This is a genomic window from Hanstruepera neustonica, from assembly GCF_002895005.1.
Taxonomy (GTDB): domain Bacteria; phylum Bacteroidota; class Bacteroidia; order Flavobacteriales; family Flavobacteriaceae; genus Hanstruepera; species Hanstruepera neustonica.
Genome location: NZ_POWF01000012.1, coordinates 1 through 57671 on the forward strand (window position 1 = coordinate 1; position 57671 = coordinate 57671).

Consider the following 57671-nt stretch of genomic DNA (forward strand, 5'->3'; position numbering starts at 1 on the left):
GTAACAACGTATATAAAAAATAGCGGTTTAAGTGCTTAATCTAATGCGGTTTTCATAAATTTATCGTCAGTACCAAACCGAAAAGTAGTCGTTTAAAATCCGCTACTTTTCATATACAAGACCGTTGGCAAACATTTAAACGATTTTAAAAAATCGTTTCAGAGCATTAAGTATCTTTAGATGTTTAAGCCTTTATAAATCCGACTCCAAGTAGGTCATCTCCAAATTATTGTAGGCTTCTGGATCCCATTCCTTTAAAACATACACATAGTAGTTGTAAGGTTTATGCTGAAAGAATTTTTTCTCTTTTTTATACCAACTGCCATCTTCGTCTTGTTCATAATCAGCTAACTCATCTTCCGTCATGCCAGTGACATTCACTTGAATTTTCGGATACTTAAATGTTGGTAACTCCTTGACCTCACCAGTTGGGAAATAATTAATATCCGAAACAAATTCTGGCAATTCCACATCTCCAACCTGAAAACTCACTATTTTACTAATGAGTCGGTTGCTGTTTTTAATGTGTTTTGTCAAGCCACCTTCCATAAGTCGAATTAAAGCATCCTGTCCAAATTTGGTGGGTTCAAAATTGGCTTCACCAAATAACCAGCCCTTAATCTTGTCTTTTGTAATGAGTTTATCCTCTTCATAATTAAAGGGCAAATTAGGCACTGGATCTTTGGGATTGATAATGCTATAACTGGTTCCTTGTTCACTGAAACGCTGATTGTATTCTTGGGCAAATTCCTTATTACCGCACATGGGTTGTGCATAGGCATAGGATTTATAATTGTTTTTTAATGCAAATTCAGATTCCGGTAAATTCTCTAAATAGGCTCTGGTCATGGTTGCTAAAGCGCCACCTTGGCTATGCCCTGTAATGATAAAATCTGAAACACCCTTATCATTTAGATTGTTGATTTGCTCCTTCAATTTTTCAGAAATTAGCAAGACACTCAAAGCATAACCAGCGTGTACTGCTGAACTGTCTGCCTTGGCAAAAGCATATTCATAGGTCTTGTCTTCAATTTTTAAACTCCCTTTTGCAGGAATCATAGCTGAATAAAAATTCTCAACCCAACTAATCAATTTATCGGTTGACCCTCTAAAACTAATGACACCTGTAGTTCCATTGTTATAAACTTCAAACTTGTTATCCATTCCAATAATATCAGAGGTATAACTTCTTTGATAATTATCAGGGACAATAGCTTCTGCCGAGCCATATTGCTCCGTAAAATTATAACTGTTACATAGGGCTATAGTTGTTGTAACTTCATCAGTATTGAAACCAGGTTTCAATTGTGCAAAATGAAAATTAATAATCATTAAGGCGAGAGCAGTCAGTAGGATTCTCATGTCTATTCATTATGAGTTAACAAGGTAATACATTACAAAAACGATTCCAAAACAATTTTGGTATAGTCCCTGAATGACACCTCAAATTATTAAATAATAAAAATCCCTATACTATTTGGTAATCAAATAGATTATCGTAAATTTGCAAACTCTTTTTGGGAGAGGAATGTTTAATAAGAAAAATTAGAACGTGTGGACACATTAAGCTACAAAACGATTTCAGCAAACAAAGCTACTGTTAACAAAGAGTGGGTTTTGGTTGATGCTGAAGGTCAGTCGCTTGGACGTTTAGCTTCTAAAGTTGCGAAACTTTTAAGAGGTAAACACAAGCCAAACTTCACACCTCATGTTGATTGCGGCGATAACGTGATTGTTATCAATGCTGAAAAAGTCAACTTAACCGGAAACAAGTGGAACGATAAAACTTATATTCGTCACACAGGATATCCAGGAGGTCAAAGAAGTTTGTCTGCTAGTGAATTGTTTGGTAAAGACCCTGCAAAGCTAGTAGAAAAATCAGTAAAAGGAATGTTACCTAAAAACAAATTAGGTGCCGATTTATTCCGTAACCTTAACGTTGTTTCTGGTTCTGAGCATGCACATGAAGCTCAAAAGCCAAAGACAATCAATTTAAACGAATTTAATTAATGGAAGTAATTCACAAAATTGGCCGTAGAAAGACGGCTGTTGCTCGTGTATACGTTGCCAAAGGAAAAGGTAACATTACGGTGAACAAAAAAGACATGGCGGTTTATTTTCCTACTGCAACATTGCAGTACAAAGTAAACCAACCTTTAACCATGACTAACAATGATGGCAACTTTGATATTACAGTAAATGTATATGGAGGTGGCATCACCGGTCAGGCTGAAGCTATCCGTTTAGCATTATCTCGTGCAATGTGCGATGTTGATGCAGAAAACAGATTAATTTTAAAACCAGAAGGTTTATTAACAAGAGATCCAAGAATGGTAGAGCGTAAGAAATTCGGTCAGAAGAAAGCTCGTAAGAAATTCCAGTTCTCTAAACGTTAATAGGTCCTTCAACTGGATTAAGAAACTGTTATTCAGTTTTCTTAATCTGGTTGACATTAAAACAAATTTTAACCCAGTTATTGTTGCCCATCACGAAAACAGTGAGGGTTTAGTTTAGCATCTAAATGATTAAGGCGATTTACATTAATGACCACTTAATCATTGCTAATTCAACAGAACGTAAACTATTACAAACATGGCAGTAGAAGTAAAAGAACTACTAGAAGCAGGTGTACACTTTGGACACTTGACACGTAAGTGGGACCCAAATATGGCCCCTTACGTTTATATGGAGCGCAATGGTATCCATATTATTAACCTTTACAAAACAGCAGCTAAAATTGAAGAAGCTGGAGCCGCATTAAGTAAAATTGCAGCATCAGGTCGTAAAATTTTATTTGTTGCAACCAAAAAACAAGCAAAAGATATTGTTGCTGAAAAAGCTGGTGCTATCAACATGCCTTACATCACTGAAAGATGGCCAGGTGGTATGTTAACCAACTTTGTTACTATTAGAAAAGCCGTTAAAAAAATGGCTGCAATTGATAGAATGAAGAAAGATGGTACATTTAATTCCTTATCTAAGAAAGAGCGTTTACAAGTAGACCGTCAACGTGCTAAATTAGAAAAGAACTTGGGCTCTATAGCAGACATGACTCGTTTGCCAGGTGCTTTATTTGTTGTTGACATCAAGCGTGAACACATTGCCATTAAAGAAGCTCAAAAATTAAACATTCCAATCTTTGCAATGGTTGATACCAACTCTGACCCACGTCAGGTTGATTATGTTATCCCAGCAAATGATGATGCTTCTAAATCTATTGACAAAGTATTATCGCATGTTGCAACAGCCATTTCTGAAGGTTTATCGGAGCGTAAAGCTGAAAAAGATAATGGAAAAGCTGAAAAATCTGCTCCAAAGGCAAAAGCTGCTAAAAAAGCAGTAGCTGCCAACGAAGAAGAAGAATAAATAACATTAACAAAACATAAAAAAGTCGTTTAGTTCTTTTCTTTGTGAAAATATATTGAACGACTTTTTAAATTTAAAACAATATGGAATCTACAGTAAAAGTTACAGCAGCAGAAGTAAACAAATTAAGACAAGCTACTGGTGCAGGAATGATGGATTGTAAAAAAGCTTTAGTTGAAGCTGGTGGTGATTTTGATAAAGCTATTGAAGTTTTACGTAAAAAAGGTCAAAAAGTAGCTGAAAAAAGAGCCGACAGAGATTCTTCTGAAGGTGCAGCTATCGCTAAAATAAATGCAGACAACACAGCTGGTGTTGCCATTGTATTGGGTTGTGAAACTGATTTCGTTGGTAAAAACGAAAACTTCGTGGCTTTGGCTAACGAATTGGCGGAAGTGGCTTTAAATTATGATTCAAAAGAGGCGTTTTTAGCAGCTGATTTTGGTGGTATGACTGTTGCTGACAAGTTAACAGAGCAAACAGGTGTTATTGGTGAAAAATTAGACATCACATCTTTCGAAAAGCTAGAAGCTCCTTATGTTGGACAGTACGTTCACATTAATAAAATTGCTGCTTTAGTTGGTTTATCGGCTGAAGTTGACAATGCTGAAACATTGGTTAAAGATGTGGCTATGCAAGTTGCTTCAATGGGAGCAACAACATTATCTTACAAAGATTTTGATCCTGCTTACATCGCATCTGAAACAGAAGCTAGAATTGCAGCTATTAAAAAAGATAACGAAGAATTGGCACGTTTAGGCAAAACCCTTAAAAACGTACCAGAGTATATCTCTATGGCTCAATTAACTCCTGAAGTTTTAGCAAAAGCTGAAGAAGCTGCTAAAGCCGAGTTAAAAGCAGAAGGAAAACCAGAGCAAATTTGGGATAGAATCCTTCCTGGAAAAATGGAGCGTTTCATTTCAGATAATACGACTTTAGACCAAGAGCAGTGTCTTTTAGATCAAAAGTTTATTAAAGATGACAAGCTAACTGTTGCTCAATATGTTGAATCTTATGGTAATGTTGAAATTACTGGTTTCAAACGTGCTACAGTAGGATAATTGATATTATCTCACAAAATATAAAGCCTCTCAAGTTTTTTGAGAGGCTTTTTTTATGTTAATCCAACAAAAAAATCTCAATCCAAAAACAAAAATTTTGTGTAGTTTTGCTAAACTCTCAAAAGTTACCATGAAATATAAAAGAATACTCTTAAAACTATCTGGGGAAGCCCTAATGGGCAATCGTCAATATGGTATTGATCCAGAACGTTTAGCTGAATATGCTGAAGATATAAAATCCATTACCGATAAAGGTGTTGAAGTGGCCATAGTTATTGGTGGCGGCAATATTTTTAGAGGCGTGGCTGGAGCCAGTAAAGGTATGGATCGTGTTCAGGGTGATTATATGGGTATGTTAGCAACGGTTATTAATGGATTGGCGTTACAAGGCGCTTTGGAAGATACTGATGTGCCAACGCGCTTGCAAACAGCGATAAAAATTAATGAAGTAGCCGAACCTTTTATTAGAAGAAAAGCTATGCGTCATTTGGAAAAAGGGCGTGTCGTTATTTTTGGCGGTGGAACCGGAAACCCTTATTTCACGACAGATTCAGCCGCTGTATTGCGTGCTATTGAGATTGAAGCCGATGTTATTTTAAAAGGTACGCGTGTGGATGGTATTTATACGTCAGATCCGGAGAAAGATGCTAACGCCATTAAATTTGACCATATTACCTTTGATGATGTTTTGCGTAAAGGATTAAAAGTTATGGATACAACAGCTTTCACCTTAAGTCAAGAAAACGAATTGCCTATTATTGTCTTTGATATGAATAAAAAAGGGAACCTTTTAAAAGTCGTGTCAGGAGAAAAAATTGGAACAAAAGTAAACTTATAATACATTTTGGCTTGTTTTTTGAAACAGCATTTTAAAATTAAATTTTTTAGAGATGAACGAAGACATTCAATTTATATTAGACTCTGCAAAGGAATCCATGGATGCAGCCATTAAGCATTTAGAAAAGCAATTGGTTAATATTCGTGCTGGAAAAGCCAGCCCTGCCATGTTGGGAAGCGTTATGGTTGACTATTATGGGTCGCAAACACCTTTGAATCAAGTTGCCAATGTCAATACTCCTGATGGTAGAACCATTACGGTTCAACCTTGGGAAAAAGCCATGTTACAGGAAATTGAGCGTGGTATTATGATTGCCAATTTGGGCTTCAACCCTATGAACAATGGAGAATCTATTATCATCAATGTGCCACCTCTAACAGAAGAACGTCGTATTGTGCTTGCCAAACAAGCTAAAGCTGAAGCAGAAGATGCCAAAGTTGGTGTGAGAAATGCCAGAAAAGATGCCAATAATGAAATTAAAAAATTGGATGACGTTTCAGAAGATGTTCAAAAAAATACTGAAATTGATATTCAGGAGATGACTAACAAATATGTGACTAAAATAGACCACATCTTCGAGAATAAAGAAAAAGAAATCATGACAGTATAATTCGTATAAAGCGACTTTTTTAGTCGCTTTTTTTAACTCTATTACTTCCTTACTGTCTATGTTGATGCGCCTTATAACTATTGTTTGTTTTCTTATGTTGAGCACAGGGTCCTATTCTCAAGTGACACAAAGAGATACAACGGAAACTAAACAAGACTCCCTTAAAAGGCGACACATACTTAACCAATTGGGAAATGGATTTTATTCCACCAAGTATTTTGATATTGATTTACGGTATCTCATAAAGTTTAACCAGTACGAAGGATTACGAACCGGATTTGGAGGTGTCACCAATGAAACTTTTTCAAAAAAATATCGTGTAAACGGCTATGTTGCTTATGGTTTTCGAGACCATCGTTTTAAATATGGTTTTGGCGGTGGCGTCAGGCTGGTTCCAGAATCCAACACCTGGCTAAACTTTAGTTATATAGACGACCTACAAGAAACAGGGAGTTCAAAATTTATTACAGATAAACGGTTTTTTAAATTCATCGAACCGCGATTATTGAATATTGATTTATTTTACAAATACATTGAAAAGCATATTTCATTAGAGCATCAGATATCACCGCATCTAGTCACCGAGACTCAATTGGGAGTCAGCAATATAAATCCTACCTACAATTACACCTATTTGGTAGATGGCGAATCGTTTCAAGAATTTAATTTAAGCACTGCTATCATTTCGCTTCAATGGAGTCCTTTCAGCCATTATGAATTGATTGATAAACGCATTAAAGAAGTTAAAGTTGGTTTCCCGAAATTCACATTGCAGTACACCCAAAGTTTTAAAGGTGTCTTTAAAAGTGATTTGAACTTCGCCAAAATTGACTTCCGAACAGTCTACGAATTGAACTATAAGAAAGATAATTTTTCGCGCATTGTCTTAACCGCAGGTATAGCAAGAGGTAATGCACCACTGTCACATTTATACCATGCCTATCCAAACAATATTAACAAGGAAACCATATTACGTCGTTTTTCAGTTGCTGGAATTGACAGTTTTGAAACTATGTATTTTAATGAATTTTTTTCGGATAGATTTACAACGATTCAATTCAGACACTACTTCAGCCCTTTCAACATTTCCGCTAGATTTAAACCGCAGTTAGTACTTATCTCGAGATATGCAATCGGTAATATGAATAATATGGAACGTCATCAAGGTATTACTTTTAACACTCTGGACAAGGGCTTTACGGAATCTGGTTTTGAGTTGAATAAGTTATTATTAGGATTTGGTTTAAGCGGCACTTATCGCTATGGTGCCTATCACCTTCCAAAAACTGAAGATAACATTGCCATTAAGTTCACATTTAACGTGACATTGTAGACTATTATTAAAGCTAATACATAGTATTTTTCTACCTTTGCAGTTCGTTATTTAGCACATGTTTAAACTCTTTACAACAAGCTTTTGGGATCTTATTGCCAGACTGATTCTACGCAATAAAATTGGTATTCTTGCAGGTATTTTGGCTGCTACAGTGTTCTTTGCTTATCAATGGGAAAACATGCGTTTTACCTACACCGAAGCCAACTTATTACCTGATGACCATGAAGTTAACATCGTTTACAAAGACTTCTTGGATATTTTTGGTGAGGAAGGAAATTTGATAGTACTTGGTGTCAAAGATTCCACTTTTTTTACGGTTGATCATGTGAATGCTTGGAACCATCTCTCCGATTCCTTTAAGGAATATGACGAAGTGGAAATGGTCGTATCTCTAAAAGATCTTCAAAAACTGGTTAAAAACACTGAAGAAGAACGCTTTATTCTAAAACCTTTTATAAAGGATTCCATTCAGTCCCAGGAAGAATTGGAAACGTTGCAAAATGACTTGTTTGAAAAATATCCTTTTTATGATAATTTTTTGTTCAATTCAGAAACCAAAACCATTCGTTCGGCAATTTATCTAAAAAAGGATATTGTTAACACACCTGTTAGAAAAGACTTTGTTTTTAATAAACTCATGCCTAAAATTTCGGCTTTTGAGAATAGTACTGGTTTAGATGTTCGGGTTTCCGGAATGCCCTATGTGCGCACATTGAATGCTCAAAATATCGTTGACGAAATTGGTATATTCATTGCAGCGGCCTTGGCAGTAACATCCCTCATTTTCTTTTTCTTTTTCCGATCATTCCGAGCGACATTAATTTCCATGATTGTGGTTTGTTTGGGTGTCATGTGGACGTTTGGAATCATTGGATTATTGAACTATGAAATAACGGTTTTAACAGCCTTAATACCACCTTTGATTATTGTTATTGGCATTCCTAATTGTATTTTCCTTATCAATAAATATCAACATGAAGTTAAACTTCATGGCAATAAAGTAAAATCGTTGCAACGTGTCATTACCAAAATTGGCAATGCCACCCTAATGACCAATGTGACGACCGCATCTGGATTTGCAACTTTTATCTTAACCGAAAGCACGTTGTTAAAGGAGTTTGGTATTGTAGCCTCATTGAGTATTCTGGCCATATTTATACTGTGTTTGTTGATCATTCCTATTATTTACACATTCCTGCCATTCCCAAAAGATCGTCATTTGGAACACCTCAATAAACGCTGGATAGGTGGTTTTGTGGATTGGATGGAACGAATGGTTAAACAAAGACGTATTACGATTTATGTGACCTCTCTGATCCTTTTAATTTTGAGTATGATTGGCATGAATCAAATCAAGATTTCTGGAAGCCTTATTGAAGACATGTCCAAAACCTCCGAATTTTTTAGTGATATACGTTTTTTTGAGGAAGAGTTTAATGGCATCATGCCAATGGAAATTCTGGTTGATACCAAACGTAAAAAAGGGGTTACCAAATTAGCGACCCTCAAACGCATGGATGAATTGGAGGACCTCATAATTGAAACACCGGAATTATCAAGGCCTATATCCATTGTCAGTCTGGTTAAATACTCCAAACAAGCCTATACCAACGGCAATCCTGATTATTATCAATTACCGACCAGTCAAGAGAACTTATTCATTTCTTCCTACATAAAAAATTCAACGTCTGATGTGGACCTATTGAAAAACTTTGTGGACAGTACGGGTCAATATGCACGAATTACAACATTCATGAAAGATATTGGCACGGATAAAATGGAGCGTATTGAAGAAAACATCCAAAACAAAATCACAAAGATTTTTCCTTCTGAAAAATACAATGTCACGATTACCGGAAAAGCATTGGTATTCCAAAAAGGAACCAAATATTTGGTTAAAAATTTAGCAATTTCATTATCATTGGCCATCGTATTGATATCCTTATTTATGGCTTATATGTTCCGCTCATTTAGAATGATTGTCATATCCTTAATTCCTAATTTATTACCGCTAGTCATAACAGCTGGATTAATGGGGTATATTGGTGTTCCTATTAAACCATCTACTATTTTGGTATTTAGTATCGCCTTTGGGATATCGGTTGATGATACCATTCACTTTTTAGCAAAATACAGACAGGAACTTCAAGCCAACCATTGGAAAATCAGAAAATCGGTTTATGGAGCACTTCGTGAGACGGGTGTTAGTATGTTTTATACTTCCATAGTTTTGTTTTTTGGTTTTTCGGTTTTTACCATTTCAAGTTTTGGAGGCACTGTAGCATTAGGAGCTTTAGTTTCAGCAACACTACTTTTTGCTATGCTCTCCAATTTGTTATTACTTCCATCATTACTTCTATCATTGGAACGTAATATTGCAAACAAAGAAGTTTTAAAAGAGCCAGCCATCAATATTATTCCTGAAGAGGATGACGAAATCACCGAAAATGACATGCAAGATTTAAAATAATTTTAAAATTTTGTACTTGATTTTTGCCATCTGAAAAGGTTATCTTTGCAATCAAAATTTTTTAATGATGAAAACGTATACAGTAGCAGACTTACTGAAACAGGATACAAATTCCTTACACGAAGTAGAAGTAAAAGGATGGGTGCGCACCTTTCGCGCTAACAGGTTTATTGCCTTAAATGATGGATCTACTTTAAACAATATTCAGTGTGTTGTTGATTTTGAAAGCATGGATGATGTGCTATTAAAACGCATTACCACAGGTGCTGCTGTTCATATTGTAGGTGAATTGACTGAAAGTCAAGGCAAGGGACAGAGCGTTGAAATTCAGGTTTCTAAAATTACGGTTTTAGGAGATTCTGATCCTGAAGCATATCCTATACAACCTAAAAAACATTCGTTTGAGTTTTTAAGAGAAAACGCTCATTTAAGAACTCGAACTAGCACCTTTAGTGCTGTCATGCGTTTGCGCTCGTCGTTATCTTTTGCCATTCACAAATATTTTAATGAAAATGGCTTTTATTATATGCACACACCTATCATTACAGGTAGTGACGCTGAAGGTGCTGGTGAAATGTTTCGCGTAAGTGCTTTAGATGCTAAAAACCCTCCATTGACTGAAGCTGGTGAGGTGGATTACAAAGAAGATTTCTTTGGGAAGGAAACCAATTTAACCGTTTCGGGACAATTGGAAGCTGAAACCTACGCCATGTCTTTGGGTAAAGTCTATACTTTTGGCCCAACATTTAGAGCCGAAAACTCAAACACCTCGAGACATTTAGCTGAATTTTGGATGATAGAGCCAGAAGTAGCCTTTATGGATCTGGATGGCAATATGGATTTGGCGGAAGATTTCATGAAATATGTTTTAAAATATGTTTTGGATAACAATCCAGAAGATTTGGAGTTTTTGAACGACCGTTTATTGCAAGAGGAAAAAACAAAACCCCAAGCCGAACGTTCAGAAATGAGCTTAATTGAGAAAATAAAGTTTGTTGTAGATAATAATTTCAAACGTGTAAGTTACACGGAAGCAATTGATATCTTAAGAAACAGCAAGCCAAACAAGAAAAAGAAATTTAAATATTTAATTGAAGAATGGGGCGCTGATTTACAAAGTGAACACGAGCGTTTCCTGGTTGAAAAACATTTTAATTGCCCAGTTATTTTATTTGACTATCCAGCCAATATCAAAGCCTTTTACATGCGCTTGAACGAAGATGGCAAAACGGTACGCGCCATGGATATTCTGTTTCCGGGTATTGGTGAAATGGTTGGAGGTTCTCAACGTGAAGAACGATTGGATGTTCTAAAAGAGAAAATGGCAGCTTTAGATATTGATGAAAAGGAACTTTGGTGGTATTTGGACTTACGCAAGTATGGAACCGCTGTGCATTCAGGGTTTGGTTTAGGATTTGAACGCTTGGTCATGTTTGCAACAGGTATGAGCAACATTCGTGATGTGATTCCTTATCCTAGAACACCTCAAAACGCAGAGTTTTAAAAAACATTTTTAAATAATTATCGAAAACAATCTACGTTAATAATATATGTAGATTGTTTTTTTTATTTTTATGAAAACCCAAATATCAGAATGCTAAAACAGTATTTACAATTTAAGTTATCTCAAAAATTATCACCGCAACAAATCCAGTTAATGAAACTGATTCAATTGCCTACTCAAGCATTTGAACAACGTCTAAAACAAGAATTGGAAGAAAATCCGGCTCTTGAGGGTGGTAAAGAAACACTTGATGATGATTATGATGACAACTTTGATAATAGTACCGATGATTATGATGATAATGAGTCCATCAACTCGGATGATATTAATATTGATGAATATTTAAGTGATGATGAAATTCCTGATTATAGAACCCAAGCCAACAACTATAGTGCTGACGATGATGAAAAAAGTATGCCCTATGCTGCTGGTACATCATTTACGCAACATTTAATCAATCAGTTAAACACGTTTCGCTTGGATGATGAAGAACGTGATATTGCGGAGTTCTTGGTTGGCAGTGTTGATGAAAGTGGTTATATCCGTCGGGATATAATGGACATCATGGATGATTTGGCATTTACTCAAAACGTATATACCACTGAAGAAAAAATAAAGGATGTCTTAAAAATTGTCCATCAATTGGATCCTGCTGGTGTAGGTGCCCGAAATCTACAGGAATGTTTGAGTATTCAATTACACAGAAAAGAAAAAACAGCCGATTGTGAATTAGCTATTGATATTATTGATAATGCCTTTGAGCAATTCACTAAAAAACACTACAAAAAATTATTGCAAAAATTCGATATCACGGAAGCGCAATTAAAAGGTGCTATTGGTGTGATTGAGCATTTAAATCCAAAACCTGGAGGCTCCTACTCTGGAAATAATAGAATTGTAGAACATGTGGTCCCTGATTTTGCTATCAAAATTGTAGATGGAGAACTAGAGCTCACTTTAAATGGCCGAAATGCACCTGAACTACATGTATCACGTGAGTATAGCAATATGCTTAAAGGCTATAAGGACAGCAAAGATAAATCCAAATCGCAAAAAGATGCCGTTCAGTTTATAAAACAAAAGCTCGATGCTGCCAAATGGTTTATTGAAGCCATAAAACAACGTCAGCAAACCTTGTTTGTGACTATGAGTGCTATTATGCATTATCAGAAAGAATATTTTTTGACTGGTGATGAACGTAAGTTAAGACCCATGATTCTAAAAGATATTGCCGATGAGATTGAAATGGATGTTTCAACCGTCTCAAGGGTTGCCAATAGCAAGTATGTTGACACACCTTATGGCACCAAATTAATTAAGGAATTCTTTTCTGAATCTATGACCAATGATCAAGGCGAAGAAGTTTCAACAAGAGAAATTAAGAAAATTCTTGAAACAGTCATAGAAGACGAAAACAAGAAAAAACCACTCACTGACGAAGCCTTGGCTAAAATTTTAAAAGAAAAAGGATATCCAATTGCCAGACGAACCGTGGCAAAATATAGAGAGCAGCTTGATATTCCTGTAGCTAGATTACGCAAGAAAATATGATGAATAACATACTCAAAAGTATCTCATTTATTTTTCATCCAATCTTGATGCCCATGTTAGGGGTTGTATTTTATTTTTCAAAATCACCAAGATATATCCCAGTTGAGATTATTCAGGCAAAATTGATATCCTTATTTATACTGACCATTTTACTGCCCATATTATTATACTTTTTGCTGAAAACCATGGGTAGAACATCAACTATTTATTTATCAACAACAAAAGAGCGTATTACACCGCTAATCTTAAATAGTATTATCATACTTCTGATTTTATTGAGAGTCCTTCCCAGTACGGAAATTATTGAGTTATACTACTTCTTTGTTGGTATATTAATTTCAACTTTAAGCTGTCTCATTTTGGCCATACTAAAGTTTAAAGCTAGTATACATATGGTAGCTATTGCGGGTGTCTTTATGTTTTATGTAGCCTTGAGTATTCATTTTAGCATTAACATTAATGGCACTTTGGCACTTATGGCAATATTGATTGGTGCTATTGCAACCTCTAGATTACACATGGAGGCACACAATTACAAGGAACTCGTTATTGGTTTTTTTATTGGGTTTATACCCCAATTAATATTAGTAAACTATTGGCTCTAAATTGAATTGGAGATTTTAAGGAACGTCTTTAACTAAAAAATATAGAATATCAAGCCTATTTTTACAGCGTTCATATCCACTTTTTCATTGTTAAGTGAAATACCCTCAAAAATTGGGTTTAAGCCATAATACAAATAAATATTCCAGGTATTGTAGCCAGCGCTCAACGTTAATCCATATTGAAAATCATTAAACTGCTCAATTCCGTTATTTTTGAAATTGCCGATATCACCCTTGAACTTAGTTGAATTATAAACTACATAGCCAATATTCATTCCAAGATAAATACGCCAAAATTTATATTCTTCAGCAGTTGAAGTTCGCCAGCGAAGCTGAAGGGGCATTTCAACCATATAGGTGGTGAACTTATTTTTTGTATAGTTAATATCATTTTTATCTAAAACGATATAATCATAATTATTATTCCCATCCTTGAATATTAAGAAGTTATTGTTAAACGAATTGGAAGATAACCCAAGACCAAGTCCTAAAGCCCAGTTACGTCTTTTGTTTAGTGGAAAGTCTCTGATGAAGCCCAGATGAAAGCCACTTGAAAACCCACTTTGAGAGACACCATTTGGTTTTTCCCCCAATAGATTATAGGTAACCGCAAAATAGAATTGATCCTCTCTATATTTAGTATCTGTTTCTTCTGCAATACTATCGTTTTCGACCTGGCCAATAGTTGACCAAAAACTTAATACTGTAATAATAGTCAGGAATAAATGCTTCATTAATAGAAAATAGCTTTGCTTAAATTAACAAAAAAATGGCGTAAAGATTTCTCTAAACGCCATAAATTAAGAATAAAATTTTTAGATTATCTATCTATAGGATTTCCAGGTGCTGTTTTATAGTTTATTTTTAAAGCATTCACTTTTCTCAATTCCTGTTTTATATCAGAAACCAATCCCATATTTGTTTCCTTATCAACACTCAAAACGGTTGTTAAAAAAGGCTTCTCTTCTTCTCGTTTACTATCACGTTCAGCTGCGATAAAAGCTGCTATTTCGTTTACAGAAGCAAACTTATCATTCAACTGAAGTCTAGCAACCGTACCCATATCTTTGTAAGCACTACTTGGCTTACCAGCATAAATGTACATTAATAGATTTCGTTTAGCTAATTTCTCAGTTTGATCAGCTCGTGGTAATCTATTTTCAATTTTCAAAGTATTTTGACGCATAACCGTCGCAACCATGAAGAAGAATAACAACATAAATACAATATCTGGCAAAGATGCTGTAGAAATAGCTGGTAAATCGCCTCCTTTTTTCTTTTTAAATTTAGACATATCTATCTATTAATGTTTTCTAATTCGATTTTTTAGGTTCTGCTTCCGAAAACTTTTGCGGTATTAAAAGTTTGATTGCCTCAATCTTGTCCTTTAAGTTAGCTTTATCTGATGCCGATGTTTTTGGATCGGAATACATTTTATCAGCTTCAACATAGTTCATATTTAGACTTGGATAGGCTAATTTAAACTCTCTATTTCTCAATTCATTATAGGCTGCAATGATTTCATTTTGAACAGTTATATACGTTTCATAACTAGTTGCTCTATCATTTTGCAGTGAAATAATGGCTTTCTCAAAATTATCTGAAGATTGTGGATTTCTCTTCCCTTTACATTTTGGACAGGCATCTTCACCTTTTCCACCTCCATTATCTAGAAATGCGACTGCTTTTTTACGTAAATCTTTTAACTTAATTAGCTCACCGTCATTTCCATTTGCCTTCAATAGTAAATCATTATTTCGGTTTACTGTCACCTGAAAAATATTTTTCTCTTTAATAATTGGCGGATCGGTTTCCTCAATTGGCGGTAATTTTCTGTTCAAACCAGAATCAATTTCAATTGTGGTAGTCACCAAAAAGAAAATCAATAGTAAGAAAGCAATGTCGGCCATAGAGCCTGCATTAACCTCTGGTGCTGCTCGTTTTGCCATAATTATTTATTTATTACTTTTTTCAATCCAGAAAGCATCATAATAGCTGCGGCTGCAAGGATTAGCACATAAAATGCTACTAATCCAGCACCAACCATGTGCGACTCTCCTTCTGTAGCTTGAATACCATTGTAGAAATATTGTGTTGTATCACCTCCTGTTACTGCATAAGCTATTACAAGTACCGCTGCAAAAACACCTACTCCAATTAAAGTATTCTTTAATGTAGCTGTGTTTGTAAAAAGGTTTTTCAAAACAAAAATCAATACAAAAATTATAGTAATCGCCATTATAATGTAAGCAACCATTGCCATTGGATCTACAATAGCAGTATCACCCATTGCTGCAGCAGCTTTAATGGCTTCATCGCCTTCATTAATTATTCTAACTAAAAAGATAATTCCTGCAAGTCCTAAAACAGCTGCTACTATTTTTAAAATTTTGTGTAAGTTCATAATTTAAAAATTATTGCTGTTAGTAATTACTTCTTGTTTCTTATCAATAAATCCATTAGTGTTATGGAAGCATCTTCCATATCATTTACAATGCTGTCAATTTTAGCGATAATATAATTATAGAAAATTTGAAGTATAATGGCTACGATAAGACCGAATACAGTTGTTAAAAGTGCTACTTTGATACCTCCAGCAACTAATGACGGTTGCATATCTCCAGCAGCTTCAATTTTATCAAAAGCTTGAATCATACCAATTACCGTACCCATGAATCCTAACATTGGTGCTAAGGCAATAAATAATGATATCCAAGATACATTTTTCTCAAGTTGTCCCATTTGAACACCTCCGTAAGCTATAACCGCTTTTTCAGCAGCTTCAATACCTTCATCAGTTCTATCTAATCCTTGGTAAAAGATAGACGCTACAGGTCCTTTAGTATTTCTACAAACTTCTTTAGCTGCTTCAACACCACCTGATTGCAAGGCATCTTCTACATCTTGAGTTAATTTTTTTGTATTGGTAGTTGAAAGATTTAAAAAGATAATTCTCTCAATAGCGATTGCTAAACCAAGAATTAAACATAATAATACAATCCCCATAAATCCTGGACCACCTTCAATAAAACGCTTTTTTAATTGTTGATGGAAACCTAATGTCTCTTCTTCCGCTGCATCATCAGCTGCTTCCTCTTGAATTGTGTTTACAACTGTTGTTGCACTTGTAGTTGCAATAGGCGTTGCATTAACTGTTCCGATTGCCATAAAACACATAATGGCTAGGATAGAAAATAATCTTTTCATTGTTCTTGTTCTTAATTTTATTAGTTAAAGGTTAAAGATATAAAAAAAATGTAATTAAAAAATTAAAATTACAGCAGAGAGGAAGGGATTCGAACCCTCGATACGCTTTTGGCGTATACACACTTTCCAGGCGTGCGCCTTCGACCACTCGGCCACCTCTCTGTAATAGTTTTGAATTACAGTGTGCCAAATAACAAAAAAACTCGCAAAAGGGAAAATTTTGGAAGTTAATTTTATGCCATTTCTCCCCTCAAGGCCGTTTCAAATACCGTTTTAAAAGTTTTAGTTGAAATTTTCTTTCCTATTAGGTACATTAATTTAGCAATCGCTGCTTCCGTTGTAATATCCTTTCCTGATATGACTCCTAAACTCTTTAGTTGAGAACTTGTTTCATACTGACCCATTGACACACTACCACCTGAACATTGTGTAACATTAATAATATGGATACCCTTTTTTATGGCTTTGGCTATTAAATTTAGAAACCAATCTTCAGTAGTGGCGTTTCCAGCACCATAAGTTTCCAAAACCACCCCTTTTAAATTTGGACTATCCAAAATACTTTCCAATACCATTTGAGAAATACCTGGAAACAATTTAATGAGTGCAATGTTGGTTCCAAATTCTTTATGAACAACTAGTTTTTTTCTAGTATTTGGTACAAACAAGGCCTCATGATTTATTTTGATATGAACTCCTGATTCAGCCAAATGCGGATAGTTAAGCGATTCAAAAGCTTCAAAATGCTCGGCATTTATTTTGGTTGTTCTATTCCCTCTATATAATTTATATTCAAAATATAATCCAACTTCTCTAATAATGGGTCTATTTCGGTACTGTAATGAGGCCATTTGTATGGTAGTAATCAAATTTTCTTTGGCATCGGTTCGTAAATCACCTATTGGTAATTGAGAGCCCGTTAGTATGACTGGTTTAGCTAAATTTTCGAGCATAAAGCTTAAGGCCGAAGCAGTATAACTCATAGTATCGCTGCCATGCAGTACTACAAAACCATCGAATTCATTATAGTTTTCCTCAATGATGTTGACTATTTGAACCCAATAATCTGGATTCATATTTGATGAATCTATAGGCTCTTTGAAAGAAATCGTTGAAATATTACAGCTCAACAATTTTAATTCTGGAATTCGTTTCAATAAATTGTTAAAGTCAAATGATTTCAGGGCTCCCGTATTTGGATTCTTAATCATCCCGATTGTGCCTCCTGTATATATTAAAAGAATATTTGGCTGTGAATTATTCATAATTATACTTTAAATATATCTTTAGAATTTTGTGTTGTAATGTCGGCAATCTTTTCTTCAGGAAGCCCATACAATTCAGATAGTTTTTCCAAAACTTTGACAATATAGGCACTTTCATTTCGCTTACCCCTATAAGGTTTTGGAGCTAAATACGGTGAATCTGTTTCTAGGACAATATGTTTCAAATCTATTTGATTTAAAAACTGGTCAATCTTACCATTTTTAAACGTTACAACACCGCCTATACCTAGTTTCATATTGTAAGATATGGTTCTTTTGGCATCTTCAATAGTTCCAGTAAAACAGTGAAATATACCAAATAGATCATCTGATTTTTCAGATTCCAAAACCTCAAAAATCTCCTCAAAAGCTTCCCTACAATGAATGACTATTGGCAGTTTATATTTTTTTGCAAGTTGAATTTGATATCTAAAAGCCTTTTTTTGTATTTCCAAAGTTGATTTATCCCAATATAAATCGATACCTATTTCACCTATTGCATAAAATGATCTTTTGGCAAGCATATCTTCAACGTGAGCCAATTCACTTTTATAATTTTCTTTTACTGAAGTTGGGTGCAAACCGGTCATCAAAAACATATGTTGAGGAAATTCCTGCTCTAATTGTAACATGGATTTCGTGTAAGTAGAATCAATAGCTGGAATAAAAAAACGGTTAACACCTTTGTCCATGGCTCTCTGAATCACTTCATGTCTATCTTCTTCAAATGCTTCGCTATATAAATGGGTATGTGTGTCAGTTATTATCATTTAGCAAAAATATGTCTTTTTACATTACTACCTTTGTAATAAAATGGAATATGGAAAGCTTACAGGAATTTCTTTTAGATAAAGGCTACACAAAAATTAAATTAAAGCTTACAAAAACTAATCATTTTGAAGTCCGAGCTACCATCAATGGTGTCAAAGGTCTATTCATATTGGATACTGGTGCATCCGGGTCGTGTGTTGGTTTTGAAGCTATTGAGACCTTTAAACTAAAAGCAAAAGATTCTGAAGTTAAAGCTGCTGGAGCTGGTGCCACTGATATGGTAACTCAAATTTCAAAAAAGAATGATTTGAAAATTGGTAAATGGAAAAAGAATAAAGTTGCTTTAATCCTATTTAATATGGCACATGTCAATAGTGCTTTGATAGCCCATAACGCCAAACCTGTTGATGGCATCATTGGTGCCGATATCTTGAAAAAATCTAAAGCCATTATTGACTATGAAAAAAAATATTTATATTTAAAAATGTAGTATTGTTTTTTAAATTTTTCCCCTAAAATTTCAACACCAACTGATTAATGAATACCTCTATTGTAATTGCCGATGATCATCCTTTAATGTTAAGAGGCTTAAGCGATTTTTTAACTTCAAAAGGTTATAATATCCTCGGTAGTGCAACAAATGGTAATGAAGCTTACAATCAAATTGTAAAACACAAACCTGATATCGCTATTTTAGATATTAGAATGCCTTTTAAAACAGGTTTAGAAGTCGCGGAAACGTGTTTTAAAAACCATTTAAACACAAAAATTATTCTAATTACATTTGACAAAGGCGAAGAACTATACGATAAAGCAAAGGAATTGAATGTATTCGGATATATTCTTAAAGAATTTGCTATTGAAGAAATAGAAACATGTATCAGTCATGTAAATGAAGGGCAACCTTATTTTAGCGAAGAGATTGCATCCTATTTAAAATCTGCAATTCCTTCAGCCAAACCTGAAGAAATAGAAAGCCTTACTAAATCTGAATTGAAGATACTACGTTTTATTTCTGAAAATAAAACAAGTCAGGATATTGCTGAAATATTAGATATTTCATTTAGGACAGTCACAACCCATAGAAGTAATATTGTCAATAAACTCAAGCTCGAAAACAGACCCTCGTCATTATTCCTTTGGGCAATTAAAAACAAAAATCTTTTGTAAAATACGTACAAGTACGTATTTTTTTTAAGCAAATATCATTGTATATTTACAAAGCTATTAATCGAAATTCTTGTAGGGAATTATAGAAGGCTTTTTTGTTTGAACAAAAAGGCCTTCTTTTTTTTACGGTGACTTTATATTCTGCAAAAATACGTACAAGTACGTATTTTTTAAGTGAATAATCCACCATATCTTTACACTGCTATTAATTAGTTCTTAGGGAGAATTATATTTTGGAACTCTGCATGCTTAAAGTATTGTGGGGTTTCTTTTTTTAATCTAAATCATAAAAATACGTATAAGTACGTATTTTTTTTGACAGACATACTTTCTAACTTTACAAGTATGAATGACTAATACCCAAACTATTAATTACTCAACCCATGGACGACAATACTGGATTTAACAAATATTTTATTATAGGATTAATATTGCTCGCAGCAATAGTAGTGTCAATCAATATTCTTGTAGGTTTTTTTTAGTTAGTTAATGAATTATTCTCAAGAAAAAAGCGCAACCAAAATGGTTGCGCTTTCCTTTTTTATCCAGTTATTACTTTTAAAGCTCTAGAGCTTTTTTAACATCGTTGTTCATTAAAAGTTCAATTGGGTTTTCCAAGGCTTCTTTTACAGCTACCAGGAACCCAACAGATTCTTTTCCATCTATAATTCTGTGATCATAAGAAAGGGCTACATACATGATAGGACGAATTTCTACTTTTCCATCAACTGCAACTGGTCTTTCTACAATATTGTGCATGCCCAAAATACCACTTTGAGGTGGATTGATAATTGGTGTAGACAACATACTGCCAAACACACCTCCATTAGATATGGTAAAGGTTCCTCCTGTCATTTCATCAACTGTAATTTGCCCATCGCGAGCTCGAATAGCTAATCGTTTTACTTCGGCTTCAACACCTCTAAACGATAAGTTTTCGGCATTTCTAATAACAGGAACCATAAGTCCTTTTGGTCCAGAAACAGCAATGGAGATATCTACAAAATCATAGCTAATCATATCCTTGCCGTCTATCATAGAATTTACCGCTGGGTATTCTTTTAATGCTCTTACTACTGCCAATGTAAAGAAGCTCATAAAACCAAGGCTTACACCATGTTTAGATTTGAAGTCTTCTTTATATTGTTTACGCAATTCAAAAATAGGTGACATATCTACTTCGTTAAAAGTAGTCAACATAGCTGTTGTATTCTTAGCTTCAACCAACCGCTCTGCAACTTTTCTACGCAGCATAGACATTTTGCTTCTTGAAGTTGATCTGTTACCTCCTGTTGGCGTTCCCATAGATGGAACAGCTTTTACAGCATCATCTTTAGTAACACGACCATCTTTACCTGTACCTTCAACATCACTTGCTGACATATTTTTTTCAGCTAGGATTTTTTTTGCGGCTGGACTTGCAGATCCTGTGGCATAGGTTTTAGTTTCTTTTTTATCAGGTTTTGATTCAGAGGCCTCAACTTTAGGAGCCTCCTCTTTTTTAGTTTCTTTATCTTTAGACTCGCCTTCTGGCTTTTCAGCGCCTGTGTCAATTAAACAGACCACTTGCCCAACGGCAACAGCATCACCTTCTTCAGCCTTTAGTGTAATTGTACCACTAGCTTCTGCTGGAAGTTCAAGCGTAGCCTTGTCACTATCAACCTCTGCTATAGCTTGATCTTTCTCAACATAATCACCATCTTCTACCAACCATGTGGCTATTTCTACTTCTGTAATAGATTCTCCTGGTGACGGAACTTTCATTTCTAAAATCATTCTATTTCCTATTTTAGTATTTTAAATTATCGTTGGTTGTTTTTGTTTTTATCAAAGACAAAATCTATGACTTCTTGATGTCTCTTTTTTGAACGCACAGCACTACCTGCTGCTGGAGCTCCATAAGCTCTTCTTGTGGCTGCCCTAAATGTTTTGGCTTCGTCTAAATGCATGAGCATGTGACTATAAGCACCCATATTTCTTGGTTCTTCTTGGGCCCAAACCACATCATCTGCTTTATTATATTTCTTTATGACGCTTTTAATTTGCTCAATTGGCAATGGAAACAGCTGTTCTATTCTTACTAACGCTACATCATTACGTTCTAATTTTTCACGTTCTTCCAATAAGTCATAGTAGAATTTACCTGTAACGAAAACCAATGTTTTTACTTTATCAACTTTAATATGTTCATCGTCAATTAACATTTGAAAACTTCCGTTTGCAAATTCATCAACAGTTGATATTACACGAGGGTGACGCAACAAACTTTTAGGCGTGAAAACAATTAGGGGCTTTCTGAAATTGGCTTTCATTTGCTTGCGCAATAAATGATACATGTTGGCAGGCGTCGTACAATCTGCTACAAACATATTGTCCTTTGCACACAACTGTAAATAGCGTTCCATTCTTGCCGATGAATGTTCTGCACCTTGGCCTTCATACCCATGAGGCAATAACATGACCAATCCGTTTTGAAGCTTCCATTTATCTTCGGCTGCTGAAATATATTGGTCCAACATGATTTGGGCTCCATTACTAAAATCTCCAAATTGGGCTTCCCAAATGGTCAACGTTTTAGGGCTTGCCATGGCGTAACCATAGTCAAAGCCAACGACACCATACTCTGATAATAAGGAATTATAAATAAAGAAACGACCCTGTTTTTCGTTAATTTGGTTAAGCAAAACAACCTCTTCTTCACTATCTTCAACTTTTACCACAGCATGTCTATGAGAGAAAGTGCCTCGCTCCACATCTTGACCAGATATTCTAACATCGTAGCCTTCTTCCAAAAGAGTTCCGTAGGCCAAATGTTCTGCCATAGCCCAATCTAGCTTGTCTTCGTCAAACATGGTTTTTCTAGATTCAACCAATCTAGAAATTTTTCTTATAAACTTTTTGTCTTTTGGTAATGTTGAGATAACATCCGTTATCTTTTCTAGGCCTGCTTTAGAATATGTTGTATCAACAGGCTTCATCATCTTATCTTCTTCTACGGTAATAAAATCAGTCCATTCATTTTGCATAAATGGTGTAATTACCGTTTTATCTTCTTTACGGGAATCTTCTAATTTTTCTTCTAAAGATGCCTTGTAGTTTTCTTCTAATTGAGATACATGTTCTTTGGTAATAATACCTTGTTCAATTAGCTTTTCAGCGTAAATATCTCTTGGATTTTGATGCTTTGCAATTGCTTTGTAAAGCAGTGGCTGTGTAAATTTTGGTTCATCCCCTTCATTATGCCCATATTTTCTATAGCCCAATAAGTCAATAAACACATCGCGTTTAAATTGCATTCTGAAATCTAATGCAAATAACATAGCATGTACAACGGCTTCAGCGTCATCAGCATTAACGTGTAAAACTGGTGAAAGTGTTACCTTACCAACATCAGTACAATAGGTACTGGAACGTGCGTCTAAATAATTGGTTGTAAACCCTATTTGGTTGTTGACTACAATGTGGATGGTTCCATTGGTTTTATAACCATCTAATTGGGCCATTTGAACAACCTCATAAACGAGCCCCTGACCTGCAATTGCGGCATCACCATGAACTACAATGGGTAAAACCTGTGAAGGGTTTTCTGGGTACTTATCATCTTGCTTTGCTCTTGTGATACCTTCTACCACTGCTCCAACGGTCTCTAAATGAGATGGATTGGGTGCTATGTTTAAATTAATTTTTTTGCCAGAATCTGTTATTCGATCACTGGTCCAACCTAAATGGTATTTTACATCGCCATCAAAAACTTCTTGTTCGTAATCCTTACCATCAAATTCGCTAAAGATATCTTTGGCTGATTTTCCAAAAATATTGGTCAGTGTACTCAATCGGCCACGATGCGCCATGCCCATGACAAACTCCTTAACATCATATTCTGATGCTTTTTCAATAAGGGCATCAAGAGCGGGAATTAAAGATTCGCCTCCTTCTAAAGAAAATCGTTTTTGACCAACATATTTTGTGTGCAAAAAGCTTTCAAAAGATACAGCCTCATTTAGTTTTTTAAGTATATGCTTTTTTTGGTCGGCAGTAAATTTAGGCTGATTATCATTGATGTTTAGTTTATTTTGAATCCACTGTATTTCTTCAGGTTTTCTGATATACATATACTCAACACCAATAGAGTCACAATAAATCCGTTCTAGATGATTGATTATTTCTCGTAAAGTTTGAGAACCAATTCCTAATATTTCGGCCGCATTAAAAACTGTATCCAGATCACCTTCAGTAAGCCCAAAATTTTCAATCTCCAAAGTTGGGGCATATTTTCTTCTGGCTCTAACCGGATTTGTTTTGGTAAACAAATGGCCACGGGTTCTGTAACCATCAATAAGTTTTACAACTTGAAATTCTTTTTGAACATGTTCTGGGATTTGAGTTGAAACACCATCAACAATTTCTCCATTCATACCATAACTCTCACTACCAAAATCGTAACCTTGAAAAAAGGCTCTCCAACTTGGTTCAACAGAATCTGGATTTTCTAAATATTGGTCATATAAATCAGCAAAGTAGGCTGTGTGTGCGGCGTTTAAAAAGGAATATTTATCCATAAATATTTTAAAACTGAATCTTTCAGACAAAATTTATACAAAAGTACAATTTTTAGTATAATTAGGTATGGTTTTGTTATTTTTATAACATGTTTAAGTCTCTAATTATATTGTTGATGAAAAAAGAGCTCGTTTTTGGAAAATTAACCATTTTAGTCCTATTATTTTTTTTAAGTTTTCAACCATCTATTCTAGCACAAAATGAAAAAAGTGATTTCTGGAATCATGTTGCCATCGGTGGTGGTATTGGTTTAAGTTTTGGTAGTGGTTTTTTTAGCGGTACCATTGCACCAAGTGCTATTTACCGTTTTAATCCACAAGTTGCCATGGGTTTGGGTTTAAACTATACTTATAACGAAGACAAGGATTTTTATCGTTCGTCAATAATTGGTGGAAGTGTGATTGGGTTTTACAACCCAATACGAGAAGTTCAACTTTCGGCAGAATTTGAACAACTAAACGTCAACCGAAATTACTACAATACCATTTTAAATTATGATGAAGATTATTGGTACCCTGCTTTGTTTTTGGGAGCCGGCTATAGCATTATTACAGGAAAAGTTTCAACTGCCATAGGTATACGCTATGATGTGTTATACGACAGAGATAAAAGTATCTATGCGGAACCATGGGCACCATTTATACGTGTTTATTTTTAGCGCTAATAGTGGTTTTTGTACCAAACCTTTTGCCATTCTCGCTTGAGTATCATAAATGATACCTGTTCGGACATTTCTAATGTATCAGTACCATCCAAAGACCTAATTTGTTTTTCAGGAACATCAATGATATAGAGCAGATTCAGGTAATCCATAAACCGCTCCTGAATTAATTTATAGATGGTTTCATGAAGCATGAGTTTTAAACTAGACGGCAAAATATCCTCATTAAAACTTAAATTCAAATTGGCAAGAGCCAAATCCTTATTAAGCTGAACAATCAACTGCCTATATAGTTTAAGTCCTTCAGCTTGCTGGATTAATTCTGAAAATGTTATTGGCCATTGCATTAAACAGATCGATTCATTAATTGTAAACCAAATTCTTTTAGAATGGTTTTTTTTGTGTTTGGAATATTTAACTGATTTAAAACTTCAAAAGCCTTATTGGTGAATTTTGAAATTTCGTTTTTTGTAGCGTCAGCAGCTCCTGTAGTTTCAAAAATAGATTTTATGGTTTTTATTTTATCGGTTTGGTCAGTTGGGTTTAAACTATATAAATCGGACAATTGCTGTCTATCTTCATCGTCACCTAGCTCAAATGATTTAATGTATAAAATGGTTTTTTTATTTTCAATAATATCACCTCCAACTTGCTTACCAAAGGTTTTTGGATCTCCAAAAGCATCTAAATAATCATCTTGAAGCTGAAAAGCGATGCCTAGGTTTTTACCAAATTCATAAATCCGATCTTGGTCTTCTTTTTTAGCATTAGCAACTATAGCTCCCATTTTCATGGCAGCACCAACCAAAACAGCTGTTTTATACTCAATCATTTTTAAATAACTACCTATTGTAACATGATCCTGTGTTTCAAAATCAATATCATACTGTTGGCCTTCACAAACCTCGAGAGCTGTTTTACTAAATAATTTGGCTAATGCCTGAAAGGTTTCACAAGGATAATTTTCAAATAATTTATAAGCCATGATTAACATAGCATCACCAGACAAAATACCTGTGTTAACATCCCACTTTTCATGAACAGTCTCTTGACCTCTACGCAATGGTGCGGCATCCATGATATCATCATGAATCAATGAAAAATTGTGGAATACTTCAATACTCAATGCGGCATTCATAGCCAGTTTATAATCAGCATCAAACAATTCTGCACTCATTAACGTTAAAACAGGTCTTAATCGCTTCCCACCTAATTTTAATATATAGTTAATAGGCGCATAAAGAGATGAGGGTTCTCCAAACGTTTGGTAGTCTTCTAAATAGGAACTAAAAGCTTTTTGATAAAAGGATATTGATTGCATGATTGCAAAATAAAGTAATTGCCTTCATTATTACAACAACTTTAGGGTAATGTTAAAAAAACATTAAAACTATGGAAACTTTTTTTGTTTTTAAAGTTTCCTTGCGTAGCTTTGCACCACAATTATGAAAGAAGACATTTTAAAAACAGCCGTTGATTTATTTTTAACCTATGGGTTCAAAAGTGTGACCATGGATGATATTGCCAATAATTTAGGCATATCAAAAAAAACCATTTATCAATACTTTGAAAACAAAACCATTTTGGTTGAAGAATCTGTTATGTATTTATTCCAATCGATTTCTAGTGGTATTGAAGACATTAGGGATATGGAAAAAAATCCGATAGAGGAAATTTATGAGATCAAAAAATTCTTAATGCACAATCTTAAGGATGAAAAATCCTCGCCGCAATATCAATTAGAAAAGTATTACCCAAAAATATTTAAGGATATTAAGGAGAAACAATATTGTGTCATGGATGATTGCGTAAGTTGCAATTTAGAAAGAGGTAAGAAGATTGGATTATACAGAGAAAACCTGAATGTCAATTTCATTTCCAAAATCTATTTCAATTGCATGATGTCTCTAAAGGATAAGGGGTTGTTTCCGCTTGAAAACTTTTCGATGAAATCGCTTATGGATAATTATTTGGAATATCACCTACGCGGAATTTGTACCCCAAAAGGTCTTGAACTGTTGAACGAATATTTGAAAGTCAATCAATCACATTAAAAACTTACCTAAAAAGAATACATGAAACACATCACCTTAATAATAATCTGTTTTCTATTTTCCATTATGTCCCTAGGACAAGAAAACAATTATACTTTCTCATTACAAGAAGCCATAGATTTTGCATTAGAAAATAACCGTGCAGCAAAAAATGCTATTCGTGATGTAGAAATTGCAGAAAAAGAAAAATGGGGAGCAACAGCGACAGGATTACCCCAAATTAATGGTAACGTTGACTACCAAAATTGGATCAAGCAACAAGTATCATTATTACCGGGTGAAATTGCTGGAGGTGCTCCTGGAACATTTGTCCCTGTTACCTTTGGAACAAAACAAAGCATGAATTTAGGCGCCACTTTAAATCAACTTTTGTTTGATGGCTCCTATTTAGTTGGCCTACAAGCTGCCAAAGTATATCTTTTAATTTCAGAGAATTCTAAAACAAAAACGGATTTGGAAGTCAGAAAAGCTGTCATTAATGCTTATGGCAACGTATTGCTTGCCGAAAAAAGCTTGGATATTGTTAACAACAATATTTCAGTACTCCAAAAAAATCTGGATGAAACCACAAAAATTTATGAAAATGGCCTAGAAGAAGAAGAAAGTGTTGAACAATTGCAAATAACTTTAAGTAGCTTAAAAAGTTACCTTAACAATAACATCAGGCTAAAAGATCTAGCCTATAAAATGTTTAATATTTCATTAGGTTTGGATTTAAATACAAATACGATTCTTACTGATGACCTAGAAACACTCACGCTACAAAATATTTCTTTAGACCTTTTAAGCACCGAAGAAAATGTTGAAAACACCATTGATTACAGAATTGCTGCCAATTATATGGAAACAACAGAGTTACAGCTTAAACTTGAAAAAAGCACTTTTCTGCCTAGTTTAAATGCTTTTGTGTCTGCTGGGTATAATGGATTTAGTGACAAATTTACTTTTACTAACACCAACCAAGAATGGTTCGGACAAGCTCAATTTGGAGTTGGACTTTCGGTACCTATATTTAGTTCAGGTATGCGCAGTGCCGCCACCCAGCGTGCGCAAATTAATGTCGAAAAAGCTAAAGAAGAATTGACACAAACCGAACAAGAATTACGTTTTCAAATAGCCAATGCTAAAAGCGATTATCAATTTGCCATTGAAGAATACACCAACAAAAAAGAAAATTTAGATTTAGCCGAACGTATAGAATCAAAAAACGAAACCAAATTTTTTGAAGGTATTGCTACCAGTTTTGATTTGCGTCAAGCTCAAACACAACTATACACTGCCCAGCAAGAATACTTACAAGCCATGTTTAATGTCATTGCTAAAAAGGCAGAATTAGAAACCATACTGAACACTGTTAATTATTAAGCTATCACAATAAAAAAATGAAAAATATACTAACACTCCTATTAGCAACCGTTATTTTATTTTCTTGCGGAGAAGGCAAAAAAAATTCGTTGGAAAACGTCTTAAGTTCAAACAATCTGGAGCTTATGCGCCAAAAACGTGCCGAAATTGTTGAACAACAGCAAACCATTCATGACCAATTGGTTCAATTGGATGATGCCATAGCCAAAGTAGATACGGTTAAAAAAGTGCCTTTAATAACAACATTTAAGGCAAAAACGGAGCCTTTTAATCACTATTTTGAAATTCAAGGAAATGTTACCACCAAAGACCTTTTGGTGATTACACCAGAGTACAACGGTATTTTGTCTCATGTATATGTAACCGAAGGTCAAAAAGTAAGTAAAGGTCAAACCCTAGCAAAAATTGATGATGGCGGTTTAAGTCAACAATTGGCACAATTAAAAATACAAGCTGATTTGGCAAAAACCACTTACGAGCGTCAAAAACGCCTTTGGGACCAAAACATAGGTAGTGAAATTCAATTTCTTCAAGCCAAGTCCACTTATGAAGCTCAAGAAGAAGCCGTAAATCAACTCAATCAACAAATTGCCAAAACGGTTGTTAAGGCACCTTTTTCTGGAACCATTGATGATGTCATTACCGAACAAGGTAGTGTAGTTGCTGCTGGACAATCTCAATTATTTAGATTGGTCAGCCTAAACAATATGTATATAGAAACCGATGTGCCCGAACGTTACATTGAAGATGTTACCAAAGGCAAACATGTTGTGGTAGAGTTTCCGGTTTTAGGAAAAAGTATAGAAACCGAAATTCGTCAAGCGGGTGATTTTATTAACCCGTCCAATCGTACTTTTAAGGTTGAAGTTGGTATTCCTAATTCTGAAAAGAATATCAAACCAAACTTAACGGCTAAACTAAAGATTAATGATTACACGAATAAGGAAGCCATTTTAATTCCTCAAAGTGTCATTTCTGAAAATGCTGAAGGCGAACAATACATTTACACGGTATCAGAAAAAGATAGCGATAATATTGGTGTTGCCAAAAAGACCATTATCACTACTGGAAAAACTCAAGGCGATGTCATTGAGGTTCTATCTGGAATTGAAAACGATACCGAAATCATCAAAGAAGGTGCGCGTAGTGTCAAGGATGGACAATCAGTAGAAGTTATTGACTACAACGAAGCGAAATAATAGACTAACCCAAAGCCAAAAAAATATAACATGACTGAAAGACAGAAAAAAGTCGATAAAGAATTTGGACTATCATCGTGGGCCATTAATAACAAGACCACCATTTATGTCCTGATTTTGGTATTCTTTTACTTGGGTGTTTCGGCATTCTTTGAAATGCCTAGGGAAAACTTCCCAGAAGTAAACGAAACAAAAATATATGTCAGTACTATTTTCCCAGGAAATACTGCTGAAGATATAGAGAAACTCATTACAGATCCTTTAGAAGATGAACTAAAAACCGTCAGTAATGTTGTTGAAATAACCTCAACATCACAAGAAGACTACTCCATGGTCATTGTTGAGTTTGATGAAGGGATTACCGTTGAAGAAGCTAAATTAAAAGTCAAAGATGAAGTAGAATCAAAAACCACTAATGAGGACTGGCCAACCTTTAATGGTGCCAAAGTAGAACCCGATGTTTTTGATTTGAGTATGTCTGAAGAAATGCCCATTTTGAACATTAACATTTCTGGAGATTACCCAGTAGAAAAATTAAAGGAATATGGTGAGTATCTCCAAGATGAAATTGAAGATCTTTTAGAGATAAAGGAAGTTGCCATTCGTGGTGCGCAAGAAAAAGAAGTGGAAGTTGCTGTTGATATCTATAAAATGATGGCTGCTCAAGTATCTTTTAGTGATGTCATCAACGCCATTAGCGGTGGAAACGTTACTATGTCGGCAGGAAACATCAAAGCCAGTGGACAACGTAGAACTATTCGGATTTTAGGTGAAATTGAAGATCCTGCACAACTACGTGATTTTGTTGTGAAATCAGAGCACGACAATCCTATTTATTTAAAAGATATTGCCACAGTTAGTTTTGAAGAGGAAGACAAAACCACCTTTGCCAGAGAGTATGGCGAGCCAGTGGTAATGCTGGATGTTAAAAAGCGCGCAGGAAAAAACATGGTTGCTGCCGCAGAGCAGATTCAAACCATTGTTCAAGACGCCAAAGACAACGTCTTTCCACAAGACTTAAAAGTTACCATTGCCAACGATCAATCATCAGTTACCATAGGTCAAGTAGATGATTTGGTCAACAACATCATTTTTGGGGTGATATTGGTTGTCACTGTATTAATGTTCTTCCTGGGCTTCAAAAATGCCATTTTCGTTGGTTTCGCTATTCCTATGTCCATGTTTATGTCGCTCATGATTCTCAATATGTTTGGCATTACATTAAATACTATGGTGTTATTCGGACTTATCATGGGTCTGGGAATGCTGGTGGACAATGGTATTGTTGTGGTAGAAAACGTCTATCGTTTAATGGATGAGGAAGGCATGAGTCGTATTGAAGCTGCCAAAAAAGGAATAGGGGAAATAGCCTTCCCAATTATTATATCAACAGCCACAACGGTAGCTGCTTTTATACCATTAGGCTTATGGCCAGGCATTATGGGTGAATTTATGATGATTTTACCTCAAACTCTATCCATTGTTTTAGGGTCATCATTATTTGTTGCCATATTTTTCAACTCGGTATTGGTATCCCAATTCATGAGTATTGAAGATAAAGATATGCCTCTAAAACGCATTGTGACACTTACGAGTATCATGGCTGTTTTAGGCATTATGGTCTATTTTGTAGCAGGCGAGTATCGTGCCTTGGGTAGTTTAATGGTTTTCACAGCCATTATGTTGTGGGTATATAGACTATTCTTACGCAAATGGGCTAATAATTTTCAAACCAAAACATTAGTAAAATTGGAGCGCTTGTACGAAAGAACGCTACGTTGGACTTTATCTGGATGGAAACCATATGCTTTAAGTATTGGAACATTTTTATTGCTTATTATGGCATTTATGGCTTTTGGCATGTCATTATCAACACAACGTACCAAAGTGGAGTTCTTCCCAGATAACATTCCAAACCAAATTATTGTCTACATAGAATATCCTGAAGGTACCGCCATTGAAAAAACCAATGCCATAACCAAGGAAATTGAAAAACGTGTTTACAAGGTTTTAGATGATTCACAATATAAGGATGGTGATTATAATTTCATGGTTGAAAGTGCCGTATCACAAGTTGGTGAAGGTGCTGGAAATCCGCAAACTGATGGTGGTTCGGCTGCTGAAATGCCTCACAAAGCCAAAATAACAGCCTCTATGCGTGAGTTTAAATACCGTCGAGGCGAAGACAGTGAAATATTGCGTCAAAAAGTTCAAAAAGCCTTAGTTGGTATTTATCCAGGGGTTTTAATCTCCGTTGAAAAAGATGCTGCGGGACCACCTGCTGGCTCACCTATTAATATTGAATTAGAAGGAAATGATTACGATGAATTAATCAACACAGCTGAACGCATGCGTGAGTTTATCAACAGTAAAAATGTTGCTGGTGTTGACGAACTCAAAATTGACGTGAATAAAGACAAACCCGTGATGCGTGTAGTTGTTGATCGTGAAAAGGCTGGTGAGTTGGGCATTAGTGCTTCACAAGTAGGACAGCAATTACGAAATTCCATTTTTGGTTCCAAGGCAGGTGTCTATAAAGAAGATGGCGATGACTACGATATTTATGTGAGGTTTAATGAAGAAAATCGCTATGATAAAAGTGCGCTTTTCAATCAGAAAATCACATTTAGGGATATGGCTTCAGGACAGATTAAGGAAATACCTGTTTCCGCTATAGCAGAACATGAAAACACCTCTGGTTTCAGTGCCATAAAACATAAGGATGCTAAACGTGTGGTAACTGTTTATTCGGCATTAGCACCTGGCTATACTGATGCTGGAGCTGTGGTTAATCAAATTCGAAACGAAATGAAGAGCTTTGAAGACTTACCAAGCAATATCAAAATTGATTACACAGGGCAAATTGAAGAGCAAAACAAGCAAATGGCCTTTTTAATGGGTGCTTTTTTCACTGGATTAGGACTTATTTTCTTCATTTTGATTTTCCAATTTAATTCAGTCTCTAAACCTGCTATAATTATGCTGGCCATTTTCTTAAGCTTAATTGGTGTGTTTGGAGGCATTGTTATTACCGGGAGTGCGTTTGTAATCATGATGACCATGGTTGGTATCATTTCCCTAGCTGGTGTTGTAGTAAATAATGGTGTGGTACTATTGGATTATGCCCAATTATTGATTGACAGAAAGAAAGTAACCCTCTATATAGATGAAAACGACTATTTAGAAGTTGATGATTTGTTTGAATCCATCGTCAGAGCAGGTAAAGCACGTTTACGCCCTGTTCTTCTCACGGCTATTACAACTATTTTAGGTTTAATTCCATTGGCAGTTGGTTTCAACATCAATTTCTTTACTTTATTTAAAGATTTTGATGCAAACATCTACATCGGTGGTGATAATGTGGTTTTTTGGGGACCATTGGCATGGACTGTAATTTATGGTCTATTTGTTGCAACATTTTTAACCTTAGTTATTGTACCAGTTTTATTTTTCTTAGTCATGAAATTGAAGATGTGGTTACGCAAAAAACGCAAAGGTAGTTTGCAAATTGAAAGTGAATCCTTATCCCTTAAATAAGGATTGATTAATAGCAGAAAAAGCCTTAACAATTGTTAAGGCTTTTTCATTTGATTTAAAATTCTCTTATTAAATAATGCTTTCCTCCATTTCAAAAACATGGCTGTTTTGATGCTGATTGCGATTATTTATTTTGGTATTTTCTGATATCCATACTAGACGTTTTTCATAATAATGAAAATTATTATTATCAGTAGGATCCAATACCATGAGATAAATCCATTCATTGTCAAATAAGGTTTTAATATTATCATTTCTTAAAAGAATTTCGCTCACTCTTGAAATAGGCGCTTGAATGACAACAGATAACCTTAAAGGTTGGTGGTACATTTTAGAGTCTGTTTCTTGTAATGATTGTAAAGGTAAACCCATTTTAAGGTCACCACCATTTCCTTGAACAACACCAAATTTACCTGTAATATTATGTGTGATTTTTGATCCTCCACCAAAAATATTATTATCTACCATTGCAAAATAATAGTGGTTATTAATCCATTGTGTCACAACCATTGGTCCTTGCATAATGGCTTCTAATGCTTTACCATTTTCATCCGTTTTCCAATCATAGGAATGTAAAAAACATCGACCGTCTAGGTTTTTACCTTGAGTTAATGATCGCGGACCTATTATAAACGATGCATTTTTTGCTAATCCCCATTCTGGACGTGTGTCAGACCAATTATTTGCTTTTTTGTTTGCTAATGCAACACTACCGTTTTTAATTCCCATTCGCTCTTGAGTTGCTGTTTGTTGGGCTTTAGCTAAATTTAATTTTAAATTAGCAACAGTTTTAAAATGACTCTTTGGAACGTCAGAATCAAATAAAATAATCTCATCTGTCGTTGTGTTATGTTCTGCTCCAATAAAGACTGTTGATTCAGGTATGTCAATGTCATGAAGTTCTTTTAAGTTTTTCCTCACTTCAATATCATTGGCCAATTTGGCAAAAACTCTGGCATTATGCCTACCTGGACTAGCGGCACAAGCTCCACAATCTAAACTAGATCCAAAAGGATTATTGGCAGAGTGGCTTCCGTGGCCCACCAAAAGTATAATGGGAGAAAATGACTTCCAACCCATTAAATCAAAGGCAGATTTTATGATGTTCACCTTGACTTCCAATGAAATTTTTTCTTCATTATCTGAAGTGTCATCAATAATTTTTAGTTGTGGTTCACAGAACGATTCATGATCAATAGAGTTATTCTTATTAATCTTAAGCAAGTAACCTGGTGCGAATGTTCGAGCAATTAGGAATAAAAAATATAAAACACCACTGCCCTCAACAAATCCAAAAGCCGACGGTAACATATTCTTCATGCGTTTAAGAATATATTCCTTAAACTGATTTAATTTGGTTATCCTAGTATATTTTGCGAATTGCTCTTTTTGATTTTCTAACGTTACTTCAGAAGCTTGATATGAGGAGTCTAATATAGGCGGACATGACTTTCTGATCAATTCGTTATCCAAACTTTTGTAATCCATAGCAATTCCAAAAAAACCAGCATACCCATAAGTTTCATATTTTCCGGCAGATTCTACATGCCTACGAATGAGCTCTGAACGGGTATCAATGCAAAACACCATTTGAGCTTCTAAATCATTCGCGCTTTCCTTGTTAAAATCATGAGTGATTTTTTGGGATTTCAGCAAACGTTCTAATTCACTCTGCCAACTTTTTTCCCATGCCTGCAACCAAATATATTGAAGTTTAAATAGCTTATCTTCATCTGGTGTAGTTGTTTTTTCTGGAGCAATTTTGGCATTAGTAATTTTTGCAATACATAATCTGACCGCTAAGTAATCCTGCAAGATAATTGGATAGGTTTCTTGTCTTATTGATTTAGTTGTATTTCGGTAATTGATGTAGCCCGTCCAACCTGGTAAAGCTGCCAAATGGTAAGTAAATATTTTTATGTAATCTTCTTTTGGAAAGTCCTTTAAAATGCTACTCAAGGCCTCCTCACTTGATAAGGGGATATCATCAAGGTTCAATTTTGGTAGACTGTTATCATGCACAGCAAGCTTTCGCCAAGCCTTAAAGAATCCTTTTTGCTTATTTGGCATTTCCCACTCCGCCAAGCCTTCATCCATAAAAACTGCCAACCATTTTGACATGGTTCTATCTAGGTTATGAGTATCATTGGTAATTTCATTTTTACCAGTAGCGAGTTGTGACAGATAAAACTCTGGCGACTCTGTAAATGCATTTTCCTTTAACATTTTAACAAGTAATTTTCTATTAATAGCACCTTGGTCCAGTGCATCGCGAAAGAGACTTGCATTAGGAAAAACTTGGGCGTTTAAAAATAATCTTGCCTGTTTAATAGCTTTAGTGAAATGTTGATTTTCATAACCAGATAATGGGTTTGAGGTGACAAATGAATAAAGCGGCCAAGTTTTTCCTATAACTTTTGAGGCTTCTTCTATACTATGTTTTATAGATATATCAATCATAATAATTATGGTTTGTACATTAAAATAGTTTTCTTTTGAGGCTGTGACATATTTAATAGCTTAACATATAGCCAAGGATAGTTTTTGTAGACTCCCAATTTCATTATGAAAAACCCAATGAAAAATATTACACCAAAAACTACTTCCATAAAAGACATTTTATATGACTGTGAGACAATAGCCATATCATCCATCAAGATTGTTACAGCATTGTACATTAGCGCATAGGTTGAAATACCAATAAAAAACAGCACTGTCGGCAAAAACGTTTTTTGAAGCGGTGTCAGGTGTTTTTCTTTAACAATATTATAAGTTGCTTGACCAACGGTTATTGCAACAATTAGTGTTAAAAACAAACTACTATCAAGAGCAAAGCTTTTACCAGTAAAGTAATTGAATAGAAACGCTCCCATGATTCCAAAAAACAATACCGCCAATGCTTGTAATGGTTTTATAGTGATATTTAGTGGTTTCTGAATGTCAGATGATTGTATTTCTTCTCCTGATGATAAAAACAAATAGGCTTTATAAAACCCATGCAGTATTAGGTGGGCTATGGCTGCATTAAAGAATCCTAATCCACACTGCATAATCATAAAACCCATTTGGGCAATTGTTGAACAGGCTAATTTTTGTTTTACTTGAACTTGAATGAGTTTTGTGAATTGAGCAAGTATAGCTGTCAACCCTCCAACTAAAAAAAGGATATTAAGCGATTTTGATTCTACCAATAATACAGCTAGAAGTGTAAGTAATATACCGGAGCCATTAACAAAACCTGCATGCATCAGTGCCGATGCAGGAGTTGGAGCTGTCATGGCTGAAAGCAACCATTTATGGAATGGAAAAATTGCAGATTGTATGATTGCTGCTATTATAACAAACAAAGCTGCGATTAGAAGGACATAATGAGGAACACTATTTAAGTTTGCTAAAATATCACTCAATGTAACCGAGTTTGTATTTAGAGCCAGAAGCACTAGACCTAAACTTAAAAAAAGGCTGCCAAGCAGAAAGTTGTTAAAAGCAAATTTTGATGCCTCTTTAGCTTCACCCCAATCAGAATGTACCCCAATCAATCGTGACATTATGAAACCCATTAAAAGCCACATAACTAAAAATATGAGAATATGGTTTGCCGAAACAAAAACCATTATTGACATCATAAACCCTAAACTCAACAGCGAAAATTTGTTTTGGTATCTAAAGCCCGACAAATAGTTCTCACTGTAGCTTGCTATTAATCCACTGAAAAATGTAACCACAGACCAAATAAGAGCTACAAAACCATTGAATCTAAATAAATCACCTAGCTTTACTTGTGGAATATTGGAAAAGTTGAACAACACATAAGAAAAAATACAGATGAACAACAACCACATAAAACCAGTGATGATTTTTTGAATAGAAAAAAAGGAAATTTTCATATTTGACATAATTAAAAATTTATTAGTGTTAAATAATTCAGAAGTCATTAAGTGTTTGCACGAATTTTCATAATGAAAATAGCAGAGAAAACAAATCCACATATTAAAAGTTCATCAATAAAAGCTGAATTGCGCATATAGGCCAAACATGTAAAAATGGCTAATGTGAACATGCCTAAAACTGGTAAAAGCATTGACTTTTGTATATCCATTTTAATTATCTTTTAAATCGTTATCAATTATTGAAATTTCTAAAACGCCATCAATTTTTATCATCTGGTTTTTTTGAAATGATTGCGCAATAAATTCTTTGGCAATGCCCTTTTCCTTTTGAAGTTCAGTTATCCTACCATCTAACTCGTCAGAATTACTGTAATGGTTTCCTTCCCATTGTTGAAGTCTTTGAATTTTGTGAAAATTAATCTTCTCATCTATCAAAGATCCTATGACATGAGAAGCTTCAGAAGGTGTAAACTCACCTTTAACAAGTTGAATTTTTTGACTAATTTTTTCAGGTTTAACTAATTCTTTGGTTTCCATTTTTTTAAATTTTTATAATTAAACAATTAAATCTGATGCAAATATTAGACATTATTATCATATATTTTTATTTATATTTGTAATGCTATAGATAAAATATATTTATGAACTATACACTACATCAACTTCAGATTTTTTTAAAAATCGCCGAACTAAAAAGTATTACCAAGGCTTCAGAGGTTTTAAATCTTACACAGCCTGCTGTTTCTATTCAGCTAAAAAATTTTCAAGATCAATTTCCGATTCCTTTGACTGAAGTTGTAGGAAGAAAGCTTTATATAACTGATTTTGGAGAAGATATTGCCAAAGCTGCAGAACAGATAATTAACCATGTACATGCCATAAACTATAAAACACTCTCGTTTCAAGGGCAGTTGTCAGGACGTCTCAAAATATCCAGTGCGTCTACCGGAAAGTATGTAATGCCTTATTTCCTATCAGGCTTTATGAAAGAAAACCCTGGTGTTGAATTGAACATAGATGTAACTAATAAATCTCGAGTAATTGAAAGTTTAGAACTTAATGAAGTTGATTTTGCATTAGTTTCCGTATTACCCGAAAAACTAAATGTTAACAAGGTAGAACTTATGCAAAACAGACTCATGTTAATAGGCAGTACAAAACTGGATTTAAAAAAATGGCGGAGTAAAAAGCAGCTATTCGAAAACTACCCTTTGATTTATCGCGAAACGGGTTCTGCCACCAGAAATGCTATGGAAAAATTCATACTTAAAAACAACTTTTCTGTTCATAAAAAAATTGAACTTACCTCAAATGAAGCAGTAAAGCAAGCTGTTATATCTGATTTAGGCTGCTCCATCATGCCCTTAATTGGAATAAAAAATGAACTTAAAAATAAGGATTTACAAATAATACCTGTTAAAGGCCTACCCATTAACACAACATGGAATTTAATATGGTTAAAATCAAAAAAATTATCACCTGTAGCCGAAGCCTATCTTGATTTTTTGGATGCTCAAAAAGATTATATTATTAAAAATGAATTTTCTTGGATTGATTTTTAAAAAATATTCAGACATCAATTTCAGTATAAAAAAATTTATACTCTTGGGTATTTCATTAAATTTGCAACTCTAAATTTAGGTTATGTATAGAAGTCATACTTGTGGTGAATTAAGAGCATCGCATATCAACAAAGAGGTAACATTAGCAGGTTGGGTTCAAAAATCCCGTGATAAAGGATTTATTGTTTGGGTGGATTTACGAGACCGATATGGCATTACCCAATTGGTATTTGATGAAGAGCGCACACCTAAAGACATGATGGATAAAGCCCAAAATTTAGGTCGTGAATTTGTTATTCAAGTTACTGGTAAAGTTATTGAAAGAGCTTCTAAAAATCCCAATATACCCACAGGCGATATTGAAATATTAGTTTCTAAATTAACTATTTTAAATGAAGCCAAACTACCACCATTTACCATTGAAGATAAAACTGATGGTGGTGAAGATTTACGTATGAAATACCGCTATTTGGATATTCGTCGTAATCCTGTAAAAAACAGTTTAATCTTTAGGCATAAGGTTACACAAGAAGTTCGTAATTATCTTTCTAACGAAGGTTTTATTGAGGTTGAAACACCTTATTTAATAAAATCAACTCCTGAAGGCGCCAGAGATTTTGTTGTACCTAGTAGAATGAACGAAGGTCAATTTTATGCCTTACCGCAATCACCTCAAACCTTCAAGCAATTGCTAATGGTTGGTGGCATGGATAAGTATTTTCAAATAGTTAAATGTTTTAGGGATGAAGATTTACGTGCTGATAGACAGCCTGAATTTACTCAAATAGATTGTGAAATGGCATTTATTGAGCAAGAGGATATTTTAAATGCTTTTGAAGGTTTAACACGTCATTTACTTAAAGAAATTAATGGTGTTGAAATTGATAAGTTTCCACGAATGCTTTATGATGATGCTATGCGTTTATATGGTAATGACAAACCAGATATTCGTTTTGGGATGGTGTTTGGTGAATTAAACCAGGTTACGCAACATAAAGATTTTAATGTATTTAATGCTGCTGAATTGGTTGTGGGAATTGCTGTACCTGGCGGAAATAGTTACACCCGAAAAGAAATTGATAATCTAATTGACTGGGTTAAACGCCCACAAATTGGTGCTTTAGGGATGGTCTATTGCCGTTGTAATGAAGATGGCTCTTATAAGTCCTCCGTTGATAAGTTTTATGACCAAGATGATTTAGCAAAATGGGCTGAAGTTACCGGAGCCAAATCTGGTGATTTAATCTGTGTGCTTTCTGGAGATACCAATAAAGTGCGAGCGCAATTAAGTGCCTTACGTATGGAGCTTGCCGAACGTTTAGGCTTACGAAAACCGGATGAGTTTGCACCTCTTTGGGTACTAGACTTTCCGTTATTGGAATGGGATGAAGAAACCGAACGCTACCATGCTATGCACCATCCGTTTACTTCCCCAAAACCAGGTCAGCTGGAACTTTTAAAAACAAATCCTGGTGCTGTAAAAGCCAATGCTTATGATTTGGTTTTAAACGGAAATGAAATTGGAGGTGGTTCTATTAGAATTCATGATAAGGAAACACAATCCCTAATGTTTGATTATTTAGGTTTTACTCCAGAAGAAGCCAAAGCTCAGTTTGGATTTTTAATGGATGCGTTTCAATATGGTGCCCCACCGCATGGTGGATTGGCATTTGGATTGGATAGATTAGTTGCCATTTTAGGAGGTCAGGAAACCATTCGCGATTTTATTGCGTTTCCAAAAAACAATGCAGGACGCGATGTTATGATTGATGCACCTGCTCCTATAGACAATGAACAATTGGAAGAGTTGAGCTTAAAATTAAATTTAAAATCATAAACATAAAATCCTGCTCCATGCAGGATTTTTTAGTAGTTTTAGTTTATACTAACTAAATTGATGACTACACAGGCATTTATAAAACGAATACTCATTTTACGATATAAGTATATCTCTCAAAAGAACTTTGTTTTTTTATTGAGTATGCTTATTGGACTTTTAGCTGGTTTAGTATCCGTAACCATTAAGAATATCACTTTTGGAATAGAATGGTTACTTGAAAAAGTCATTGTTTGGTCACAAAACAGCATTTATTTTATTTTACCAGTCATTGGTATTTGGTTAGTGTATTTATTTATGAAATACGTTGCTAAAAAACCCGTTGAACATGCCATTCCGAGTATACTATTTTCGCTTTCAAAGAAAAATGGGCTTATAAAACCCAGTAAAATATATTTACCTTTAATAACAGCACCACTAACTGTCGGATTTGGTGGTTCGGTTGGTTTACTTGGTCCTGCCATTGCTTCAGCATCAGCAATAAGTTCTAATATTGGTCAACTATTCCATATTGATAGAAAAACACGTACACTGCTCATTGGTTGTGCAGCAGCCGGTGCCATTGCTTCTATTTTTAAGTCTCCTATAGCTGCCATTATTTTTGCCATAGAAGTCTTTAGTCTCGATTTAACCTTTGCTTCATTACTCCCATTACTCATCGCATCGGTTTCTTCGGTTTTGACTTCTTACTTTTTTCTAGGCGATGGTGTGCTATTCAATTTCAATGTATCAGATAAGTTTTTACTAAAAGACACGTTGTTTTATATCGTATTGGGAATTGGCACTGGGATTGCTTCCATATACTTTTCTAAAATTTACTTTAGCACCTATGCGTTTTTCAATCGGTTTAAAACCAATGGACAAAAACTGATAGTTGGCGGTTTGGCTATAGGTGTCATGCTATATTTCATTCCGCCTCTATATGGGGAAGGTTTCGGGTTTATAAACGATTTGTTGGACGGTAATCATTTACATGCTTTGGGGCACACGCCTTTTGATAAATATTTAGGTAATATCTGGGTTATCATTGCCCTATTGATTGGGATAACCATCTTCAAAGCTGTTGCAATGACAACCACATTTGCTGCAGGTGGTTCTGGTGGTATCATCATTCCAACTATGGTAATGGGTAGTGCTTTAGGAAATGTTGTTGCCAAAATAATTAATAATGTTGGTTTGAATTTTCATGTATCTGAAGCCAATTTTACATTGATTGGTATGGCAGGTCTTATTTCTGGTGTACTTCACGCACCACTAACAGCCATTTTTTTAATTGCTGAAATTACTGGAGGCTATGAGTTATTTGTTCCATTGATGATTACGGTGTCCATGTCATTTATTATTACCCGAAATGCCGTTGAGCATACTATCTATACTAAAGAATTAGCTGAAAAAGGAGCGTTATTAACCCATGATAAAGATCACAGTGTTCTGACTTTAATGACTTTAGATAGTGTCATAGAAAAAGACTTTATTGCTTTACATCCTGATATGTCTTTAGGAGACATGCTTCACAAAGGTGTAGCTAAATCCAACCGAAACCTCTTCCCTGTTATTGATGAGAATAAACATTTAGTTGGTATTCTGCTTTTAGATGATATCCGTAACATCATGTTTGACCAATCATTGTATCATTCCACTTCTGTTGAAACGTTTATGCAAATGCCTCCTGGATTTATTGATTATAATCATGATAGTATGAAACAGGTGATGCAAAAATTTCAGGATTTGGGTGTTTGGAACCTTCCTGTAATTAAAAATGGTATTTATATGGGGTTTGTTTCTAAATCTAAATTACTCACAGCATATAGGCGCGAGCTCATAAATTTTACAACTTAACATGAAATATATTATTGCTTTTTTCTTTTTGGCTTCTATCGGTTCAATAATAACTGGAATGGCGACTAGCCTAGAGTTTTCAGAAAAGTTGATTGGATTCGGTGTTGTGGGATTGTTCTTTATTGTCATTCCATTGTTTTCATGGTATAGATGGAAAGGTAGAAGTGCTAAAGAGTATTTGTTAACCAAAGAGAATTTGGATAAAATGCGCGATCGTGAGAATCAAAAAAATTAATTCAAATTTCGCTTTTCTATAAAAAATCGTTTTATCAAATTTGAAGCTTCATCTGCCATAACACCTCCTTCAATTATGGTTTTAGGATGTAATGTAGTTTTTAAATTTATACATCCACGATCTTCATCTCGTGCGCCAAAAACAATTCTTGATATTTGACTCCAGTATAAAGCTCCTGCACACATTTGACAAGGTTCAAGAGTAACATACAGCGTGCAATCATGTAAATACTTACCGCCTAAAAAATTGGCGGCTGCGGTAATTGCTTGCATTTCAGCATGAGCAGTGACATCATTCAACAATTCAGTTAGATTATGTCCTCGTGCAATAATTCTATCTTTAATAACTACAACTGCACCAACTGGTATTTCGCCTTTATCAAAAGCTAATTCAGCTTCCTGTAAAGCCTTTTGCATAAAATAATTATCATCAAATGGTGATTTCATAATTCTATAAAAATAAAAAAGGCAGCTAAATGAATAACTGCCTTTTCCTATTTTTTTATTAAAAATTATTTTTTAATAATCTTATCATTGGAGTTTATGAATTCTCCTCTAATATTCAATACATAAATACCTGATTGGAATGGTGTCATGTCAATCTCAACTTCACCAAATAAATCAACTTGTTTTGAATAAACTTGTCTACCGTTAATATCTGTTAGTGTTAATACAACCTTACCAAAATTCTGATTTGTCTTTATAAATACATTTTGGTTTGTTGGATTAGGATAAATCAAATAATCGTTGCTATTAAATTCGTCAACACTTAAACTTGTACAGTTCGCCAAAGTTGGTAACGTATCAGGTGGTAGTGTGAAATCTTCAACCTGATCTGTTCTGTTGAACAAAGCTCCTTGTGAAGCGTTTAAACCTAAACCTCTAGCGGCAAATACTTCCCAGATCATACATTGATCTTCACCTCCAGTAAGAGCCATATCTGCAGCTAACAAAGCATCTCTACCATCAATAAATCCTGGACTACATGGTTGTAATTTTAAACCATCGATAACCAATTGCATAACTCTGTTATTACCGCCTGTTCCATAGTAAAAGTCTTCATCAAAACCATATTTTTGAACATAGGCATGAGCTAGATCATAAAGCATAGTAGCCCAAATAAACCCAATGCCATGTGGTTGGGATACAGCTGCCGTGTTATTAGTATCAGCATAGGTAAACCCATTTATTGAAAAATTAGTACTGTATTTTGCATTTCTAATTCCAATACCATCAGTTCCTTGACCAGCAGAATACGTTACAATACCACGACCAGTATCAAAGTCCTCATCAGCTGTCATAGTCAACATTATTGAAAACCAGTCAGACCAGCCTTCTCCCATTTGAGTTGGATTGGTTAAGCAGGATGATGCAAAGGCACCACCAGTTAGCCTATTTGATATTCCATGTCCATATTCATGACCAACAATAGCGTTGTCTAAACTGCCATCTCTTTGATAAGGACCAGCATCAAGTAAGGATGCGTTAATGGTCTCTCCATTCTCAAGTGCAGCAATAATGGCTTCTCCATCAGCTTGATTAACACTAATAGCTGGTATGGTAACACTGTCTCCAACAGCACCACCACCCATAGATACAAACTCTGGATCAGCAACATTATTTACAATGATAACAGCAACCGCACCTTCGTTTTCAGCCGCTAATGTTTTGAATCCAAATTCACATACTCCACGACGAATAACAGCAATCTTACCTACTAACGAAGCACCGTTGGTAATGTTATTACAAGCATCATTTGGATCAGCTGATTGCATTCCGCCAATGTTGTTGTCTACTACTAAAACTAAATCTGCAGTGATAGGTGTAGATGTTAATGTACCTCCATATTGAGCTGGTAAACCAGGATAATCACCGGCTAAACTTCCATTATTGATAGTTAATGGGTCTCCTGGAGGGCCTGAAGCTGACCATAAAAACATAGTCATACCAGGATTTGAACCATCTCCTGGAGTTCCAAAAGTTGCATTATTTAATCCGGCACCATCTTGTCCATCGGCAAAAACAAAATCATTACCTACACCTTGACCTGTATAATTGGTCTGCTGGAAATTACCACTGGCTTCGTCGAAACCATATTGGTACCAGACATCATGCATGATGTTATTCATGTAAAATAAGTTGGTAATAGAAACATCTTCGTAAAGCGCTGGCGCTTGATTAATATTTAAAGGAAAATCAAAATTTAAGTTTGCCGTTCCATCAGGTGAGTACCCAACATCATTATTAGCATCTCTGTCTTCCATTGCCCAAACATTATTGCCTCGTGTAATGGTAAATTCAGCACCAACATTTCCATCAGTGTCATGCCATCCAAATGGCGAAGCATTCACATCAGCAGGCTCAGTCAATAGTGTTCTGCCACCATGATTTGGACTCTCGGTAGGAATAGCATAAACATTATATTGAGATCCATCTACAACTAGTGAATTACTTTTGAATAAATTGAATTCGAAGTCCTTATCTTTAGATATGTGACCATGGTTTGAATGGTTGGCATCTCCAAAATTACAAGTTAATATCCAATCGTTTTGATTTAATATTTCTCCAGTAATAGCATCGACCCTTACACTCCACCAATTTTTAGCATCCACTGTGTAGATACTTAAATCCCATGCCAACATCAAATCTCCTTCTAAAGTTTGATAATATACCAACTCAACAGGAATTTCTCTTTTCGAAATATTTCCTTCAGAAAAAAGATATTTATGACCATTAACTTCCAATTGTTCTAAACCTTGTACAGCTCCTAAATTAAGAGTGGATACAACTCTCTCAATAGCTGTTTGTGCATTAATTTGAGGGGATGTGGTATTGATTCTTTCGTTGATATTCCCAATAAAATTATTAGCATAATAAAAAACAGAATTATCTTTTATGGCGACACTAGAAATTGCATTAAAGATATTGATTCCTTGATAACGTTGATTAACATACACATGGGTTATCTTGGTTTTTTTAGAAAAAAATTCTTTACTAATTGACAAATCTGCAATATCACTGCTAGTCAAATTCAATGACTCTTTTTCTTGATCTAAATACTGTTGTATTTTAGAACCATATTCTGATTCCATTAAGCCGTTTTGAGCGAATGTCATATTGACAAACAAAACGAAACCCAATAAAGACAAGAACTTTAAGTAGTTGTGTTTCATTTTAAAAAAAATTTGGTTATTCCTTTTTTGATAATTTCACAAATATAACTAAGAGATGTTGATTTTATATCATTTGTCTTAAAATAATTGCGTAAATCATATTTATGTTGTGTATTTTAATAATTTTACAACGATGAACAGCAAACTTTTAGATTCCATAACAGAGCCATCTGATCTTAAAGACTTAGATGAATTTCAACTTAAAAGTCTTGCTCAAGAACTGCGTAAGTTTATAATTGACATTGTAGCAGTTAAAGAAGGGCATTTGGGTGCCAGTTTAGGTGTAGTTGAACTGACTATCGCTCTTCACTATGTGTTTGATACTCCCAACGATTTATTGGTTTGGGATGTAGGTCATCAGGCCTATGGCCATAAAATACTTACAGGTAGAAAGCAGCAGTTTCACTCCAATAGACAACATCAAGGTTTAAGTGGTTTCCCAAAAATATCTGAAAGTATCTATGATGCTTTTGGCACAGGGCATTCATCAACCTCTATTTCAGCTGTCTTGGGAATGGCTATTGCCTCCAAATTAAAAGGTGACCTCAAAAAAAATCATGTTGCCGTTATTGGAGATGCTTCCATTGCCAGTGGAATGGCTTTTGAAGGATTAAATCATGCTGGTGTTACAGACACCAACCTATTAATCGTTCTTAATGATAATGCTATTGGCATCGATCCTAGTGTTGGCGCATTAAAACAATATTTAACAAATGTTAAAACTGGAAATCAAAAACAGGATAACATTTTTGAGGCCTTAAATTTTAATTATTCTGGTCCAATTGATGGTCACGATATTTCTGAATTGATTCAAGAATTAGAACGGTTAAAATCCATTAAAGGCCCGAAATTTTTACATGTCATTACAACCAAGGGCAAAGGATTAAAGCAAGCTGAAGACAATCAAGTTACCTATCACGCTCCAGGGAAATTTGATGCCAATACTGGCGATTTGATACCAAAAGCTCCTCAAAACCAACCTCCTAAATATCAGGATGTTTTTGGTCATACATTAGTTGAACTAGCGGAATCAAATGACAAGATAGTTGGCATAACCCCTGCTATGCCAACAGGAAGCTCTATGAAATTCATGATGAAAGCCTTTCCCGATAGAGCGTTTGATGTAGGCATAGCCGAACAACATGCTGTAACATTGGCCGCTGGTATGGCAACTCAAGGTATGATTCCTTTTTGTAATGTCTATTCCACATTTTTACAACGTGCCTATGACCAAGTGATTCATGATGTTGCCTTACAAAACCTACCCGTGATTTTTTGTTTGGATCGTGCTGGATTAGTTGGCGAAGATGGTCCAACCCATCATGGTGTGTTTGATCTAGCTTATTTAAGATGTATCCCTAATCTTACCATTTTCGCTCCTAGGAACGAGACCGAATTGAGAAACATCATGTACACTGCTCAATCAAAAGAAATCAATGGACCCATAGCTATAAGATATCCACGAGGGCAAGGTGTTACGTTAAATTGGAAACTGCCTTTTGAAAATATTGACATAGGAACAGGAATACAATTACAAGCAGGTAATTCATTGGCAGTATTGAGTATAGGAACCATTGGAAACCTCGTTACCGAAGCCATAACCGATTTAAACATATCCCATTACGATATTCGATTTGTTAAGCCTTTGGACGAAACTCTATTACATGAAATTTTTAATAAGTACACTCAAATTGTGACTATAGAGGACGGCTGTATGATTGGTGGCTTTGGAAGTGCCATTTCAGAGTTTGCCTCACAAAACAATTATAAAAACGACATCAAAATTTTGGGAATACCTGATACATTTATTGAACATGGCAGAATTCCAGAACTTCGAAATGAGATTGGGTTAAATCCCAACCAAATAAGAAACGTGATAAAAAATTTAATGAAACGTTAATCTTCAACGTAAGATTGAACCTCAAAACCTGAAGCCTTATCTGTCGTTATTTCATTCAATGCCAATAAACAGGCAAACGTTACAAAAAAGATAACGATGGCTCCTAATATGTTCTTCTTCATGATATTACATTTAGTAGGTTACTGTTGCTAAAATTAAATTAAACCTCGTTAAAAATCAAATTAATTCGACACAATGCATATTTTTGAAAGAATATTCTTACTAGATATTTAAACCTTCTATCTTTTTGTAATTTAAGATTGCTTGGCTATCTGATAAGGAAGCTACATAACTACACACGTTCAATAAGCGTTTATAGAGACTTTCTTCATTGACATCAACTTTACCTGCAATAGATTTTAAGATAAGCTTATCGTAATTTGAAGCTGTTCCCGAAAATGCCTTGTTAATGGCACCCACATAGGTTTGAAGCAATGTATTAATCACCCGGTAACCCATTATTTCCTTATCCACAACTTCTTTTGACAGATAAATATTATTAACACTGATGGATATAATATCATTAATTTGAGCTTCGTATTTACTTTTGTCCAATAAAGCCATACCAAATGAATCTTTAAGAATCTTGGCTTCATTTTCCATAAAAACATCCACCGCTTCATTTATCAGGGTATTAATGGCTAATGCCCTTAAATAGCTTACTCTGTCTTGAGTTGTTTTAAGTTGGTGGTATTTTTTAGTTTGAATGGAATCTCTCACCAAGTTTATTAAATACTCCAACGCAAATTCTTCTGGAATAAGTCCAAGGTTAATACCATCTTCAAAATCGATAATCGTATAGCAAATATCATCGGCTGCTTCTACCAAAAAAGCCAAAGGATGTCTTGAGTAACTTAAATCATTGTTCTGACCTCTTTTAATAAGACCCAGTTCTTCAACTAAATCTTCAAAGGCCTTCTTTTCACTTTGAAAAAATCCATACTTCTTGTCAGCAATATGCTTTGTCGGTTTTTTAGGCAATGATTCTTTGGGATATTTCATGAAAGCTCCAAGAGTTGCGTAGCTCAATCGTAAACCACCTTCTCTTCCAACTCGGCTTTCAGTTAAAATCTTCAATCCATTGGCATTACCTTCAAAATCACATAAATCCTGATATTCCTTTTCGGTCAATTCCGATTTGTACATGTGACCATCACCTGTTTTAAAAAACTCACCAATAGCCTTCTCTCCAGAATGACCAAAAGGAGGATTCCCAATGTCATGTGCCAAAGCGGCTGCGGCCACAATAGCTCCGAAATCGTTTGGTTGATACCCATGAACCGTTTGTAAATGCGGATATTTTTCAATTAAGCGTTGACCAGCTTTTCGTCCTAGTGTTCTTCCAACAACGCTAACCTCTAAACTATGGGTTAATCTGGTGTGTACAAAATCTGTTTGAGACAAGGGAATAACCTGTGTCTTATCCTGAAGGCTTCTGAATTCTGAAGAAAATATCACCCGATCATAATCAACCTCAAACCCCAAACGGGTTTCATCCTGTTCTTTTCTTAAGCGTTTATTGGTGTCTCCGAATCGTTTTAAAGATAGTAATTGTTCCCAGTTCATCATCAAAATTTAAAGCTTACAAGATAACGGTTTTCAATGTTAAGAAATCTTTTCCAAATGAATTTTTTTTGACGCTCCCTTAACATTCAGGTAACGGTTATATCATTTAGGTTTAACCCGAAGTTAACTTTGACTTTACATATATGGGGTTTCTTTGCGGCAAGAAAATTTATAAAAAACTAATGAGACAAATACTTCTTATTCTACTATTATTTTCAGCTGTATTTTCATACTCACAAAGTACAGGTTCAATTGTAGGTAAACTAACTGACAAAGAATATAACGACGAACCATTACCGTTCGCAAACATATTAATTAAAGGCACAACAAAAGGTGCTACTTCTGATATGGATGGCCTTTATAGTCTAGACAATATGGAGCCAGGGACTTATACAGTGGTGTTTAGTTTTGTGGGATACCAAACTCAAGAGGTTGAAGCCACAGTAGTTGCAGGAAAAGTAACTGAAATTAATTTACCAATGTCTGCCAGTGCAGCTTCATTGGATGAGATTGTAATTACGACCACCACGAAACGCGAAAGCGAAGTGGCACTATTATTAGATCAGAAAAAAGCGGTTGAAATCAAGCAAAGTATTGGTGCTGAAGAATTATCCAGAAAAGGGGTAAGTGATGCAGCAGGTGCTGTTGCCAAAATATCTGGTGTTTCTAAACAAGAAGGATCTAGTAACGTTTATGTAAGAGGTTTAGGAGATCGCTATCTTAACACAACTATGAATGGTCTGTCATTACCTTCTAATGATGTTAATAAAAAGAATATTGATTTAAACTTATTCTCTTCAGATATCATTGAGAACGTTTCCATAAGTAAAGCATATTCCACAAACTTTTATGGCGATTTTTCTGCTGGCAATGTCAATATTACCTCTAAAAATTATAAAGGTAACGGCTTTTTTGAAGCTTTTATTGGAAGTTGCTTTAACACCAACACCATAGACAAAGATTTTGTTAAAAGTGAAGGAACAGGCTATTTTGGTGATTACGCAAGATATAACCACAATCCATTTGCAGTTGTGCTCTCTCATGGTATCGACCCAGAGTCTGTAGAAACACCTATCAACACATCATTTGGTGCAGCTGGTGGTAAGTCATTTGATTTTAAAAATGGTTCACGCTTAAGTTTGTTTGCTACCGCTTCATTTGATAATGGCTATGAATACAGAAAAGGTACTAACCAAGACTTTACACTTGTTGAGAAGAAGGCCTACATTGATAGTGCTGAAGAATATGAATATTCAACAACAACAACTGCTTTGGCAAATGTTAACTACCGCATTGATGACAAGAATAGTCTTAAATACAATTCGTTATACATAAACAGTTCTTCTGACGTTGTTGGTTATTTTGGAATTGACGGAAAAGGTAGAAACAGAGATGGTATAGCGAGCACTGATGAAGGATTTTACCAAATGAACGTGCAATTTGACCAAACACAAATGTTTGTCAACCAATTATTGGGAGAGCACACTTCAGGAAAGTTTAAAGTTGATTGGGGCTTTGGTTATAACAAAGTGTATTCTAAACAACCAGACAGAAAACGTGTGAGTTTAGAAAATTATCAATTTGCCCTTGATAATGACCCAGCTACAAATCCTATTTTTTACAATAATGTTGATTATGACAACCAACGTTATTTCCAAAATATTGAAGATGACGAATATAATGGTATCGCTAATCTAGCCTATGAAGTGAGTGAGAAACTCAAGTTTAACTTGGGCTATAATGGCAGAAGCAAAACTCGTAATTTTAACAATGTTCGCTACGGTTATCGAATTGTTGACACAGACTATCAAATAACCGATGTGAATAACTTCAACAGTATTTTCAATGTAGAAAATTTAAACATAAATGAGAACACTGGTGGTGTTTATGAAATTACTGTTATTAATAACATCCCTGGACAATCTAATACCAACAGACCTGGTTTACCTGAAAACACTTACAATGGTAAACTTGACATATATGCTGGTTATTTGAATGCCGAAATTAAAGCGGGTGACAAGTGGTTGTTTGTGCCTGGTGTTCGTTTAGAATCTGTTGACCAACAAATTGCCTACGATGTTATCAATTTAGGAAACAGTGGAAACAATGAGATTAGTTACTATTGCAACTTCTTTTTACCAAGCTTAAACATTAAATATGCGGTTAACGATGACATGAACATTAGGTTATCGGGAAGTCAAACCATTTCCATTCCTGAATTTAAAGAAGTAGCACCTTTTGTATATGAGAATATTTCAACGCGTATTGGTGGTAACCCAGATTTATTAGACAAAGGTGTTTCTAAAATCTTGAATTTGGATTTAAAATACGAATGGTTCTTCAGCAAAAGTGAAATATTCTCTCTTGGAGCATTTGCCAAAGAGATCAATGATCCTGTGAACTTGGTGGTTGTTGGTGATGCTACTGGTACACAACGTTATGTTAGAACTGGTGACAAAGCAACCGTTTATGGTGTTGAGCTTGAGGTAAGAAAAGACCTAATAAGAGATGAAAATGAAAATGGTGTCTTATCGGCTGGTTTGAATGCCACCTATATGCATACCGACCAAGATTTGTATAGTCAAATTGATGGAACCTTTGACTTAAGCTTTGATAAAGATTCAGATGCATTACAAGGTGCATCGCCATTCTTATTCAATGCTGACATCAGTTATTCGCCAACATTCAACAATTACAAACCTGTTGCCAATTTAGTGTTCTCATATTTTGATGATAGAATTGACGCACTAGGTTCTGGTCAGCTAGGTAATATCGTTGAGAAAAGTGTTCCAACATTAGACTTTATCTGGAAAAACACCATCAAAGATAACTTTGAGATAAACTTAAGCTTCAAAAACCTTTTAAATCCAACCATTAAATATGTCAGGGAAGCGCGACTTGGGGATGTTGTTGTAAACTCTGCCAATGGCAAAGGCGTATCAGACTACAAGCGTGGAATGGATTTAGGCTTACAATTAAAGTATAAATTTTAACACAACTATATTAATAATTAAAAAGAATAATTAAACTCAAAAACAATGAAAAATAATTTAATTTTAGGATTAGCTGTAATAACCTTGCTTTTCTCATCATGTGCATCAGATGATACTTCTGATATCATTATCAATGACAACAGTGTTACCAACAACAACAATGGTGGTGGTGGCACAACAGATCCAGAAACCATTTTCTTATCTGGAACGTACACTCAAGATTTAACTTTAGACCCAAATAACACCTACGTACTTAATGGTTCATTAATTATGGCTGCTGGAACCACATTGGAAATTCCTGCATGTATGACCATTGAGGCCTTAGCTTCAGGTGCTGATGTTTACATTGCAATCTCTCAAGGAGCAAAAATTATTGCTAACGGAACTGCTGATTGTCCAATTGTACTAACTTCTAATGCTTCTAACCCTGCTGCTGGAGATTGGGGTGGATTAATTTTATTAGGAAGAGCTCCTATTAATTCGGTAACCGGTTCTGCAACTTCTACGTCTGAAATTGCTGGTTTACCATTTGGTGGAACTAATGAAGCTGATGATTCTGGTATTTTAAACTATGTACGTGTTGAATATTCTGGTGGAGCTGCTGACGGTCAATCAGAAAACAATGGTTTCTCTTTCTACGGTGTAGGTAACGGAACAGTTGTAAACTATATTCAAGCTTACGAAGGAAAAGATGATGGTGTTGAGTTCTTTGGAGGAACTGTAAATGCCAACTATGTGTCTGTTGTTAATGCTCAAGATGATTCTATTGACTGGACTGAAGGTTACACAGGTACAATTACCAATGCTTACGTAAAACATGGTGCAAGTCATGATAAAGGTATTGAAGCTGATGGTTACAATACAGACTTTAGTAATGCTGCTGGTTATTTCTCTAAACCAACTGTTAACAACTTAACGATTATTGGAAATGGATCGGCTACAGGAAATGAAGCTATTCGTTTAAGAGCTGGAACGCAAGGCATCTTTAACAATGTTTGGATTGAAGGTTTCGAAGAAGGTTTCGATTTAGATGGTGATGCTGGAGATAACCCAACTGGTGCTGGTGTATTAAGTGGTGATTTAAATGTAACAGACGTTACTTTTATGGATGTAATCTTAAAAATGAAAAATGATACAGGTGAAACATTTACTGAAGCTGATTTTATTTCAGGTGATGGAAATGGTACTGGAACAGATTACGCTACATGGGGTGCAAACTGGACAGTTGAATAAGTTATAATCTATATGTAAATAAAAAAAGCATCCATATTCTGGATGCTTTTTTTATTTATTGTAATTCGTTTTTTTAGTCACGCTGCGCTAAAGATGCTTTACTTGTCCATTCGTTGACACTAGCAATTGCGTTGTTACTATAATCTACTTCTTTTAAGGTTTCATCTTTCCAATAAAACCACTTGCCGACTTTCTTCCCATTATCATAATTCGCCGAAACCGTTTTTTTACCTTCTGCATCAAAACTTAACCACTCACCTTGTAGCTTACCATCTAAAGTATATGAACCTGTTTGGCTTACAACTCCATTGTCATGATAATAAGTAACATCAATTAAATTGGTGTCTTTATTAAGTTTTAACTCTCTCTCTTGTTGCGCAAAAGAGACCACAGTAACTAATAAGGCAAAAAACAAAACTGTTTTCTTCATAATTATGGGGTTTTAGATATTATGTATCAAATATAGTTATTTATTAATATTAAAACAACGTTTACATAACATTAATTTAACATTAACTTTTTATTAATTTGATTTTCAGTGTTTTAAATATTTATTATTATAATTTACAGCCTTAATGTAAACTTAATATTAGCATTACAATAAGGACATAATAGTTTATGTAATTTGTTATGTCTTAAGACACAAATAGTAATTTCATATAATCTATTAGTTTTTGTCGACTATATTATCATGAATTCTAGTGGCTGCCTTTGGCCAAGGCAGCCTTTTTTAGTGATTTTAATAACTTTTAGGTAACATTAAGTTAACATTAGAGTTAGTTATTTGCAGTGACAAAAACTAACTTTTAAAATGAAATTAAAAACTATAGCAATTATGCTATTTATGTCCATGTATTTTGTTGGACATTCTCAAGAAAACCAATCCTACAATTCTTCAAAATTTGGTAAAGGTCTTTTTAATTTAGTTGGCAAGGATAGCTCTTGGACCATGAAAATTGGCACTAGGTTTCAATTTTTAGCTAGTAATTTAATGCAGGATGGATCTAGCCCTGAAACGAATTTCTTAATCAGACGTGCGCGACTAAAATTTGATGGTTATGCCGTAACCCCCAAACTAAAATATAAAATTGAATTAGGGCTTTCAAATCGTGATATGTCAGGAGTCTCACAATTTACGGGTAACACACCAAGGTATATTATGGATGCTGTTATTAAGTATAACTTCTATCAGAATTTTGTTTTATGGGTTGGACAAACTAAACTTCCTGGCAACAGAGAACGGGTCATTTCTTCGGCGAATATGCAACAAGTAGATCGCTCCATTTTGAATGCTCGGTTTAACATAGACCGGGACATAGGTTTTCAATTAAGACATCATTTTACACTTTTTGATAATTTTATTGTTCGTGAAATTTTCGCGCTTTCCCAAGGTGAAGGTCGTAATGTTGTAACTGGTAATTTAGGAGGTCATCAATATACTGGAAGAGTAGAATTATTACCTTTTGGTAAATTTGAAGGCAAGGGCGATTATTTTGGTTCGGATTTGAAAAGAGAACAAAAACCAAAGCTTTCAATTGGCGTCACATACGATCACAATAATAATGCTGTAAAAACACGTAGTAATTTAGGTTCCTATATGGAAACAGATATTGGCTTTCATGAAACAAACATTAATACCCTTTTCATTGATACCATGTTTAAATACAAAGGTTTCAGTTTAATGACAGAATATGCCAACAGAGATGCCAAGGATCCCATTGCCAAAAATTCTGACGGCACAGAAACCGGTGATGTTGTTCAAGTTGGAGAAGGACTCAATATTCAGACTGGTTACCTCTTTAAAAACAATTGGGAAGTATCAGGAAGATATTCTACTGCAACTTTAGATGAAAATATAACTGGAAAAAGTCCCGAAAAACAATACACTTTTGGTATTTCAAAGTATATTGTAGGACATAGCTTAAAAGTTCAAACGGATTTCAGCTTAATTGATATAGAAAACCAAGGTGATCAATACCTTTGTCGTTTACAATTTGATATTCATTTTTAGCATTAAATGATAACAATTAGATAACATTTTTATCAAAAACACTATAGATATTTGCAAATTCTTTTTAAATAAAATATGGATAATATATACTTATTAATGATTGTTGCCCTAGCCGTTTTAGCCATTGCTGATTTAGTAGTTGGGGTAAGTAATGATGCTGTTAATTTCTTGAATTCAGCCATTGGTTCTAAAGCTATTTCATTTAGAACCATTATGATTGTCGCCAGTATTGGCGTTGCTGTTGGAGCCATATTCTCAAGTGGGATGATGGAAGTAGCGCGAAAAGGTATTTTTAACCCTGGAGAATTCATGTTCAATGAAATCATGATTATTTTTATGGCGGTTATGATAACCGACATTTTACTTTTGGATTTCTTTAATACCGTAGGTATGCCGACATCAACAACAGTTTCTATTGTATTTGAATTGTTAGGTGCTGCTGTTTGTATGGCTTTTATAAAAATCGGACATGATAATGGTAATTTTAGTGATGTTATTAATTACATTAATACATCCAAAGCTTCCCAAATAATATTTGGGATACTCCTCTCCGTTATTGTCGCATTTACCATAGGAGCCATTATTCAATGGGTTTCCCGATTATTATTATCCTATAATTTTGAAAAGAAAGCCTCTTGGGTAGGTGCTGTTTTTGGCGGTGTCGCATTAACTGCACTTACTTACTTTATCTTTATGAAAGGTATCAAAGGGACTTCTTATGCCAGTCAATCCTTTGACATTTTGGATGGTCAAACCATGAAAGATTTTCTTGAAACTCAAGTAATTTCAATTGTATCCATAAGCATGGTGTTCTGGTCAATACTATCCTATATTTTTATAACAGTTATTAAGACCAACATCTACAAACTGATCATCATAGTAGGAACATTTGCATTGGCATTAGCATTTGCCGGAAATGATTTAGTAAACTTTATTGGCGTGCCTATAGCAGCCTACAATGCTTTTGAACAATGGTCGGCATCAGGATTAGCTGCTACAGATTTCCCTATGGATGTACTAGCTGAAAAAGTTCCAACAAACAATTGGTTGTTATTTATTGCTGGTATGGTCATGGTTTTGACTTTATGGTTTTCAACCAAGGCCAAAGGCGTTGTGAAAACTTCGCTTGATTTATCAAGTCAAAGTGAGACAAAAGAGCGTTTTCAACCTAATTTCTTATCTCGTGGATTCGTCAGATTTGCTATGTTGATGTCTCAAATGTCGTCTTATATTTTGCCTGAATCTTGGCAAGCTAAAATTGACAAGCAATTTGAAACACCTGTTATCTCTTTGAAAAAAGATAAAACTTACGAATTGCCTGCATTTGATATGGTTCGTGCTGCAGTTAACTTGATGGTTGCAGCCGTTTTAATATCTGTGGCAACTTCCTACAAACTACCGTTATCCACAACCTATGTCACCTTTATGGTTGCTATGGGTACCTCTTTAGCCGATCGTGCTTGGGGAGCAGAAAGTGCCGTTTATAGAGTGGCTGGTGTACTAAACGTTATTGGCGGCTGGTTTTTTACTGCATTTATTGCCTTCGTTTCCGCCGCACTCATTGCTTTTCTATTAAATTGGAATGTGAATGTCATGGTTCCTGTTTTGTTGCTTTTAGCAACCGTATTATTAGTTAGAAACTATATTTCTCACAATAAAAAAGTTAAGGAAACCAAAGCTGAAGACCGTTTGCAGAAAGCAGAAAGCAGTTCGGTTCAAGGTGTGATTCATGAAAGTGCCAAAAACATTGCTAACGTGGTTAAGCGCGGTAATAAAATTTATACAAATGCTATAAATGGTCTTTCAAAACAAGATTTGCCTTTGCTTAAAAAGAACAAAAATCAGGTTAACAAGCTTGCGGCTGAAATTGACGATTTACGTGACAACATTTTCTACTTTATCAAGAATTTAGATGAATCTAGTGTTGGAGCCAGTAATTTTTACATCAATGTCTTAGGTTATCTTCAAGACATGGCACAATCTTTAGAATACATATCTAAAGTCAGTCATAAACACATCAACAACAATCATAAAAAGTTAAAGTTCAATCAAATTAAAGAACTGAAACAAGTTGATGAATCACTTGAACAATTCTTTGTGGATACTAAAAATGCATTTGATTCACGTTCATTTGAACAAATTGGAGACATTCTTAAAAACCAAAAGGAAATTTTCGATCTTGTTAATGAGAAAATCCAAAGACAGGTTGAACGCACCAGAACGGAAGAATCCAGTCCTAAAAACACAACATTATACTTTAGTTTATTGTTAGAAACTAAAGATTTGTTAAAGGCTACCATGAATCT

The 57671-nt window shown here is 34.8% G+C and carries 47 protein-coding genes and 1 tRNA gene (1 of these 48 running past the window's edge); 27 read left to right on the top strand and 21 right to left on the bottom strand.

The window, feature by feature from the left end; translation table 11 throughout:
* Window positions 1–192 precede the first annotated feature (192 nt).
* A complete protein-coding gene (locus tag C1T31_RS13675) occupies window positions 193–1362 on the bottom strand; it encodes a lipase family protein (RefSeq protein WP_103053085.1) in 1170 nt (389 codons plus the stop codon).
* A gap of 192 nt (window positions 1363–1554) precedes the next feature.
* Here C1T31_RS13675 and rplM point away from each other — a divergent pair, with 192 nt between their 5' ends.
* The 11 genes from rplM (at window position 1555) to C1T31_RS13730 (ending at window position 13338) form a co-directional block, all read left to right on the top strand.
* A complete protein-coding gene (rplM, locus tag C1T31_RS13680; protein ID WP_103053086.1) occupies window positions 1555–2010 on the top strand; it encodes a 50S ribosomal protein L13 in 456 nt (151 codons plus the stop codon).
* Entirely contained in the window at window positions 2010–2396 is a 387-nt protein-coding gene (rpsI, locus tag C1T31_RS13685; RefSeq protein WP_103053087.1) for a 30S ribosomal protein S9, read from the top strand. Before rplM ends, rpsI begins: the two co-directional genes overlap by 1 nt.
* Window positions 2397–2592: 196 nt before the next feature.
* Window positions 2593–3366 (top strand): 30S ribosomal protein S2, encoded by a 774-nt coding sequence (rpsB, locus tag C1T31_RS13690; protein ID WP_103053088.1) that lies wholly within the window; start codon window positions 2593–2595, stop codon window positions 3364–3366.
* 83 nt (window positions 3367–3449) lie between these two features.
* Window positions 3450–4424: a translation elongation factor Ts gene (gene tsf, locus C1T31_RS13695; RefSeq protein WP_103053089.1), complete on the top strand. Its 975-nt coding sequence runs from the start codon at window positions 3450–3452 to the stop codon at window positions 4422–4424.
* A gap of 130 nt (window positions 4425–4554) precedes the next feature.
* Window positions 4555–5262, top strand: coding sequence for a UMP kinase (pyrH, locus tag C1T31_RS13700; RefSeq protein WP_103053132.1), 708 nt, complete (start codon window positions 4555–4557; stop codon window positions 5260–5262).
* A 52-nt stretch (window positions 5263–5314) separates the two neighbouring features.
* On the top strand, window positions 5315–5872 hold the full coding sequence (gene frr / locus C1T31_RS13705; RefSeq protein ID WP_103053090.1) for a ribosome recycling factor: 558 nt from the start codon (window positions 5315–5317) through the stop codon (window positions 5870–5872).
* A 94-nt stretch (window positions 5873–5966) separates the two neighbouring features.
* Window positions 5967–7205, top strand: a complete 1239-nt coding sequence (locus tag C1T31_RS13710; RefSeq protein WP_103053133.1) for a DUF5686 family protein — start codon at window positions 5967–5969, stop codon at window positions 7203–7205.
* A gap of 58 nt (window positions 7206–7263) precedes the next feature.
* Window positions 7264–9678 carry an efflux RND transporter permease subunit gene (locus tag C1T31_RS13715; RefSeq protein WP_103053091.1) on the top strand — a complete coding sequence of 805 codons (2415 nt, stop codon included), beginning with the start codon at window positions 7264–7266 and terminating at the stop codon, window positions 9676–9678.
* A gap of 67 nt (window positions 9679–9745) precedes the next feature.
* Window positions 9746–11182 carry an asparagine--tRNA ligase gene (gene asnS / locus C1T31_RS13720; RefSeq protein WP_103053092.1) on the top strand — a complete coding sequence of 479 codons (1437 nt, stop codon included), beginning with the start codon at window positions 9746–9748 and terminating at the stop codon, window positions 11180–11182.
* A gap of 90 nt (window positions 11183–11272) precedes the next feature.
* On the top strand, window positions 11273–12733 hold the full coding sequence (rpoN, locus tag C1T31_RS13725) for an RNA polymerase factor sigma-54 (protein WP_103053093.1): 1461 nt from the start codon (window positions 11273–11275) through the stop codon (window positions 12731–12733).
* Window positions 12730–13338 (top strand): hypothetical protein, encoded by a 609-nt coding sequence (locus C1T31_RS13730; protein WP_243398959.1) that lies wholly within the window; start codon window positions 12730–12732, stop codon window positions 13336–13338. Before rpoN ends, C1T31_RS13730 begins: the two co-directional genes overlap by 4 nt.
* A gap of 32 nt (window positions 13339–13370) precedes the next feature.
* Here C1T31_RS13730 and C1T31_RS13735 read toward each other — a convergent pair whose 3' ends face one another.
* The 8 genes from C1T31_RS13735 to C1T31_RS13770 all read right to left on the bottom strand — a co-directional run bounded on the left by C1T31_RS13735 (window position 13371) and on the right by C1T31_RS13770 (window position 18580).
* Window positions 13371–14072 (bottom strand): porin family protein, encoded by a 702-nt coding sequence (locus C1T31_RS13735; RefSeq protein ID WP_103053095.1) that lies wholly within the window; start codon window positions 14070–14072, stop codon window positions 13371–13373.
* A gap of 86 nt (window positions 14073–14158) precedes the next feature.
* Window positions 14159–14632, bottom strand: a complete 474-nt coding sequence (locus C1T31_RS13740) for an ExbD/TolR family protein (protein WP_103053096.1) — start codon at window positions 14630–14632, stop codon at window positions 14159–14161.
* 19 nt (window positions 14633–14651) lie between these two features.
* The gene (locus tag C1T31_RS13745; protein ID WP_103053097.1) at window positions 14652–15287 is read right to left on the bottom strand and encodes an ExbD/TolR family protein; all 636 of its coding nucleotides are present in this window, start codon (window positions 15285–15287) and stop codon (window positions 14652–14654) included.
* Between the two features lie 2 nt (window positions 15288–15289).
* On the bottom strand, window positions 15290–15742 hold the full coding sequence (locus C1T31_RS13750) for a hypothetical protein (protein ID WP_103053098.1): 453 nt from the start codon (window positions 15740–15742) through the stop codon (window positions 15290–15292).
* 26 nt (window positions 15743–15768) lie between these two features.
* Window positions 15769–16545, bottom strand: a complete 777-nt coding sequence (locus C1T31_RS13755) for a MotA/TolQ/ExbB proton channel family protein (protein ID WP_103053099.1) — start codon at window positions 16543–16545, stop codon at window positions 15769–15771.
* Between the two features lie 74 nt (window positions 16546–16619).
* Window positions 16620–16707 (bottom strand) — tRNA-Ser (locus C1T31_RS13760).
* Window positions 16708–16778: 71 nt separating this feature from the next.
* Window positions 16779–17810 (bottom strand): asparaginase, encoded by a 1032-nt coding sequence (locus C1T31_RS13765; protein WP_103053100.1) that lies wholly within the window; start codon window positions 17808–17810, stop codon window positions 16779–16781.
* A 2-nt stretch (window positions 17811–17812) separates the two neighbouring features.
* Window positions 17813–18580 carry a TatD family hydrolase gene (locus tag C1T31_RS13770; protein WP_103053101.1) on the bottom strand — a complete coding sequence of 256 codons (768 nt, stop codon included), beginning with the start codon at window positions 18578–18580 and terminating at the stop codon, window positions 17813–17815.
* A gap of 50 nt (window positions 18581–18630) precedes the next feature.
* Here C1T31_RS13770 and C1T31_RS13775 point away from each other — a divergent pair, with 50 nt between their 5' ends.
* Both C1T31_RS13775 and C1T31_RS13780 read left to right on the top strand, forming a co-directional pair.
* Complete coding sequence (locus tag C1T31_RS13775) at window positions 18631–19071, top strand: retropepsin-like aspartic protease (protein ID WP_103053102.1); 441 nt, start codon at window positions 18631–18633, stop codon at window positions 19069–19071.
* 47 nt (window positions 19072–19118) lie between these two features.
* Window positions 19119–19751, top strand: coding sequence for a response regulator (locus tag C1T31_RS13780; protein ID WP_103053103.1), 633 nt, complete (start codon window positions 19119–19121; stop codon window positions 19749–19751).
* Window positions 19752–20309: 558 nt separating this feature from the next.
* On the opposite strand, the gene odhB is transcribed toward C1T31_RS13780, so the two are convergent.
* Entirely contained in the window at window positions 20310–21527 is a 1218-nt protein-coding gene (gene odhB / locus C1T31_RS13785; protein WP_103053104.1) for a 2-oxoglutarate dehydrogenase complex dihydrolipoyllysine-residue succinyltransferase, read from the bottom strand.
* Between the two features lie 26 nt (window positions 21528–21553).
* Window positions 21554–24310 (bottom strand): 2-oxoglutarate dehydrogenase E1 component, encoded by a 2757-nt coding sequence (locus C1T31_RS13790; protein ID WP_103053105.1) that lies wholly within the window; start codon window positions 24308–24310, stop codon window positions 21554–21556.
* A gap of 116 nt (window positions 24311–24426) precedes the next feature.
* On the opposite strand from C1T31_RS13790, the gene C1T31_RS13795 reads away from it, so the two are divergent.
* Window positions 24427–24969 (top strand): alpha-ketoglutarate decarboxylase, encoded by a 543-nt coding sequence (locus C1T31_RS13795; protein ID WP_103053106.1) that lies wholly within the window; start codon window positions 24427–24429, stop codon window positions 24967–24969.
* 2 nt (window positions 24970–24971) lie between these two features.
* Here the strand turns inward: C1T31_RS13795 and C1T31_RS13800 are convergent, their stop codons facing one another.
* Complete coding sequence (locus C1T31_RS13800; RefSeq protein ID WP_103053107.1) at window positions 24972–25319, bottom strand: hypothetical protein; 348 nt, start codon at window positions 25317–25319, stop codon at window positions 24972–24974.
* Window positions 25319–26293, bottom strand: coding sequence for a polyprenyl synthetase family protein (locus C1T31_RS13805; protein ID WP_103053108.1), 975 nt, complete (start codon window positions 26291–26293; stop codon window positions 25319–25321). The genes C1T31_RS13800 and C1T31_RS13805 overlap by 1 nt, the downstream gene beginning before the upstream one ends.
* A 124-nt stretch (window positions 26294–26417) precedes the next feature.
* On the opposite strand from C1T31_RS13805, the gene C1T31_RS13810 reads away from it, so the two are divergent.
* Genes C1T31_RS13810 through C1T31_RS13825 form a run of 4 tightly spaced genes read left to right on the top strand, consistent with a single transcriptional unit; the run spans window position 26418 to window position 33127 of the window.
* Window positions 26418–27026: a TetR/AcrR family transcriptional regulator gene (locus C1T31_RS13810; RefSeq protein WP_103053109.1), complete on the top strand. Its 609-nt coding sequence runs from the start codon at window positions 26418–26420 to the stop codon at window positions 27024–27026.
* 21 nt (window positions 27027–27047) lie between these two features.
* A complete protein-coding gene (locus tag C1T31_RS13815; protein WP_103053110.1) occupies window positions 27048–28391 on the top strand; it encodes a TolC family protein in 1344 nt (447 codons plus the stop codon).
* 17 nt (window positions 28392–28408) lie between these two features.
* Window positions 28409–29590 carry an efflux RND transporter periplasmic adaptor subunit gene (locus C1T31_RS13820; protein ID WP_103053111.1) on the top strand — a complete coding sequence of 394 codons (1182 nt, stop codon included), beginning with the start codon at window positions 28409–28411 and terminating at the stop codon, window positions 29588–29590.
* A gap of 30 nt (window positions 29591–29620) precedes the next feature.
* A complete protein-coding gene (locus C1T31_RS13825) occupies window positions 29621–33127 on the top strand; it encodes an efflux RND transporter permease subunit (protein ID WP_103053112.1) in 3507 nt (1168 codons plus the stop codon).
* Window positions 33128–33196: 69 nt separating this feature from the next.
* Here the strand turns inward: C1T31_RS13825 and C1T31_RS13830 are convergent, their stop codons facing one another.
* From C1T31_RS13830 to C1T31_RS13840, 3 genes are all read right to left on the bottom strand, one after another.
* Window positions 33197–35587, bottom strand: a complete 2391-nt coding sequence (locus tag C1T31_RS13830; RefSeq protein WP_103053113.1) for a DUF2309 domain-containing protein — start codon at window positions 35585–35587, stop codon at window positions 33197–33199.
* Between the two features lie 5 nt (window positions 35588–35592).
* Complete coding sequence (locus C1T31_RS13835; protein WP_243398960.1) at window positions 35593–37014, bottom strand: proton-conducting transporter transmembrane domain-containing protein; 1422 nt, start codon at window positions 37012–37014, stop codon at window positions 35593–35595.
* A gap of 213 nt (window positions 37015–37227) precedes the next feature.
* A complete protein-coding gene (locus tag C1T31_RS13840) occupies window positions 37228–37554 on the bottom strand; it encodes a hypothetical protein (protein ID WP_103053114.1) in 327 nt (108 codons plus the stop codon).
* 104 nt (window positions 37555–37658) lie between these two features.
* On the opposite strand from C1T31_RS13840, the gene C1T31_RS13845 reads away from it, so the two are divergent.
* From C1T31_RS13845 to C1T31_RS13860, 4 genes are all read left to right on the top strand, one after another.
* Complete coding sequence (locus C1T31_RS13845; RefSeq protein WP_103053115.1) at window positions 37659–38579, top strand: LysR family transcriptional regulator; 921 nt, start codon at window positions 37659–37661, stop codon at window positions 38577–38579.
* Window positions 38580–38661: 82 nt separating this feature from the next.
* The gene (gene aspS / locus C1T31_RS13850; RefSeq protein ID WP_103053116.1) at window positions 38662–40416 is read left to right on the top strand and encodes an aspartate--tRNA ligase; all 1755 of its coding nucleotides are present in this window, start codon (window positions 38662–38664) and stop codon (window positions 40414–40416) included.
* A gap of 60 nt (window positions 40417–40476) precedes the next feature.
* Entirely contained in the window at window positions 40477–42255 is a 1779-nt protein-coding gene (locus C1T31_RS13855; RefSeq protein ID WP_165780118.1) for a chloride channel protein, read from the top strand.
* Window positions 42256–42313: 58 nt separating this feature from the next.
* A complete protein-coding gene (locus tag C1T31_RS13860; protein WP_243398961.1) occupies window positions 42314–42490 on the top strand; it encodes a hypothetical protein in 177 nt (58 codons plus the stop codon).
* Here C1T31_RS13860 and C1T31_RS13865 read toward each other — a convergent pair.
* Both C1T31_RS13865 and C1T31_RS13870 read right to left on the bottom strand, forming a co-directional pair.
* Window positions 42487–42936 (bottom strand): nucleoside deaminase, encoded by a 450-nt coding sequence (locus C1T31_RS13865; protein ID WP_103053119.1) that lies wholly within the window; start codon window positions 42934–42936, stop codon window positions 42487–42489. The genes C1T31_RS13860 and C1T31_RS13865 overlap by 4 nt on opposite strands.
* A gap of 65 nt (window positions 42937–43001) precedes the next feature.
* Window positions 43002–45662, bottom strand: a complete 2661-nt coding sequence (locus C1T31_RS13870) for a T9SS-dependent M36 family metallopeptidase (protein WP_103053120.1) — start codon at window positions 45660–45662, stop codon at window positions 43002–43004.
* A gap of 133 nt (window positions 45663–45795) precedes the next feature.
* Between C1T31_RS13870 and dxs the strand changes: the two genes are divergently transcribed.
* Window positions 45796–47562, top strand: coding sequence for a 1-deoxy-D-xylulose-5-phosphate synthase (gene dxs, locus C1T31_RS13875; protein ID WP_103053121.1), 1767 nt, complete (start codon window positions 45796–45798; stop codon window positions 47560–47562).
* Here dxs and C1T31_RS14210 read toward each other — a convergent pair.
* Window positions 47559–47684, bottom strand: coding sequence for a hypothetical protein (locus C1T31_RS14210; protein WP_262496219.1), 126 nt, complete (start codon window positions 47682–47684; stop codon window positions 47559–47561). The two genes, dxs and C1T31_RS14210, sit on opposite strands and share 4 nt — an antisense overlap.
* 100 nt (window positions 47685–47784) lie before the next feature.
* A complete protein-coding gene (locus C1T31_RS13880) occupies window positions 47785–49128 on the bottom strand; it encodes a deoxyguanosinetriphosphate triphosphohydrolase (RefSeq protein WP_103053122.1) in 1344 nt (447 codons plus the stop codon).
* Window positions 49129–49310: 182 nt separating this feature from the next.
* Here C1T31_RS13880 and C1T31_RS13885 point away from each other — a divergent pair, with 182 nt between their 5' ends.
* Together C1T31_RS13885 and C1T31_RS13890 are read left to right on the top strand one after the other, a co-directional pair.
* Complete coding sequence (locus C1T31_RS13885) at window positions 49311–52121, top strand: TonB-dependent receptor (RefSeq protein ID WP_103053123.1); 2811 nt, start codon at window positions 49311–49313, stop codon at window positions 52119–52121.
* 45 nt (window positions 52122–52166) lie between these two features.
* Complete coding sequence (locus C1T31_RS13890) at window positions 52167–53354, top strand: multidrug transporter (RefSeq protein ID WP_103053124.1); 1188 nt, start codon at window positions 52167–52169, stop codon at window positions 53352–53354.
* A gap of 73 nt (window positions 53355–53427) precedes the next feature.
* Here the strand turns inward: C1T31_RS13890 and C1T31_RS13895 are convergent, their stop codons facing one another.
* Window positions 53428–53784, bottom strand: coding sequence for a toxin-antitoxin system YwqK family antitoxin (locus C1T31_RS13895; RefSeq protein WP_103053125.1), 357 nt, complete (start codon window positions 53782–53784; stop codon window positions 53428–53430).
* Between the two features lie 381 nt (window positions 53785–54165).
* Here C1T31_RS13895 and C1T31_RS13900 point away from each other — a divergent pair, with 381 nt between their 5' ends.
* Together C1T31_RS13900 and C1T31_RS13905 are read left to right on the top strand one after the other, a co-directional pair.
* Entirely contained in the window at window positions 54166–55365 is a 1200-nt protein-coding gene (locus C1T31_RS13900; protein WP_103053126.1) for a porin, read from the top strand.
* 75 nt (window positions 55366–55440) lie between these two features.
* Window positions 55441–57671, top strand: partial view of an inorganic phosphate transporter gene (locus C1T31_RS13905; protein WP_103053127.1) — the 5' portion only. The gene runs 70 nt beyond the window's last position; 2231 of the gene's 2301 nt are visible here — the first part of the coding sequence; its start codon is at window positions 55441–55443; its stop codon lies beyond the right edge, outside the window.

Coding starts and splice junctions, on each gene's coding strand:
- C1T31_RS13675 (WP_103053085.1), bottom strand. CDS start 1,362: ATGAGAATCCTACTGACTGCTCTCGCCTTAATGATTATTAATTTTCAT.
- rpsI (WP_103053087.1), top strand. CDS start 2,010: ATGGAAGTAATTCACAAAATTGGCCGTAGAAAGACGGCTGTTGCTCGT.
- rpsB (WP_103053088.1), top strand. CDS start 2,593: ATGGCAGTAGAAGTAAAAGAACTACTAGAAGCAGGTGTACACTTTGGA.
- tsf (WP_103053089.1), top strand. CDS start 3,450: ATGGAATCTACAGTAAAAGTTACAGCAGCAGAAGTAAACAAATTAAGA.
- pyrH (WP_103053132.1), top strand. CDS start 4,555: ATGAAATATAAAAGAATACTCTTAAAACTATCTGGGGAAGCCCTAATG.
- frr (WP_103053090.1), top strand. CDS start 5,315: ATGAACGAAGACATTCAATTTATATTAGACTCTGCAAAGGAATCCATG.
- C1T31_RS13710 (WP_103053133.1), top strand. CDS start 5,967: ATGTTGAGCACAGGGTCCTATTCTCAAGTGACACAAAGAGATACAACG.
- C1T31_RS13715 (WP_103053091.1), top strand. CDS start 7,264: ATGTTTAAACTCTTTACAACAAGCTTTTGGGATCTTATTGCCAGACTG.
- asnS (WP_103053092.1), top strand. CDS start 9,746: ATGAAAACGTATACAGTAGCAGACTTACTGAAACAGGATACAAATTCC.
- rpoN (WP_103053093.1), top strand. CDS start 11,273: ATGCTAAAACAGTATTTACAATTTAAGTTATCTCAAAAATTATCACCG.
- C1T31_RS13730 (WP_243398959.1), top strand. CDS start 12,730: ATGATGAATAACATACTCAAAAGTATCTCATTTATTTTTCATCCAATC.
- C1T31_RS13735 (WP_103053095.1), bottom strand. CDS start 14,072: ATGAAGCATTTATTCCTGACTATTATTACAGTATTAAGTTTTTGGTCA.
- C1T31_RS13740 (WP_103053096.1), bottom strand. CDS start 14,632: ATGTCTAAATTTAAAAAGAAAAAAGGAGGCGATTTACCAGCTATTTCT.
- C1T31_RS13745 (WP_103053097.1), bottom strand. CDS start 15,287: ATGGCAAAACGAGCAGCACCAGAGGTTAATGCAGGCTCTATGGCCGAC.
- C1T31_RS13750 (WP_103053098.1), bottom strand. CDS start 15,742: ATGAACTTACACAAAATTTTAAAAATAGTAGCAGCTGTTTTAGGACTT.
- C1T31_RS13755 (WP_103053099.1), bottom strand. CDS start 16,545: ATGAAAAGATTATTTTCTATCCTAGCCATTATGTGTTTTATGGCAATC.
- C1T31_RS13765 (WP_103053100.1), bottom strand. CDS start 17,810: ATGAATAATTCACAGCCAAATATTCTTTTAATATATACAGGAGGCACA.
- C1T31_RS13770 (WP_103053101.1), bottom strand. CDS start 18,580: ATGATAATAACTGACACACATACCCATTTATATAGCGAAGCATTTGAA.
- C1T31_RS13775 (WP_103053102.1), top strand. CDS start 18,631: ATGGAAAGCTTACAGGAATTTCTTTTAGATAAAGGCTACACAAAAATT.
- C1T31_RS13780 (WP_103053103.1), top strand. CDS start 19,119: ATGAATACCTCTATTGTAATTGCCGATGATCATCCTTTAATGTTAAGA.
- odhB (WP_103053104.1), bottom strand. CDS start 21,527: ATGATTTTAGAAATGAAAGTTCCGTCACCAGGAGAATCTATTACAGAA.
- C1T31_RS13790 (WP_103053105.1), bottom strand. CDS start 24,310: ATGGATAAATATTCCTTTTTAAACGCCGCACACACAGCCTACTTTGCT.
- C1T31_RS13795 (WP_103053106.1), top strand. CDS start 24,427: ATGAAAAAAGAGCTCGTTTTTGGAAAATTAACCATTTTAGTCCTATTA.
- C1T31_RS13800 (WP_103053107.1), bottom strand. CDS start 25,319: ATGCAATGGCCAATAACATTTTCAGAATTAATCCAGCAAGCTGAAGGA.
- C1T31_RS13805 (WP_103053108.1), bottom strand. CDS start 26,293: ATGCAATCAATATCCTTTTATCAAAAAGCTTTTAGTTCCTATTTAGAA.
- C1T31_RS13810 (WP_103053109.1), top strand. CDS start 26,418: ATGAAAGAAGACATTTTAAAAACAGCCGTTGATTTATTTTTAACCTAT.
- C1T31_RS13815 (WP_103053110.1), top strand. CDS start 27,048: ATGAAACACATCACCTTAATAATAATCTGTTTTCTATTTTCCATTATG.
- C1T31_RS13820 (WP_103053111.1), top strand. CDS start 28,409: ATGAAAAATATACTAACACTCCTATTAGCAACCGTTATTTTATTTTCT.
- C1T31_RS13825 (WP_103053112.1), top strand. CDS start 29,621: ATGACTGAAAGACAGAAAAAAGTCGATAAAGAATTTGGACTATCATCG.
- C1T31_RS13830 (WP_103053113.1), bottom strand. CDS start 35,587: ATGATTGATATATCTATAAAACATAGTATAGAAGAAGCCTCAAAAGTT.
- C1T31_RS13835 (WP_243398960.1), bottom strand. CDS start 37,014: ATGAAAATTTCCTTTTTTTCTATTCAAAAAATCATCACTGGTTTTATG.
- C1T31_RS13840 (WP_103053114.1), bottom strand. CDS start 37,554: ATGGAAACCAAAGAATTAGTTAAACCTGAAAAAATTAGTCAAAAAATT.
- C1T31_RS13845 (WP_103053115.1), top strand. CDS start 37,659: ATGAACTATACACTACATCAACTTCAGATTTTTTTAAAAATCGCCGAA.
- aspS (WP_103053116.1), top strand. CDS start 38,662: ATGTATAGAAGTCATACTTGTGGTGAATTAAGAGCATCGCATATCAAC.
- C1T31_RS13855 (WP_165780118.1), top strand. CDS start 40,477: ATGACTACACAGGCATTTATAAAACGAATACTCATTTTACGATATAAG.
- C1T31_RS13860 (WP_243398961.1), top strand. CDS start 42,314: ATGGCGACTAGCCTAGAGTTTTCAGAAAAGTTGATTGGATTCGGTGTT.
- C1T31_RS13865 (WP_103053119.1), bottom strand. CDS start 42,936: ATGAAATCACCATTTGATGATAATTATTTTATGCAAAAGGCTTTACAG.
- C1T31_RS13870 (WP_103053120.1), bottom strand. CDS start 45,662: ATGAAACACAACTACTTAAAGTTCTTGTCTTTATTGGGTTTCGTTTTG.
- dxs (WP_103053121.1), top strand. CDS start 45,796: ATGAACAGCAAACTTTTAGATTCCATAACAGAGCCATCTGATCTTAAA.
- C1T31_RS14210 (WP_262496219.1), bottom strand. CDS start 47,684: ATGAAGAAGAACATATTAGGAGCCATCGTTATCTTTTTTGTAACGTTT.
- C1T31_RS13880 (WP_103053122.1), bottom strand. CDS start 49,128: ATGAACTGGGAACAATTACTATCTTTAAAACGATTCGGAGACACCAAT.
- C1T31_RS13885 (WP_103053123.1), top strand. CDS start 49,311: ATGAGACAAATACTTCTTATTCTACTATTATTTTCAGCTGTATTTTCA.
- C1T31_RS13890 (WP_103053124.1), top strand. CDS start 52,167: ATGAAAAATAATTTAATTTTAGGATTAGCTGTAATAACCTTGCTTTTC.
- C1T31_RS13895 (WP_103053125.1), bottom strand. CDS start 53,784: ATGAAGAAAACAGTTTTGTTTTTTGCCTTATTAGTTACTGTGGTCTCT.
- C1T31_RS13900 (WP_103053126.1), top strand. CDS start 54,166: ATGAAATTAAAAACTATAGCAATTATGCTATTTATGTCCATGTATTTT.